Source organism: Moorena sp. SIO3I8 (assembly GCF_010692325.1).
Classification (GTDB): domain Bacteria; phylum Cyanobacteriota; class Cyanobacteriia; order Cyanobacteriales; family Coleofasciculaceae; genus Moorena.
Window position 1 is genome coordinate 1 of the sequence record NZ_JAAHHW010000011.1, and the last position, 57,671, is coordinate 57,671.

Annotated in this window: 51 protein-coding genes and 3 pseudogenes (1 of these 54 running past the window's edge); 24 read left to right on the forward strand and 30 right to left on the reverse strand. The window is 43.1% G+C overall.

Annotated elements, in window-relative coordinates; translation table 11 throughout:
* A partial coding sequence (locus tag F6K51_RS06450; protein WP_293019013.1) for an MATE family efflux transporter occupies positions 1 to 1,061 on the forward strand: 1,061 nt, incomplete at its 5' end.
* On the opposite strand, the pseudogene F6K51_RS06455 reads toward F6K51_RS06450, so the two are convergent.
* Positions 963 to 2,198, reverse strand: a pseudogene (locus F6K51_RS06455) (transposase). The gene F6K51_RS06450 and the pseudogene F6K51_RS06455 sit on opposite strands and share 99 nt — an antisense overlap.
* Before the next feature lie 604 nt (positions 2,199 to 2,802).
* On the opposite strand from F6K51_RS06455, the gene F6K51_RS06460 reads away from it, so the two are divergent.
* Positions 2,803 to 2,970 carry a hypothetical protein gene (locus F6K51_RS06460; protein WP_293019015.1) on the forward strand — a complete coding sequence of 56 codons (168 nt, stop codon included), beginning with the start codon at positions 2,803 to 2,805 and terminating at the stop codon, positions 2,968 to 2,970.
* A gap of 753 nt (positions 2,971 to 3,723) precedes the next feature.
* On the opposite strand, the gene F6K51_RS06465 is transcribed toward F6K51_RS06460, so the two are convergent.
* Positions 3,724 to 4,836, reverse strand: a complete 1,113-nt coding sequence (locus F6K51_RS06465) for an AraC family transcriptional regulator (RefSeq protein WP_365939917.1) — start codon at positions 4,834 to 4,836, stop codon at positions 3,724 to 3,726.
* Here F6K51_RS06465 and F6K51_RS06470 point away from each other — a divergent pair.
* Positions 4,835 to 5,776: an alpha/beta hydrolase gene (locus F6K51_RS06470; protein WP_293019016.1), complete on the forward strand. Its 942-nt coding sequence runs from the start codon at positions 4,835 to 4,837 to the stop codon at positions 5,774 to 5,776. The two genes, F6K51_RS06465 and F6K51_RS06470, sit on opposite strands and share 2 nt — an antisense overlap.
* A 971-nt stretch (positions 5,777 to 6,747) precedes the next feature.
* Here F6K51_RS06470 and F6K51_RS06475 read toward each other — a convergent pair.
* On the reverse strand, positions 6,748 to 7,416 hold the full coding sequence (locus F6K51_RS06475) for a PEP-CTERM sorting domain-containing protein (RefSeq protein ID WP_293019018.1): 669 nt from the start codon (positions 7,414 to 7,416) through the stop codon (positions 6,748 to 6,750).
* Positions 7,417 to 7,504: 88 nt separating this feature from the next.
* A complete protein-coding gene (locus F6K51_RS06480; RefSeq protein WP_293019020.1) occupies positions 7,505 to 7,960 on the reverse strand; it encodes an NUDIX hydrolase in 456 nt (151 codons plus the stop codon).
* A gap of 364 nt (positions 7,961 to 8,324) precedes the next feature.
* Here F6K51_RS06480 and F6K51_RS06485 point away from each other — a divergent pair, with 364 nt between their 5' ends.
* Positions 8,325 to 9,785: a sodium/glutamate symporter gene (locus F6K51_RS06485; RefSeq protein ID WP_293019021.1), complete on the forward strand. Its 1,461-nt coding sequence runs from the start codon at positions 8,325 to 8,327 to the stop codon at positions 9,783 to 9,785.
* A gap of 98 nt (positions 9,786 to 9,883) precedes the next feature.
* Here the strand turns inward: F6K51_RS06485 and F6K51_RS06490 are convergent, their stop codons facing one another.
* Positions 9,884 to 10,198, reverse strand: coding sequence for a hypothetical protein (locus F6K51_RS06490; protein ID WP_293019022.1), 315 nt, complete (start codon positions 10,196 to 10,198; stop codon positions 9,884 to 9,886).
* 17 nt (positions 10,199 to 10,215) lie between these two features.
* Here F6K51_RS06490 and F6K51_RS06495 point away from each other — a divergent pair, with 17 nt between their 5' ends.
* Both F6K51_RS06495 and F6K51_RS06500 read left to right on the forward strand, forming a co-directional pair.
* Complete coding sequence (locus tag F6K51_RS06495) at positions 10,216 to 10,593, forward strand: GIY-YIG nuclease family protein (protein ID WP_293019023.1); 378 nt, start codon at positions 10,216 to 10,218, stop codon at positions 10,591 to 10,593.
* Positions 10,594 to 10,597: 4 nt separating this feature from the next.
* Positions 10,598 to 10,804, forward strand: coding sequence for a hypothetical protein (locus F6K51_RS06500; RefSeq protein WP_071106566.1), 207 nt, complete (start codon positions 10,598 to 10,600; stop codon positions 10,802 to 10,804).
* Positions 10,805 to 10,817: 13 nt separating this feature from the next.
* Here the strand turns inward: F6K51_RS06500 and F6K51_RS38325 are convergent, their stop codons facing one another.
* Positions 10,818 to 11,078: an AMP-binding protein gene (locus F6K51_RS38325; protein WP_075903590.1), complete on the reverse strand. Its 261-nt coding sequence runs from the start codon at positions 11,076 to 11,078 to the stop codon at positions 10,818 to 10,820.
* Between the two features lie 34 nt (positions 11,079 to 11,112).
* Between F6K51_RS38325 and F6K51_RS06505 the strand changes: the two genes are divergently transcribed.
* Positions 11,113 to 11,406, forward strand: coding sequence for a Uma2 family endonuclease (locus tag F6K51_RS06505; protein WP_075903592.1), 294 nt, complete (start codon positions 11,113 to 11,115; stop codon positions 11,404 to 11,406).
* Between the two features lie 505 nt (positions 11,407 to 11,911).
* Here F6K51_RS06505 and F6K51_RS06510 read toward each other — a convergent pair.
* Both F6K51_RS06510 and F6K51_RS06515 read right to left on the reverse strand, forming a co-directional pair.
* Positions 11,912 to 12,277 (reverse strand): 2OG-Fe(II) oxygenase family protein, encoded by a 366-nt coding sequence (locus F6K51_RS06510; protein ID WP_293019024.1) that lies wholly within the window; start codon positions 12,275 to 12,277, stop codon positions 11,912 to 11,914.
* A 39-nt stretch (positions 12,278 to 12,316) separates the two neighbouring features.
* Positions 12,317 to 12,535, reverse strand: a complete 219-nt coding sequence (locus F6K51_RS06515) for a hypothetical protein (RefSeq protein ID WP_293019025.1) — start codon at positions 12,533 to 12,535, stop codon at positions 12,317 to 12,319.
* A 125-nt stretch (positions 12,536 to 12,660) separates the two neighbouring features.
* On the opposite strand from F6K51_RS06515, the gene F6K51_RS06520 reads away from it, so the two are divergent.
* Positions 12,661 to 12,882 (forward strand): hypothetical protein, encoded by a 222-nt coding sequence (locus tag F6K51_RS06520; protein WP_293019026.1) that lies wholly within the window; start codon positions 12,661 to 12,663, stop codon positions 12,880 to 12,882.
* Positions 12,883 to 13,051: 169 nt separating this feature from the next.
* Here the strand turns inward: F6K51_RS06520 and F6K51_RS06525 are convergent.
* From F6K51_RS06525 to F6K51_RS06540, 4 genes and pseudogenes are all read right to left on the reverse strand, one after another.
* Positions 13,052 to 13,159: pseudogene (locus F6K51_RS06525) on the reverse strand (IS1 family transposase); the annotation flags it as partial.
* Positions 13,160 to 13,277: 118 nt separating this feature from the next.
* The gene (locus F6K51_RS06530; protein ID WP_293019027.1) at positions 13,278 to 13,730 is read right to left on the reverse strand and encodes a class I SAM-dependent methyltransferase; all 453 of its coding nucleotides are present in this window, start codon (positions 13,728 to 13,730) and stop codon (positions 13,278 to 13,280) included.
* Between the two features lie 20 nt (positions 13,731 to 13,750).
* The gene (locus F6K51_RS06535) at positions 13,751 to 13,897 is read right to left on the reverse strand and encodes a hypothetical protein (protein WP_293019029.1); all 147 of its coding nucleotides are present in this window, start codon (positions 13,895 to 13,897) and stop codon (positions 13,751 to 13,753) included.
* A gap of 35 nt (positions 13,898 to 13,932) precedes the next feature.
* Positions 13,933 to 14,478 (reverse strand): hypothetical protein, encoded by a 546-nt coding sequence (locus F6K51_RS06540; protein ID WP_293019030.1) that lies wholly within the window; start codon positions 14,476 to 14,478, stop codon positions 13,933 to 13,935.
* A gap of 211 nt (positions 14,479 to 14,689) precedes the next feature.
* On the opposite strand from F6K51_RS06540, the gene F6K51_RS06545 reads away from it, so the two are divergent.
* A complete protein-coding gene (locus F6K51_RS06545) occupies positions 14,690 to 15,061 on the forward strand; it encodes a zinc ribbon domain-containing protein (RefSeq protein WP_293019031.1) in 372 nt (123 codons plus the stop codon).
* Positions 15,062 to 15,130: 69 nt separating this feature from the next.
* Here the strand turns inward: F6K51_RS06545 and nblS are convergent, their stop codons facing one another.
* Complete coding sequence (nblS, locus tag F6K51_RS06550; RefSeq protein ID WP_293019114.1) at positions 15,131 to 17,143, reverse strand: two-component system sensor histidine kinase NblS; 2,013 nt, start codon at positions 17,141 to 17,143, stop codon at positions 15,131 to 15,133.
* A 439-nt stretch (positions 17,144 to 17,582) separates the two neighbouring features.
* Positions 17,583 to 17,921: a hypothetical protein gene (locus F6K51_RS06555; protein ID WP_293019120.1), complete on the reverse strand. Its 339-nt coding sequence runs from the start codon at positions 17,919 to 17,921 to the stop codon at positions 17,583 to 17,585.
* Here F6K51_RS06555 and F6K51_RS06560 point away from each other — a divergent pair.
* From F6K51_RS06560 to F6K51_RS06575, 4 genes and pseudogenes are all read left to right on the forward strand, one after another.
* Positions 17,848 to 18,255, forward strand: a pseudogene (locus tag F6K51_RS06560) (transposase); the annotation flags it as partial. The gene F6K51_RS06555 and the pseudogene F6K51_RS06560 sit on opposite strands and share 74 nt — an antisense overlap.
* 166 nt (positions 18,256 to 18,421) lie before the next feature.
* Positions 18,422 to 18,931 carry a methyltransferase domain-containing protein gene (locus tag F6K51_RS06565; RefSeq protein ID WP_293019032.1) on the forward strand — a complete coding sequence of 170 codons (510 nt, stop codon included), beginning with the start codon at positions 18,422 to 18,424 and terminating at the stop codon, positions 18,929 to 18,931.
* Positions 18,932 to 18,951: 20 nt separating this feature from the next.
* Positions 18,952 to 20,310, forward strand: coding sequence for a guanitoxin biosynthesis MATE family efflux transporter GntT (gene gntT, locus F6K51_RS06570; RefSeq protein WP_293019033.1), 1,359 nt, complete (start codon positions 18,952 to 18,954; stop codon positions 20,308 to 20,310).
* 79 nt (positions 20,311 to 20,389) lie between these two features.
* Positions 20,390 to 22,111 (forward strand): ABC transporter substrate-binding protein, encoded by a 1,722-nt coding sequence (locus tag F6K51_RS06575; protein ID WP_293019035.1) that lies wholly within the window; start codon positions 20,390 to 20,392, stop codon positions 22,109 to 22,111.
* 33 nt (positions 22,112 to 22,144) lie between these two features.
* On the opposite strand, the gene F6K51_RS06580 is transcribed toward F6K51_RS06575, so the two are convergent.
* A complete protein-coding gene (locus tag F6K51_RS06580; protein ID WP_293019037.1) occupies positions 22,145 to 22,966 on the reverse strand; it encodes a sulfotransferase domain-containing protein in 822 nt (273 codons plus the stop codon).
* Positions 22,967 to 24,239: 1,273 nt separating this feature from the next.
* On the opposite strand from F6K51_RS06580, the gene F6K51_RS06585 reads away from it, so the two are divergent.
* Together F6K51_RS06585 and F6K51_RS06590 are read left to right on the forward strand one after the other, a co-directional pair.
* Complete coding sequence (locus F6K51_RS06585) at positions 24,240 to 25,511, forward strand: VCBS repeat-containing protein (RefSeq protein WP_293019038.1); 1,272 nt, start codon at positions 24,240 to 24,242, stop codon at positions 25,509 to 25,511.
* A gap of 93 nt (positions 25,512 to 25,604) precedes the next feature.
* On the forward strand, positions 25,605 to 26,294 hold the full coding sequence (locus F6K51_RS06590) for a class I SAM-dependent methyltransferase (protein WP_293019040.1): 690 nt from the start codon (positions 25,605 to 25,607) through the stop codon (positions 26,292 to 26,294).
* Positions 26,295 to 26,567: 273 nt separating this feature from the next.
* On the opposite strand, the gene F6K51_RS06595 is transcribed toward F6K51_RS06590, so the two are convergent.
* From F6K51_RS06595 to F6K51_RS06615, 5 genes are all read right to left on the reverse strand, one after another.
* Positions 26,568 to 27,368: a phytanoyl-CoA dioxygenase family protein gene (locus tag F6K51_RS06595; RefSeq protein WP_293019041.1), complete on the reverse strand. Its 801-nt coding sequence runs from the start codon at positions 27,366 to 27,368 to the stop codon at positions 26,568 to 26,570.
* Entirely contained in the window at positions 27,365 to 28,564 is a 1,200-nt protein-coding gene (locus tag F6K51_RS06600; RefSeq protein ID WP_293019043.1) for a macrolide family glycosyltransferase, read from the reverse strand. Before F6K51_RS06600 ends, F6K51_RS06595 begins: the two co-directional genes overlap by 4 nt.
* A gap of 79 nt (positions 28,565 to 28,643) precedes the next feature.
* Positions 28,644 to 29,567 (reverse strand): hypothetical protein, encoded by a 924-nt coding sequence (locus tag F6K51_RS06605; protein ID WP_293019045.1) that lies wholly within the window; start codon positions 29,565 to 29,567, stop codon positions 28,644 to 28,646.
* A gap of 32 nt (positions 29,568 to 29,599) precedes the next feature.
* On the reverse strand, positions 29,600 to 30,523 hold the full coding sequence (locus F6K51_RS06610; RefSeq protein WP_293019047.1) for a hypothetical protein: 924 nt from the start codon (positions 30,521 to 30,523) through the stop codon (positions 29,600 to 29,602).
* 925 nt (positions 30,524 to 31,448) lie between these two features.
* Complete coding sequence (locus F6K51_RS06615; protein ID WP_293019049.1) at positions 31,449 to 32,735, reverse strand: MFS transporter; 1,287 nt, start codon at positions 32,733 to 32,735, stop codon at positions 31,449 to 31,451.
* A 281-nt stretch (positions 32,736 to 33,016) separates the two neighbouring features.
* On the opposite strand from F6K51_RS06615, the gene F6K51_RS06620 reads away from it, so the two are divergent.
* Positions 33,017 to 37,312, forward strand: a complete 4,296-nt coding sequence (locus F6K51_RS06620) for a DUF2157 domain-containing protein (RefSeq protein WP_293019051.1) — start codon at positions 33,017 to 33,019, stop codon at positions 37,310 to 37,312.
* 361 nt (positions 37,313 to 37,673) lie between these two features.
* Here the strand turns inward: F6K51_RS06620 and F6K51_RS06625 are convergent, their stop codons facing one another.
* Entirely contained in the window at positions 37,674 to 38,879 is a 1,206-nt protein-coding gene (locus tag F6K51_RS06625) for a phosphoglycerate kinase (protein WP_293019052.1), read from the reverse strand.
* A gap of 191 nt (positions 38,880 to 39,070) precedes the next feature.
* Here F6K51_RS06625 and F6K51_RS06630 point away from each other — a divergent pair, with 191 nt between their 5' ends.
* Together F6K51_RS06630 and ylqF are read left to right on the forward strand one after the other, a co-directional pair.
* Positions 39,071 to 39,487 (forward strand): universal stress protein, encoded by a 417-nt coding sequence (locus F6K51_RS06630; protein WP_293019054.1) that lies wholly within the window; start codon positions 39,071 to 39,073, stop codon positions 39,485 to 39,487.
* A 128-nt stretch (positions 39,488 to 39,615) separates the two neighbouring features.
* Entirely contained in the window at positions 39,616 to 40,482 is an 867-nt protein-coding gene (gene ylqF / locus F6K51_RS06635) for a ribosome biogenesis GTPase YlqF (protein WP_293019055.1), read from the forward strand.
* A 790-nt stretch (positions 40,483 to 41,272) separates the two neighbouring features.
* Here ylqF and F6K51_RS06640 read toward each other — a convergent pair.
* Entirely contained in the window at positions 41,273 to 41,782 is a 510-nt protein-coding gene (locus tag F6K51_RS06640; protein ID WP_293019056.1) for a peptidase C15, read from the reverse strand.
* A 61-nt stretch (positions 41,783 to 41,843) separates the two neighbouring features.
* Here F6K51_RS06640 and hisH point away from each other — a divergent pair, with 61 nt between their 5' ends.
* Together hisH and rsmD are read left to right on the forward strand one after the other, a co-directional pair.
* Positions 41,844 to 42,500: an imidazole glycerol phosphate synthase subunit HisH gene (gene hisH, locus F6K51_RS06645; RefSeq protein ID WP_293019057.1), complete on the forward strand. Its 657-nt coding sequence runs from the start codon at positions 41,844 to 41,846 to the stop codon at positions 42,498 to 42,500.
* A 71-nt stretch (positions 42,501 to 42,571) separates the two neighbouring features.
* Positions 42,572 to 43,111 (forward strand): 16S rRNA (guanine(966)-N(2))-methyltransferase RsmD, encoded by a 540-nt coding sequence (rsmD, locus tag F6K51_RS06650; RefSeq protein WP_293019058.1) that lies wholly within the window; start codon positions 42,572 to 42,574, stop codon positions 43,109 to 43,111.
* A 35-nt stretch (positions 43,112 to 43,146) separates the two neighbouring features.
* On the opposite strand, the gene petG is transcribed toward rsmD, so the two are convergent.
* Positions 43,147 to 43,260 carry a cytochrome b6-f complex subunit V gene (gene petG, locus F6K51_RS06655; protein WP_070395274.1) on the reverse strand — a complete coding sequence of 38 codons (114 nt, stop codon included), beginning with the start codon at positions 43,258 to 43,260 and terminating at the stop codon, positions 43,147 to 43,149.
* Positions 43,261 to 43,715: 455 nt separating this feature from the next.
* Between petG and F6K51_RS06660 the strand changes: the two genes are divergently transcribed.
* The gene (locus F6K51_RS06660; RefSeq protein ID WP_075903624.1) at positions 43,716 to 44,090 is read left to right on the forward strand and encodes a cytochrome c; all 375 of its coding nucleotides are present in this window, start codon (positions 43,716 to 43,718) and stop codon (positions 44,088 to 44,090) included.
* Positions 44,091 to 44,488: 398 nt separating this feature from the next.
* Here the strand turns inward: F6K51_RS06660 and F6K51_RS06665 are convergent, their stop codons facing one another.
* From F6K51_RS06665 to F6K51_RS06675, 3 genes are all read right to left on the reverse strand, one after another.
* Positions 44,489 to 45,943, reverse strand: coding sequence for an HlyD family efflux transporter periplasmic adaptor subunit (locus tag F6K51_RS06665; RefSeq protein WP_293019060.1), 1,455 nt, complete (start codon positions 45,941 to 45,943; stop codon positions 44,489 to 44,491).
* A gap of 164 nt (positions 45,944 to 46,107) precedes the next feature.
* Positions 46,108 to 48,474: an ABC transporter permease gene (locus F6K51_RS06670; RefSeq protein ID WP_293019061.1), complete on the reverse strand. Its 2,367-nt coding sequence runs from the start codon at positions 48,472 to 48,474 to the stop codon at positions 46,108 to 46,110.
* A 283-nt stretch (positions 48,475 to 48,757) separates the two neighbouring features.
* Entirely contained in the window at positions 48,758 to 49,468 is a 711-nt protein-coding gene (locus tag F6K51_RS06675; protein ID WP_293019063.1) for an ABC transporter ATP-binding protein, read from the reverse strand.
* 251 nt (positions 49,469 to 49,719) lie between these two features.
* Here F6K51_RS06675 and F6K51_RS06680 point away from each other — a divergent pair, with 251 nt between their 5' ends.
* Positions 49,720 to 49,905, forward strand: coding sequence for a hypothetical protein (locus F6K51_RS06680; RefSeq protein WP_293019065.1), 186 nt, complete (start codon positions 49,720 to 49,722; stop codon positions 49,903 to 49,905).
* Positions 49,906 to 50,054: 149 nt separating this feature from the next.
* On the opposite strand, the gene carB is transcribed toward F6K51_RS06680, so the two are convergent.
* Positions 50,055 to 53,312 (reverse strand): carbamoyl-phosphate synthase large subunit, encoded by a 3,258-nt coding sequence (gene carB / locus F6K51_RS06685; RefSeq protein WP_293019066.1) that lies wholly within the window; start codon positions 53,310 to 53,312, stop codon positions 50,055 to 50,057.
* A 341-nt stretch (positions 53,313 to 53,653) separates the two neighbouring features.
* Complete coding sequence (locus tag F6K51_RS06690) at positions 53,654 to 53,905, reverse strand: hypothetical protein (protein ID WP_293019067.1); 252 nt, start codon at positions 53,903 to 53,905, stop codon at positions 53,654 to 53,656.
* A gap of 1 nt (position 53,906) precedes the next feature.
* On the opposite strand from F6K51_RS06690, the gene F6K51_RS06695 reads away from it, so the two are divergent.
* Together F6K51_RS06695 and F6K51_RS06700 are read left to right on the forward strand one after the other, a co-directional pair.
* Positions 53,907 to 55,214: a transposase gene (locus tag F6K51_RS06695; protein WP_293019068.1), complete on the forward strand. Its 1,308-nt coding sequence runs from the start codon at positions 53,907 to 53,909 to the stop codon at positions 55,212 to 55,214.
* Positions 55,215 to 55,265: 51 nt separating this feature from the next.
* Entirely contained in the window at positions 55,266 to 55,976 is a 711-nt protein-coding gene (locus F6K51_RS06700; RefSeq protein WP_293019116.1) for a Uma2 family endonuclease, read from the forward strand.
* A gap of 204 nt (positions 55,977 to 56,180) precedes the next feature.
* On the opposite strand, the gene ispG is transcribed toward F6K51_RS06700, so the two are convergent.
* Positions 56,181 to 57,398 (reverse strand): (E)-4-hydroxy-3-methylbut-2-enyl-diphosphate synthase, encoded by a 1,218-nt coding sequence (gene ispG, locus F6K51_RS06705; RefSeq protein ID WP_075902831.1) that lies wholly within the window; start codon positions 57,396 to 57,398, stop codon positions 56,181 to 56,183.
* Between the two features lie 101 nt (positions 57,399 to 57,499).
* Positions 57,500 to 57,671 carry the 3' portion of a hypothetical protein gene (locus tag F6K51_RS06710; RefSeq protein WP_075906439.1) on the reverse strand. 32 nt of this gene lie beyond the right edge of the window, so the window shows 172 of its 204 coding nt (coding positions 33-204); its start codon lies off the right edge, out of view; the stop codon is at positions 57,500 to 57,502.

The following is a 57,671-nucleotide window of genomic DNA, read 5'->3' on the forward strand; positions in this document are numbered from 1 at the left end:
TCACCTATTTTGTCGGACAACTGGGAACCAAACCCCTAGCAGCTATGAGTTTCACCTTTCCGGTGGTGATGACTTTAGGTAGTCTAGCCATGGGGTTGGGGGTGGGAGCATCCTCTGTGATTGCCCGTGCCATTGGAGAAGGGGATCTCCAGAAAGTGCGGCGACTGACAACAGATAGTCTAACCCTGTCTCTGCTAGTAGTAGCACTCTTTACGTTGCTGGGATTAGCCACTATCGATCCCCTATTTACCGCCTTAGGAGCTGATGCCGATTTGCTACCACTGATTCGTAGTTACATGCAGATTTGGTATTGGGGAATGATTTGTCTGGTTATCCCGATGGTGGGTAACAATGCTATCCGCGCTTCCGGCAATACTGCTATTCCCAGCGTGATAATGACCGTTGCTGCATTCGTCAATATTGCCCTCGATCCAGTATTAATCCTGGGACTGGGAGGATTTCCTCGATTAGAACTGGCAGGGGCAGCGATCGCAACAGTCATTTCCCGTGCCACCACCCTAGTTGTAGCCTTGTGGTTTCTCAACAATCGCCTCCAGATGCTTTGCTTCAACCTGCCCAAGCTGAGAGTAATTTTAGAATCTTGGAAAAAAATTCTCTATGTGGGTTTGCCTGCTGCTGGAACCAGCATGGTATCTCCCATATCTATTGGTGTGATCACTGGGTTACTAGCCAGTTACGGAACAATCGCAGTCGCAGGTTTTGGTATTGCCTCACGAGTAGAATCCTTTAGCCAGATTGTCCTAATTGCAATCTCTGCCAGCATTGGACCGTTTGTAGGGCAAAACTGGGGGGCGAAAAAGTACCTCCGTGTCCATCAAGCCTTGCGTCTAAGTTTCCTATTGTGCTTATTTTGGGGAGTGCTAGTAACAGTGATTCTTGCTCCCACAGCTCCTTGGTTAGCCTCCCTGTTTAACAGCAACCCAGAATTGACACTCCCTGGTCTAAAGACGCGGGGATTCTTGGTTCAACGACTCGGCTTGCTGAACCTGGTTTTCACCAAGAACAGTAGAGACCAAATCTCCCCGAGCGTTTGGATTTAAAATCCAAGTTCCGGTGTGCCCCACCGTACTTAAGGCTCGTTCTAAAATATTGATCGCAGCATTATGATCTCTATCTAGCAAACAACCACACTGACAGATGTGGGTTCTAGTTGACAGAGATTTCTTGACTGTTTCACCACAATTAGAACAATTTTGGCTCGTATAGGCAGGGTTAACTGCAACAGTTATCTTGCCAAACTTAGTGCCAAAATACTCCATCCATATCCGAAATTTATACCAACCGGCATCATTAATAGACTTGGAAATACAGTGGTTTTTAACCATATTATTAACCCTTAAGTTTTCATAGGCTACCAGGTCGTTAGACCGGACTACGCAACGTGCAAGTCCCTTTGCATGTTCTATGCGCTACGCGCAGGCTTCGCCAACACGCTGCCTACTTATTTTAAGGTGTGTCTTGCCAAGTTTATTAATCGCTTTTTTACGGTTAGTAGAGCCTTTCTTTTTCCGAGAAACTCGACGCTGATAGAATTTTAGACGCTTTTCTCCCTTTCGGTAAAATCGAGGGTTTGGAACAGTATTGCCATTAGAGTCAGTGTAGAAGTCTTTTAATCCAACATCTAAACCAATACTGGTTCCTGTTGGTTCAACCGACTCAATAATGTCAGTTTTAATGCAAAACTGAACATAATAACCATCGGATCGACGGACTATCCTAACCCTCTTAATTAGTTTTACATCTAAACGCCATAAGTCCCATGTTCCCTTAAGCTTGAGTTTTCCTATTCCTTTTTTGTCGCTAAAAATAATCGACTTTTTGTCTGGACATAGCTTCCAGCCTGTGGTCTTATATTCTACTGAGTGACAATGCTTCTTGAATCTAGGAAATCCCTTCTTGCCGGGAACTTTTTTCTTGCAGTTATCGTAGAAACGGGCTATCGATGACCAAGCTCGCTCAGCACTGGCTTGACGAGCCATAGAGTTCAATTCATTTGCAAAGGGAAATTGCTTGGCCAAAACAGTACAATATTTGCTGATATCTGATCTACTAACGCCTTTATTATCCATCCAATACCGAATACAGCTATTACGAACAAACTTGGCTGTTCTAATCGCTTCATCTATCGCTGAATATTGTTTTTGTTTGCCGTATGCTTTGAACTCTAAAACAATCATTAGTATCGACCTTTAGCTACTACTTTAGTATACATCGGCCAGGGTAAGATTCCGTAATTCTAGAAATATTTTTTTTCATGGCTAAAAGCGCGCTACCAACCTTCATCCCCACTTTGAAAAGACGGGAGACGGGGGACGGGGCTTTCGGTTTCTGAATCCCTCGTAATATCAAAACTGTCTTAGCCTTAAAGAAAAATTAAGTGTCTGCTGGCATGGTTCAGCTTTGAAGTAAGCGATCAGCTTTCAGGTTTCAGTTATCAGCTTTCAATTTTCAGCCATTCCCGTAGCGTGGCCAAGGCCAATGGCTGACCGCTGACCACTGACTACTGACTACTGACGGCTGATGGCACCTCAAGTAGCGTGCGCGTAGCCCATAGGCTTACCTTCTGATTTCACTGCTTCCAGCTCCCAAGCTCCCTAAAAACATGTACCTCACCTAATTGCGCTATATAAAACAAGAGTGTTCGGCAGCTTGCAAAACCTTTTGGATGTCAATACCAATGATTAATTTCTAATCCTTTTAACCGATATAGCGCTACGCGCAAGTCAGAAGTTAAAAGTCAGAAGTCAAAAGTAAGGTACGACTAGGTTTCGGAGTTTAGAAATGTCAAACATCTTAATGCGTAGTGCTATATATAGCGTTTATTATAGCAAGGAAGTACACAGTATTTTTTACCTCTTGCATTTTCCCTGCTCCCTGCTCCCTGCTCCCTGCTCCCTAAAACCCAGAACGAAAGTACATCATGAGTTTTATTATTGCTATAAACTATGATAGTTACTCAATCGTCTTACCAATAAAAAAGTTAACTACTAGTTACTTAAATATCTAACACTATTATTTGTAAATAAATGTAAATATTTTTAATTATCCATTGCATTTTTACGAGGAGTTATCTATACTATAGAAGGTAAACACCGATACTAATAACCGCGCTGAGTATGCCCGTTAATCATGACCAGCGCGGCTTTCCTCCCAACCAAGTAGGAGTTACTTCTATGATGCAAAAAAAAATCACGATCATCAATCCCGGTTTTTCAGCAAGTCACCGGATCTCCCTTGGGAATACTGAATTCTGACCTCAAAGACTGTAAGCATTTAGCTTATGGGCTATAGGCACGCTACTTGAGCGGCCATGCGGCCATTGGGTGCATCTCCTCAAAGCTGATAGGAAAGCGCACCGGACTGTTTACTCCATTGATTAAACACAACTTGGAGTTCTTCGTAATCTAAATTAATCATGACTCTTCTGATTGCTGAATAAGAAGGAACACGAGCATGCATGAATTTGAAGTCTACTAATTAATTCGGGCTCGGTGGCGTTCCACAAATCTACCCAATTGTCGATAACCTCAATAACCACTGATCATCCCCATAATGATAATTAGAAGCACTAGCCATAGAGGATGACGAAGACCATGAGGATCAAGGGTGATCAAGTATTTGCAAGAGAAACGTCGATTAAGCTTTTCTTCAGGATTTGGGTATATTATCGGAATTATGCCATTTTTTCGGGCTATTGCTTCACTATAAACCTTTTTTTTCTATAATGGAATAGCCCTGCCACTGGCGAGGGGATTGGCCAAAATACCGCCGGAAATCTCGACTAAACTGAGATGGGCTAGAGTAACCCACTTGATATGCGGCCTCAGCAACTGTAGAGCCACTCACAATAAGCCTGGATGCATCATTGAGGCGATGAAGCTTAATAAACTGAATAGGGGAATAAGTCGTGATTTCCTTGAACTTGCGGTGAAACGCTGCGCGGCTCATGCCTGCTTCCTTGGCCAACTCGTCAATCGAGATAGCTTCATGAAGATTGGCTCTCAGGAAGGTCAAGGCCCGCGATATTTTCTGCATTCCTCCACCAAATACTTGGTAAACCGAGCACCCAGCCTCGCCTCGAAGAACGGCAAACATCAGTTCTTTAAGCCTACCGTTGCCGAGTATATTGAGGGCAACAGGATCATCTAGCAATTCCAGGATGCGCTGAAGTGCCTTCGTAAATTCGTTATCCCATTTGGCCACAGTTAGCCCAGGTACTATTTCGGTACTGGAGGTGCTGGAACTGTCTATAGCTGCCATGTCAATAACAGTTTCAAACATTGTGGGAGTCTCAATGCCCAACCAAAGACCAAGTAGGGGTTTTTCCGGTGATGCCTCGATCACCTCTGCCTCTACAGGAAGAGGCAGCGTACAGCACAAGTATTGGTTCTTATCATAGATTTGCGTTGTGCCGTTCAAATATGCTCGTTTCCTACCCTGGACAATGGCGCAAATGCCAGGTTCGTATACCCCTGGCAATCGTTCCACAAGGTGACTCGTTCGAAACAGTTGTAATCCCTCAATAGGGGTATCGTTTACGCCCTCGGAACTTGCGTGACGATTAATAAGATGGACAATCTTACACATATTCATGAATCTAGGATGACTTATTTTGACTATATTGATCCTTCTCTGAGATAAATAGGCAAAAAAATGAGAGGAATAGGCTTGTTTTAGAAGATTCCAAGGGATTAATCTGCAAGTAGACGCAGAGCGCTTGGGGCACATTCTAAGGTCATAAATGCTCTGTGGAGAAGTCCTGAAAATCGTGCTGAAGACTCTGCTAATCAAACTATGTAGATAGGAATAAAACATGTTTAATCTGATCCTTAATCCCGGAAAAAACGAGATTTCCTTTAAAAGCCAGGGATATACTCTAGCGGCTAATCTATATGTTCCTAGAGACTTTGATCCTTCTAACAGCTATCCAGCTGTTATCTATTCGCCTCCCTTCAATCAGGTCAAGGAACAGAGTGGTGCGATCTATTGCCACAAGCTGGCCGAGAAGGGCTATGTTGCTTTAGCCTTCGACCACGTTGGCTATGGTGACAGTGAAGGTGAAATTCGCAACTATGAGAACGCCAACATTAAGATGGAAAGCATCCGCGATGGGATTAGTTTTCTGGGCACCTTACCCTTTGTTAATAGAGATCGCCTTTTTGGCCTTGGCATGTGCGCCAGTGGTGGCTATATGGCCCTAGTGGCAACTACGGATAAAAGGCTCAAAGCGATCGCAACCGTCTCTGGCATGATGAGTAATCAAACAAGTTATTTCAAAACGATGGATCGTGAAACTGTTTGCGCTGCCATCGCAACAGCAAATGCGGGACGGCAAAAGTTTTATGAAACGGGTAAAGTCGAATACATGGATGCCCTTGGTATGGAAAGTTTGGATCTCGACTCCCTCGACAAAAAATCAGCTCAGTATGAAGGCTATGAGTTCTACATGACCAAACGGGCTGGAGCTGAAACCTATCCTAACTACTCTCACAAGTCGCCAACTTTTCTGCTGGAAACACCAATGCTAGCTGATGCTCAGTCCTATGCACCCTATCTTTACACACCCTACATCGGTATCTACGGTGAGAAGGCATTACAGGATACTGGCTCATTGACAGTAAAATTTTATGAGGCTGCAAGCGAACCGAAAGAGCTGGTTGAGATTTCAGGTGCAAGTCATGTATCGCTCTATGACATCAATGCAGATGTAGATCGTGCTATCACGGCAATGGATACATTCTTCCAAAAACATTAAAAGCTAATTTTGCCTTGAAATTAATACTGATACCAAATCCTGTTGAGATAGGTCCCTTATTATCAATTAATATTTATGTATATCAGTCTTTTCTCAATAAGAAAGGGTTCTCTGTAAGCCGGATTTGGTATGACATGGCTGAGGGGGTGACATGAGCCATGAAAAGCTTGCTGTATAAGGCTTTGAGGCCAATTAACTAAGGAAAGATACAGTCCCAAATTAACTCTCGATCCATTGTCTTGATGCAGCCGCTCATGGGGGTTTCCCCCATGAGCGCGCTGCATCAAGAAGCGCTGTAGTCTTTTTCTTTTACTTTCAAACTTTATTCCAAGAGGTAAAGCATTGGCTAACTTTTCAATGGCTAACTCTTTTGATTGATTGTAGCATAATAACTACAATATTTACTAAAATATAATTACGATCCTTTAGTTTAAATTTTAGATGCTTTTGATATAATAAGGGTAACTAACATTTTCAACAAAAATCCGTATGGGGGCTAGTGACGAATGGTTTACGCTATCAATTTGTTTATCTGCACCAGGAAACTTCACCAACTTATCAGCTGATGCCATTACTAAACTTGATGTAATCTGAGAGTTATCTTCAATTGTTAAAAGTTTTGGAAGCTATCTGTAAACTCTAAGATATTAGATCCTAAGGTGATATTATCAGCAGGTATTATTTTTTTTATTATACTTTTTCAGTCCCAAAGAAAAGTAGATACACCCTGCGCTTAGTTAATCTCTCGAATTCTTCGATTACAGAAACTGAAGCATCAAATTCCTGAGTATCCTTTATCAAGAACAATCATTGTTTGTGACGACGATAGAATCACAATCCAATTTTATTATTTCCCCATTGGTATAAGGATATGCGCGTAGCGCATATCCTTACCGATTGATAACAAACGAATTTTCTACTCTACTATTAGTAATATCCAAGACAAAAGCCGCTTGATTGATATCAACTCCTTAGGTTTTGACAATGCGGCGTGTCCCAGCTAGACCTACAGCGAATAAGCCTAATCCCAGTAGAGTGGAGGGTTCCGGTACACTAACTGGTTTGGGGTCAGAGGGGCGGATAACTTTTATAGGGGATATTGCTGTTAGTTTACTACTGCCTTCACGATTAGACCCTACACTTTGCAGACGCACTCCAAATTTTTGCTCCTCAAACATATCGAGCGTTAAGGCTTCTGTAGCGTGAGATAGGGTAAAGCTAGTGGATTGAATATCATCAGTTCCGATACCATTGGTGCCAATCTTTAAACCAAAATCGAATGAGCCAGGGTTGCTATGACCACCACCGTTCAGATTGACACCATTGCCAAGATTGCTAGTATTGGTGACCAAACTCCCGGTTACATCATTGCCACTAACACTCAAATCATTTGAGTTCAAATTGAAAGTGTCGTTAATATCGAAGAATACCCCAGTGATGTCGGCCAAGGTATCAGTCACTTCAAAGTTAAACTTAACATCATTGCCAACTTCCTCTAAAGTAATGTTGACTGTAGCGGGATCACCGGTAAACGGAGAAATATCGAAGTCAAGAACAGCCGCTTCGGCAGAGATGGCGTTCAATGTAGAAGCAGCGATTGTTACAGTAGCAGCTGCCATTAAAGAGGGCTTGATGTTCATGAGTGGTAATCCTTAACTGTTCTTAATTATCAGGATTACAGGCTGATGTTTGCATTCAGGTTAGTTCAATGTATCCGTAGTTGATGAGTTACTGTATCACTTCCGCAGATAGCCTAGGTCTAATTCCATAATGACGATAATTCCAATAATCCCGCAAAATTTTGTTGTGGTCAAAGCAGAGATTAGATGGCACTTCCCAAGGGTGAAAAATGCCCAGATTTTTAGCATCATCAGCGGCTTTGGGTTCACCAGTTGCTGTAGCTAAAAAGACAATACTAATGGTATGCTTACGGGCATCACGATTAGGGTCAGAATACACCTGGAATTGCTCAATTAGTTCAACGTGTAAGCTGACTTCTTCCTTAGCTTCCCGCACCGCTGCTGTTTCCACGGACTCGCCGTAATCTACAAAGCCACCGGGAATTGCCCAGCCTAGGGGGGGATTCTGCCGTTCTATCAAAATAATCGGTCGATGGGGTCGGTCGATTAGTTCAATAATGATATCAACAGTGGGAGCAGGATTACGGTATTGAGTAGAAGTCATGGGTTAGATCAAATCTGGTTGAGTATTTATGATATAGCAAAGGGAGTAGGGAGTAGGGAGTAGGGAGTAGGGAGTAGGGAGTAGGGAGTAGGGAAATTCCGATCAAAAATTCTCACAATTAATATTGTGAGAAATGCGATGTGTCCGATTAGCCTGACCCAAAAACTAGAGACTAGACGGAATTTTCTCTCTCGCCTGAGTTACAATAATCCTTTATTCAGCTTCACCACTACAGACTCAACTCGCCGACGATGCTTTACTGTTAAAGCTTTACCCTCAAAGCTTTACCGTCAAATTTTAAATTTTTAGTTACCAGAGGCAGTTGACATCGGTGGTGTAACTATCCCACTGAGGGGAAGGTGCTATGTTTACGCTCATCAATGCTTTATTTGCTTTGATCATGATCGGGATTCTACTCCTGATCGGCAGGTTTCTTAAACAAAAAGTTCGGCTATTTCAATCCCTTTATCTACCAGAATCTGTTATTGCTGGGGGAGTAGCATTGTTACTCGGACCAGCAGTATTGGGTGCGATCGCATCTACCCTATCAGGTACAGATTCATTACTGGCTGGGGGTCTGTTTCCGAAAACCATGGGAATAGTTTGGTCTCAGTCTCCTGGTGTCTTTATCAATGTTGTCTTCGCCGCCTTATTTTTAGGTGAAGCGATCCCCAGTCCCATAAAAATTTGGCGCAAAGCGGCACCTCAGGTCGCATTCGGTCAAACCCTGGCCTGGGGACAATATGTGATTGGACTGCTGCTAGTTCTGTTAGTCTTGAGTCCGATATTCGGTGTCGATCCCATCGCAGGTGCATTAATCGAAATTGCCTTTGAAGGCGGTCACGGCACCGCTGCTGGCATGACCGATACCTTTAGAAAATTGGGTTTTAACGACGGTGGTGACTTGGCTCTAGGCTTGGCTACACTCGGTATTCTCTCAGGGGTGATCGCAGGTACCTGGCTAGCAAGCTGGGGCAGGCGCAAGGGCTACATCCAGGCCAGCCCTGCGACCAGCGACCTACAACAGTTTCGGGATAAAATTCAAAATACAATTCAACAGACAATTCAAGGAGAACCTACTGAAGTTAGGTTAGCCAGAGCGAGATTAATGGATGGTTTACTGATCGATCCCCTGTCATTGAACCTTGCTTTTGTAGGAGTTGCGATCGCAATCGGCTGGCTAATCCTGGCAGTGCTCAAGTTCATTGAGTCAGTGACTTGGGGAGCCGGTGGCTTTCAAGTAATTGAGTATGTGCCTCTGTTTCCCATGGCACTAATTGGTGGTTTGATTGTCCAAGTCGTAACCGTGCGTCTAGGACTAGGGTCACTAATTATTAGACCCTTGCAGGAGCGCATCTCTGGGGTAGCGTTAGATGTGGTAATTGTGACCGCATTAGCGTCGATTTCCCTAAGAGTGCTGGGAAACAACCTCCTGCCATTTTTAATTCTTGCGATCGCTGGCATCGTCTGGAACATCTGGGCATTTGTTTTCCTCGCACCCCGTATACTCCCCAGATACTGGTTTGAGCGTGGCATCGGGGACATGGGACAATCCATGGGAGTGACAGCAACCGGTATTTTGTTGATCCAGATGGTAGACCCAGATAACCATACCGGTGCTTTTGAGAGTTTCGCCTACAAACAGTTGTTTTTTGAACCAATAGTAGGCGGTGGCTTATTTACTGCTGCTGCACCAGCACTGATTGTGCAATTTGGCCCTTCGGTAGTGTTACTGCTAACAACAGGATTACTAGCCTTCTGGTTAATCTTTGGTCTGTGGAACTTTAAGCGGATGAGAAAGACATTCAGGCAAGCTAATCTATAAAGGGTTAGTCCGTTATATTAGATCGTTGCCTATTGCTTAATTTTCTGCTATTTTTGACCAGCGATCACAGAATAAAATATAGGTTGGGTTGAGGTTGGTTAAATCCAATAAATCAAGGTAAAAGAAGCCAGAGATGATGTTGGGTTTCGTTGCCTCAACCCAACTACAAGATAATGCGTTCGCGTAGCGTGACCAAAGGTCAATCGCGTAGCGGCTCCAAAGGAGCATCGCTTAGTGATCGGATTATCTTGTCGATTGGGCAAAACAAATATCTTTAACAATTGAACTGATAGATTGCCGATTTTTGCCCACCTCAAGTTACGGCTAGTAGCGAGGGATTGCCTACGGCACCAGTGTGATCGCAAAAAGCTGGCAACCATCACATAATCTGTGGGAGCATGGCATCTGTGCAAATAGCTCCGATGTTTCCATGCCAAAGAATAACTCTGAAGTAAAAGACCAAGCACGAAGAATCTTGGACGCAATAGCCTTCACTCCCTTTGACCAATGCCAACTCTTGAACCGTGATTTTAGCCACATCCCTGCTCGTCCTGGCATCTATGCCATCAGGCATAAAACTGATGGACTGCTTTACATTGGTAAGACCAAGAGCTTGCGAGGTCGCTTCAGTGGTGGACACAAAGCTTTTTTGTGGGCATGGCTCGACAAATATAGCGACGAAGATGTTCGTATTGCTATGCAGACAATTTCCTACTGGCAAAACCCTGCGCTACTATTGGAGCTAGAAGCTATCATCTTGAGGGCTACCGAACCTCCCTATAATGTCCAAATCCCAATGGAGCAGTAAACTTATGCAGGTAGAACTTTTGGGGCGAATCTCCTCCACTGATGCAAAGGTCATCTTGGAACGCCTGCCCGAACATATTCAGGCTGCTCTCGTTGAGCGTGCTGCTGAAATTGAGTATCCAATTGAAGCAGTTATTGAGATGGCAATTGCCAGCTTTCTCGATACCGAAGCATTAAGTTTTGTAGACTGTAAACCGGGGCGTGGACAATAAGTCCAGCCAGTTATCATCGGTTGCAGCTAGGCAAGGCTAGGGCTGAGGTCTTATACCAAATCCGGTTACTATAGGACACATATCTTATTGATAAAATTTTGATATATATGGATTCTAATTGACTTGTTTGTGGTCTGGCTAAACCAGATTTGGTATTACTCGTCAAAACCACCGACACTTGAGAATCAGACAACATATAGGCTAAACGTTCTTGAGGATAGCCCAGATCAAAGGGAATGTAAGCTCCCCCAGCCTTTGTAGACTTTTTCAGCAAACGCTAGCTAGACAAAATTTAAGTTTTTCAGCTAATACCTGAACGTGAGGTTCACCATCAGGACGGATCCCTTGATGGATCACCCGATTGGCTGATTGAAATTCGTTCCCCTGACCAAAGTACTTTAAACTTGCAAAATAAGATTCTGCATTGCCTCAGTAATGGAACACAATTAGCCTGGTTAATCGATTTCGCTCGTCAGCAGATTTGGGTCTGGCAGGGAGATGACTTACCCATAATCTGTTCAGGAGCAGAGATTCTGCCAAGTTTAGGCATTCTACCCGAACTTACGGTCAACGGGGTAATGGCTATGACTCGCCGATCATAGCTCGTTGCCCCTTGCTTGATTTTATGCTATTTGTTGCCAGATATCAGGGAATAAAATATAGGTTGGGTTGAGCTTGGTGAAATCCAATCAATCAAGATAATGCGTTCGCGTAGCGGCTCCTTTGGACCATCGCACTTTTAAGATGATTTTGGTAAATTGTGGGTAGCATTTTTATTTATATCATGTCGGCATAATTACCCTTAATAAAAATCTCCCCATCTCCCGATCTCCCCATCTTCCCACACTTCCCACACTTCCCACCCTCCCCTTAATTATGGGTATTCAACCAGACTTGATATTAGAGGCCTTTTTGTCACTCCCCCCGGAATAACTGGCGATGATGTTCTAAACACTGCTCATGTGAATCAAACAGGATTTGATCATTAATGTAATCTCGAATAGGAATATTAGTATTTGGTCCTTTAAAAACACCTATAGAAATACGTTCCTCATCTGGTATGCGAACTCGATGTATAATTGAGTTTATCCTTCCGCCTAGCATTTTTTATAAGGTTTCAGACAGAAATAGCACCCCATACCCTGGTTGGGGATTAACGTCATGCCATTGATCATCCCAAAACACTTCTAATCCTGGCTTGTCCATCAAAATTACAGTCATCAAATCATAGTCTTTATGAGCTTTCATTCCACTATTGCTTTTCTTATTTGTATTTACATTAGCAGGATAATAGGCAATTGAGAATGATGAAGAGAGATCACTATCAATCACGACTTCCTCGAAATAGTCTTCAACACCAAAGTAACTAAATATCTCTTTTAACAGAACTATAATAATACGCTCTTCACAATAGTTTGAAATTTTAAAAACTGAATTGCGACACTCTTTAAAGGGGCCACTGGGATTATTCAACCTAAATAAAAACTGTTGAACCGAATGTATGTCATCAATTCAACGGTCGATATAACCTTCAACTTTACCATGGGCAAACCATTTTTGTTTTTGGATTTCGTCCTGCCTGAAAAAAGCTAAAGCCTCTCTTTTTAGAATTTTAAAATGTTGAAAAATTTCTGGTTCTGGTATTCTGACATAGCAGCAACCCAGATTAACAAGGGTGTTTATTTCTTCTCGCGTAACCCTATCTACAGCATTGAGAGTTGGTAGTTCCATGATTCAGAAAACAAAAAAAATAACTCAACTCAGGTAATTATACCAGGATTCTGGGAAGTTTATCTAAGTCGCGATCGCCCAATACAGTATAATAGGATTTGAGCCGCAGAAAAGACCAGTATATAGTGAACTTACAAGAGCGAATAGAATCTCTAGAAGCGAGAATATATAGTCCTTCCGACTTTCCTCTTGCCCAGTTGAGTCAAACCGAACTCGACAGTTTACTCACATTAATTAACTATAGGAATCTAGAATCAATCTACCCCTTGTCGCCGAGGCAAGAAGGGATGCTGTTTGAGAGTCTCTATGCTCCTGAATCGGCGTTGCTGAATATGAAAATGGTTTAACCAGAAAGGGGGATTTTATGATCTCTTAAATAAGAGCTGATTCGTAAAGTAAATCTTAAGAAGTCTGAAAGCCTTGCTATGATTGTCTTTTGGTTATTAAATAGTTCAAATGTTCTATTTGATCGCAAGCCTTATCCTACAAGGATTACAGCGAGTTTACGAATCAGCTCTAATAAATAATAAGCCTAATTGATAACTCCAACATTTCTTCAGATTTAGAGTAACAAAGAGTTCGTCGATGTAGTCTGGCTAAATAATGTCTCAATCTTGTATTTTTATTCGGCGTTGCTGAATCAAAGAATGCTATAATGAAAATAAAAACATGACATGCGCGGGCATTCCATAGTTTTCTTTTTAGAATACCATTTTTTTATTCAGCAACGCCCTATTTCCCACTAATATTGCACTCGATTAAGGGCCACAATTACTAACCAAGATTGCTGCTCACAGGGTAAACCAGGTGGGCGGTAGTAATAATCAAAAATCTCAAATCCTGCTTGTTCAACACAGGGAGCCAAGCTTTTATATTCCCAACCTACAACATAGCGATAGCCGGTTGGACGAACACTATAACCCTCATGATCACCACGAATCATTGACATAACTATGGCACCATTGGTAACAAGCGATCGCTTTAAATCCTTAAGTACCCTAACCATGGAAGCACGGGGAATATGAATCAGGGATGCATTGGCAAAGATCCCATCAAAGCTCTTTGGTGGCAGCTTGAGGCTCAGAAACGATTGCTGCCAAACCTCGCATCCTGAAACTTGTTGCGCCATATTCACAAATGCTGGTGTAGCATCGAGACCAATTACTTGATGACCCTGGTCTTTAAAAGCAACCAAGTCTCTACCAGGACCACCTCCTAATCCAGAATCTTGCCTGGATTACGGGGCATAGCATCCACCAAGGCGTTGCGATTTTGAGACACATCGTGATTCCAGGTGCCTTCCCGGAAAGATTCTGCTGTTGCTTGATACTCAGCAATTGTCACTATTTCGTGATCTTCCACAATAGTTCAACCTGGTAATACTCAAGCAAATTTTACTATTTAACTAATAACTGGATAATAAACTCAGCCGCAGTGATATAAATTCGTTCTGGGGGTTGCTCACCTCTAGGCACCTGAACCCACCAGCCTTGGCATCTGGGCGATCGCCACAAATCCAAATGGGCAATTGGTGGTGAAGCATAGAAACTGTCTTCCCCTGCCCCCAATAGCCCTGAACTCCAGTGGGTAAAGTAATCGTGACTAATCCGGTGGATGGGAAAATTGCCATACAGAGGGACACCCCAGCCATCAATAGCGATCAATGCTTGGATGTTTCCTCCCAGTAGCTGCCAACCCCAAGCTGCTGCGATCGCACCCACTACCCCAGCACTGAAGCTGATCAAGACTATGGGAGTCTTCACCAAACCAATGTGACGTTGCAAGAACTCTAAAATATGAATAGCTGAGTAAGCTGGGTAGTCCTGAGCTGGAAAAATTAAGACTTTCTCAGTCCAGGGACTTGATAGCTCCAAGCTTGCTAAAAAATCCTGGGTCAGTTGGGGCTCATGGATACCGGGGCAAATAATTAAGTACGGGGACATGATTAAACGCTAAAGAGGCAAAGAAGGGAAATCAGCTGGATGTGTAAGACAGTTAAGATGAAGAAATGACTATCAGGACTTACGCGGTTAAGTTGATTTCGCCCCCCTAGCCCCCCAATTCTGGGGGGTAAAGATGTCAAAGTCCCCCAGAATTGGGGGATTTAGGGGGCAAATGGGTAAGTCCTGACTATTGAGAAATGACTAATGACTAATGACCAATTGTCCCAAATGCCATCAACCTATCAATAGCAAGGTGATTACCTGTCCCCATTGTGGAGCAATCCTTAAAGCCTATGGTCATCCGGGGATTACCTTACACCAAACCACAGGAGATACACCCTTGTGTGAAACCTGTACCTATCATGCTGATGATACCTGTAACTTTCCCCAACGTCCCTATGCTAAGCAGTGTACCCTTTACGACGATAGTTCTGAAAGTACCTTAGAGCCTGAGCAGATTTATAATCCCCAGCGTGGCTTACTCGAATCGGTCAGGCTCTGGTGTCAAAGAAACCCAGCCTTACTAGGTCTATTGGTATTAATCGCTGCTAGCTTTTTGCTAGCCCTGATGGCAAATAGTTAAATTAAACTAAGTTTAATTTAACTAGTACTCCGTCAACATTGAATCGACTAGACATGATAGTACTAAGCACTACGAAATTGACAGATTGCTAGCAGTCGCTGAGTCGGTTGGTGTTGTCTGTGAGGTGTCTACTTGCAAATGTTCTTTAACCGTAATTTTTTTTTCTTCACACACCTCTAAATCAAACCAGAATGTTGTCCCAACTCCCACTTCACTAACTAAGTTTACTCGGCTATGATGTCTTTCGATAATGTTTCTGACAATTGAAAGCCCCAATCCCGTCCCTTCCAGGGTATGAACTCGGTTTTCTACCCGGAAAAATCGGTCAAAAATTGCCTTTTGGTCTTCTGGAGCAATGCCAATTCCCGTATCAGAGATTTCAATTCGCACCCTGCCTTTTCCTTCTTGGGGATTAAGTTCGGCTTCTAATTGATAAGCACGAATTACCACTCGTCCACCAGGCTCCGTGAATTTCAACGAGTTGCCCACTAAATTAGCCAAGACTTGGAGCAACAAATCGTAGTGACCCATAACTGGTGGTAAATCTGGTTCAATCTCCTGAGCCAGTTCAATAGTTTGGTCACGAGCATTGAGCTGATAAGTGCGCAGGGTTTGCTCTATAGGTCGAACAATGTCAAAGGGTTCAAGTTGATAAATTCGACAAGATTCCAGCCGTGATAAATCTAGGACATCGTTAACGAGACGGGTTAGTCGGTCAGTTTCCCGATTAGCCGTGTCAAGAAACTCCTTCCGCTCAGCTTCGCTAAGTTCTTCGCCGTAGTCGTGGAGGGTTTCGATAAATGATTTAATGTTAAATAGAGGTGTTCTGAGTTCGTGGGAAACATTGCTGATGAAATTGCTTTTTGCTTGATTAAGTTCCACCTCACGGGTGATATCCTGAACAGTGATAGCAATTCCCTTAATATTTTCCCGGGATTGGTTGAGTACCTTACTTAAAAGAATGCGAACTGTACGAGAGACCGGTTTGGTCAGAGTAATACGAAACTCTTCACCTTCGCGGGATTCCCGTTCTGTTTCTGTCTGTTTCTCCGCTGTAGCCATTTGATAAAGCGGTCGTGTTAGTTCCATTGTGACCACATCAGGAAGATGGTATAAGACATTTTTACCGATAATGTCTTGCTCATGCCAACCAAAAATCCGCCGTGCTGTCGGGTTGACTAACATTACCTGAAAATTGGTATCAATCAGTACAGCACCATCAGCAATTGTGGAAACTAGAGTCTCTAACTTAGCTTTTTCTGCGGTAAGTTCTTCAATATTTTGCTCCTCATAGCGTTCTAAACGCTCTGCCATGTCATTGAAGCTAGACACCAATTCCTTTAGTTCTACTCCCAAAGGCATCTCAATCCGCTGTTTGAAATTACCAGCAGCAATATTTCTCACCCCTACTAGTAGTTCTTTAATGGGCTTAGTGATAGTCAAGGCGTTGCCCACTGCACCTAAAATCACCATCACCCAGATCGAGATAAACACAGCAATAGTAACATCTCTGGTTAAATTGGAGGAAACCACCACCGTAGGGTTAGGGTTAATGCCCACAGCTAAAACCCCTAAGTATTTGTTTTCCTCGTCGATTAGGGGAACAAACACATCAGTGACTTGACCATCAGGAGTCAGGTGCTGCCGTGCCATGGGCTGATCAGAGTTTTTGGCGTAGCCCTCCGGTAGCTCAATCCGACGCTTAATGGTTAAAGAATTCTTTACTTCTGCTGCGGAGAAAGGAATGCCAAAGATTATTTCCCCATCCTCGTCAGCATATATAATGTAACGCACACTGGAGGTACTACTGTAGAAGCGGCTGGAAAAGCGAGCTAGTTCGTCGAAATTATTTGCCGCAACATGAGGTTCAACGTTGGCAGCCAGCAAGAGACCGAGATCACGACCAAAGCGAGTGTCGTTCATCCTAGCATCCTGCTGAATCGTATTCACCGCCCAGAAGGTCAAGCCACTCATGAGCAATGAGACAACCAGAGTTGCTGCTGCCATTAGCTTGGTCTGGAGGGTAAACTCCGACCACCAACGCCTGATAATGTCGATAAGGGTTTTTAGCAAAGCTAGCAAGGTCGGTTCAACTCTCTCAACAGGGAAGACAACAACACTCTTTCCAAAGGTAGATGCTTTGATTGTGGCAAAGCATCTACTTTTGGCTATCCTCCAATTATAAAGCCAGAAAACCTTACCTCTTGAGTGGAAAATAAAGATGATAGGTGATAAGCGCGTTTGTATCATCGGTTGTGAACATACTCCCAAAGGCCAAGAGGCAAGAGGCAAGAGGCAAGAGGCAAGAGGCAAGAGGGGTTCGAGATCCTCAGTTTTATTGTCCAATAAAAAAAGACCTCCTAGGTTTACATCTCAAATACAAACGCTATAGGTGATAGGTCTTAGGTGTCGGGTTTTAGGATTTAACGCCTAATCATAAAGAAAAACAAGATTATTTATTACTCATAAAGAGAGTTTTATAATTCAAATATATACCCAAAGTTGGCTTTTTTTTGTTTACTTACTCAAATATGATGCATAATAATGCAAAAATCCAAGCTAACACATAACGGGATTTAGAGAAAATAGAAGAATAAAAAAGGGTATAATGATTTGTCGGCAAAGCTTTCACGCCAAAGTGACCCCTAATGAACGAGACAACCCCCGTAGCAATGCCGCATGGCTGAATCAAGGCATGAATATAAGTGGGGTGGGCATCCTCCCCGCCCGAGGCAGGAAACGGGCAAGATGCCCATTCCACAACAAGATGCCCATTCCACAACAAGATGCCCATTCCACAACAAGATGCCCATTCCACAAAACTAATAAAATCATTCCGCATTGATGCAACGCCAGCCATGTTTCCGTGTTTTGGAAAATGGTGGAAACGATTTGATGATCTATTTACTCATAAAGCTCAAAAAAGGGAGTTTGGACATTATTCAGGAGGATTATTGGGGTAATGTGAAAGAAAAAACCTATTTCAAATGGCAGAGAACGCTGTAGGTGTGACCTACCATCGTTTGTCGCATTTTTTAACAAAAGCACCCTGGTCTGGGACAAAGATCAATGAATGTCGCTTGGAGATAATGAATAAGTTTATTCAGACAATAATCAGCAGAGGTTTTAGATTGATAATTGATGATTATGGTCACCAAAAAAGTGACCACTTGACAGAGGGAGTGGGAAGACAGTTATGTCTTTTCGATTTTTTGATTGGTTAACCATGAATTGTAACGTTTTTGCCGTTGATCAAGCAAGTTTGGGCTTCATTCATTTGGGCTTAATTTTTTATAAGTAACGCTATTTCATTTCAATCAGCTTAATCGAGGTATTATGATTACTTGGAGTCGAGTGATAATGAATCAGGAAACGGCAAAGCTTCTAGAAGCTTTGCCGTACCCAGAATGGCGAGCATTGGAAATTTCTGGGCATACTTGGAGAGATTTTGGGTTCCGGGAATATCATACGATCAGTTATCCTGAGTACGATATTTGCTCGAATTCTCTAGCAGAAAGTTTTGATTTAATTATAGCAGAGCAAGTTTTCGAGCATCTATTATATCCCTATCGAGCTTGTCGGAATGTCATTTCTATGCTTTCTCCAGGAGGGTATTTTCTCATCTCCGTTCCCTTTCTAGTCAAGGTTCATAATTACCCCATAGACTGTACCCGGTGGACAGAAACAGGACTCAAATACTTTCTTCACGAATGCGGTTTTCCTCTAGAGACTATTCAAACAGGTTCTTGGGGAAATCGCCAATGTATTATTGCTAACTTCTCTCAATGGATTCCATACAATCCCCAAGTTCACTCGCTAGAAAACGAACCTGACTTTCCCTACCATGTCTGGGCATTAGCTCGTATATAACCTTTTAGCTAGCTGACACAATGAATTTTACTCTACCTTCCCAGTACGACTTTTTACCTCGTTTCTACCGACTCGTATTGACCAATATTCTTTCTAGCATTATTGTGCCTCTGTCTGGGTTAATAGATCTAGCATTCTTAGGACATTTGTCCGATATTCGTTACTTAGCAGGGGTAGCCTTGGCTGGGATCGTCTTTAGCTACTTGTATCGGGTTTTAAAATTCTTACGTTCTTCTACCACTGGTATGACTGCGCAAGCTATGGGAGCAGAGGATGACGAAGCTATGCTACTGATTCTACTGAGGAATGGTCTCATCGCTCTGGGACTCGCTCTCCTAATTCTGACTCTTCAGTACCCGTTACAAAAGCTAGGGTTCACTTTCCTCGTTGGTTCGATGGAGGTGAAAGATGCAGGTCTTGACTACTTTAATGCCCGTATCTGGGGAGCACCGGCTGTTTTATTAAACTTCGTCCTCATCGGTTGGTTGTTTGGGCGAGAAATGAACAGCTTTGTTTTAGTTTTATCTGTAATTGAAAGTGTCGCCAATGTGGTACTGGACTATATATTTATTATTAGGTGGGGGTGGGGCAGTACTGGAGCAGGAGTAACCACAGCCATAAGTCAGTATCTGATGTTGTTAGGGGGATTAACCGTAGTATGCTTCCATATCGATTGGTCAGCCGTGTTAGCAACAATCAAAAAGGTTCTGGACTGGTCGGTTATCAAAGCTACCTCTAAGCTGAACGGGAATCTGTTAGTCCAAAGTTTAACTCAGGTCACAACTTTATCCATTTTCACCAATCTGAGTTCAGCTATGGGGGTTATTGTACTGGTCCAAAATACTGTACTATTGCAAGCAGCAGCTTTATGCCTGTTTGTGGTTCAGGGTGTAGGATTTGCTACCCAAAGTTTGGCAGGCAACTTTAAAGGTCAGGGAGCTTCTTCGCAGTTGGCAAATCTTGCCGTGATCGCTGGAATGACAAGCTTGTTTATTGCCCTTTCTCTAGCTGGTGTATGTATACTCTTTCCAAACTCCGTATTTACGCTTTTAACAAACCATACAGAAGTGACTGAAAATATTTATCGCTATCTTCTGTGGCTATTACCTTTCCAGATTTTTTCCGCCCTGACTTCGAGCCTAGAAGGATACTTTGTAGGACTGACAGAAGGAAAAATTTTGCGCAATTCTAGCTTGGCGGCCTTTAGTATAGGATTTGTGCCGCTCGCAATTGCTGCTTGGTATTGGCATAGCAATAACCTGTTGTGGTTTGCAATGTGTTTATATTCGCTTGTAAGGGCGATCGCCTTGGGGGTAAAGTTGCTAGAGACGTTGCGGGACGATCTTGGGAATGCGACAACCACTTCGACAGCGAGTTGAGAGCGATCCATCTCGCAAATTAATCACGATTAATCTGGGGATAAATACATACAGGTCATTAAAAGCAACAGAGAAAAACATGATAATTTTAATCTATGACCTATATAAAAAACTGCGAACAAGACATCGCGTCTATTTAGTCCACACATTATTAGTCCACACATTAAATAAATGGAGCGATAGCTATTGTTACCTTAGCAAATTTATCGGTCTATTTTTTATTGGTTTTTGCTTAGTCGTTGCCTGTCATGACTCTGGGAACTATCAAAATTCAACTTCACATAAAAGCCAGAGAAGTGATCGCCTTACTATTGGAACGACATTAAAACTTCAAAATATCGACCCTGCTGCTACTTATGGATGGGCTGGAATTAATGTAGTTTATAACCTGAGCAACACTCTCTACGCTAACAAATTGGGCAGAGCCGAGCTAGAACCGCAACTGGCAACAGAAATGCCGGAAATAAGTGAAAATAATTTGCTCTACAAAATTCCTTTGCGGAAAGGAGTAACTTTCCACGACGGTACTCCTTTTAATGCAGAAGCCATGAAGTTTTCCTTGGAACGCTTTATCAAAAATGGCGGCAAACCTTCATTCCTGCTCTCAGAGCTGGTCGAATCTGTAGAAGCCACAGGAGAATATGAACTCAGCATCAAACTGAAACAACCATTCTCTGGGTTTACTGCTATCTTAGCTTTCCCTGGTACTTGTGCAGTTTCTCCCAAAGCTTATGAAATTGGTAAAGAAAAGTTTAATCCTAAAATCTTTGTTGGCACCGGCCCGTATAAGTTGGCTGAGTATAACACCGATTCTATCCGCTTGGATGTTTTTGAGGATTACTGGGGAGAAAAACCAGCTAATAAAGGGGTGGATATGCAGATTTACGCTGATAATCCCGCTAACTTATTTAATAGTTTTCGCACTCATGCCGTCGATATTGCCTATCGAACCCTGGAGCCAGAACAGATAAAAAGTTTGCAAAAAGGCAGCGCTAGAGGAGATTGGCAAGGGATCGAAGCCTCGGGAACTTCCCTAAGCTACATGGTATTGAATTTGAGGCAAGAACCCTTGAATAAACTGGAGGTACGCCAAGCGATCGCGGCTCTGGTCAAGCGTTCTTCGATCGTCCAGCGAGTCTTCCAGAATCAGGTAGAACCAGTTTATAGCCTACTTCCTACTGTCTTTAATGCTTATAAGCCAGTCTTTGAAGAAGCCTATGGGGATGGAGATTACGATCGGGCAAAAGAGTTGTTAAAAAAAGCTGGTTACTCGGCTGAAAATCCTGCAATTGTAGAAATTTGGTATCCTGCTGGTTCTAAAACTTACGAATTAGTAGCTGTTACTTTGAGAGCTTTGGCGGATAAAGAGTTGGATGGAGCGCTAGTTTTTGAGATCGAGAGTGTAGACACTGCCACTGCTGCTAGTAATCTATCTAAAGGAGTCTATCCCAGTTTTCTTTTAGAGTGGTATCCCGACTTTTTAGACCCAGATAACTATATTCAACCCTTTTTAGATTGCGATCGGGGCTCTGAGGTAACAGGTTGTAAGGAAGGTGCTGCTCAAAGTCTAGGTTCATTTTTCTATAGCGATCGCGCCAATAAGTTAATTGACGCGCAGCGCCAAGAGCGAGACCCAGAAGCTCGCCACAAAATCTTGGCAGAACTTCAAGACATCCTAGCTCGGGAGATTCCTTACATTCCCCTTTGGCAAAACAAGGATTTTGTTTTTGCTCATAATGGGCTTGAAGGCATCACAACCAATCCCAGTCAGTATTTGCCTTTCTGGACGATTAGGAAGTAACTCAACTTTTTCAGTTTCGCAAGCAAGCCCTAATTATGCCTTATATCCATAAAAATCGGACAGAGTGTCATTAATCAAATGATTAATATAGGCAATTTCTTTTTCATTTAAGTATTCTGCGAACCCGCCAACTTTACCCTTTCTAGTTTTGTAGGATTCTTCATCTTCTAGATTAGCAGGTTTTAGCTTAAGATCGAATTTTTGCGTTTTTTCCATATTTCGCATCTTCTCAAAAGAAGAGTAATTCACCGCTTCGTTAATTACCTCATCTCGGTATTGCACTCCCAAAAAATCTAGAACTATTCTTAATTCTTGGTGGGGATTTTCGTGGATATCTTCATAACGTACTAGCAAAAAATCTTTAGGTATATGTCGAGTTTTTTTCCAGATATTGTAATATCTCAATAGAGTCTTTAAGCTACCTACATCTTCATAAATAAACTCTGACAAATTACCTTCATAAGGTTTAATCCTATCTAGGTATTTTTTTAAGCTTTTATCTTGTTTGAAACCATCTGCCCATAAATAAACCCGTTTTTTTTGCTCGAAATAAGCAGAAACAACCACATCTCTTGGATCTCGAACCAAAAAGATAACTTTGACATTTTTGTACCGATCTTTCGATGTTTGAAGTTCCTCTGGTTTGTTCCATTGGGGGTTATCATCGTGATCTATCAGAATTGTCGGAATGTTCGGGTGCAACTCCGCTAGGGGTGTCAATGATAACATTTTCTGTTTAATATCGGGATGAGATAAATCAAATTGTTGTTGTAGGGCTGTACCTATCATTAATCTCAACCATGTACGTCCGCATTTAGGGAATGAAATTAGATAAGCATCAACGTAATTATGCATGTGTCAATTGTCGCTGGGGTAGTGGATCGCAAGTAGTGTTTGAGCATCTCAAACCCCTTGGCCGATTGCGCTCAAGTTACTACATCTTTACTATTACCACAAAAAGTGGCATGGGACGTTTACATTTTTATTATTCCCAGTGGGACTTAAACGAAGTTTAAGCCCAAATAGACCCCAAACCCTCTTTGTGAGCAGCAAATACATCCCTATTTTTGGTCAGCCAATCGAATAAACTATCAATACATAGCTTTACGAAAAGCTTTATTAGCTTCAGTAAATGTCTTCAAATGTTGATTATAACATATTCTTTATACTCCTCCATTTAACTCATTAAAAATAATAAAAACATAGGCACAAAACACCAATAACTTCAAAAATCCTAATAAGGCTTCGTATTCCCTCATTTATATTTTTTATAATCATATTTTTCTTGGGTAGTTTCGATAACAAAAATTCCTCAGTTTATTTTAAATTAGGTTGATAATAGCCATTATGTTGTTACTTTTTCTGACTCAACATTTGTGTGTGATAAAATAGTCAATATCTGTCGCTTCTTCAAAAGAACTAGCATTCATTACGATAGCAAAAGTTCTTTATCCTGGTTCTTCAGTACCTGGTATGCTAAATTTCCCGTTAAAAAACTTATAAAGCTTACTGTATAAGGATTCTTAGGCTATTCAACTAACAAAATTTTCCTTTATACGGCCTCTGACCACTGTTCCCTGTTCCCTGTTCCCTGTTCCCTCTTACATACTGTTTATTTAGCATAACAAGTACGGAAGAGCCTTTATCCTTCTAGACTAGACAATCTCCCACTGAATGTTGCTAGCCAAACCGTCTTTAGTTTATCTAAACTTAAATTTATTTATTAAAATTACTATTATGGCAAGATTTTTTATAATTTACCTAGACTAAGTTTTATTTTAATTACTGATTTTTTGATTATTATTTTTTAGTTTTTAGCAACTACTACTATATATTTTAGCTTTCTTTTTTATACTTATTTCAAAAAGCTTTTATTGTTACCATACCCAGCATCAATTAACAATATTTTTGGTTGGTAACCTCTTGACAAGCTTCTCTCATTCCAGTTTTCAAGTAACTGGGGTGGCTTTGTCAACCCCAGTTACTTGAATGCTTACATTATAATTGCTTTTTTTGAACCCTAAAATCCTTGCTTAGCAAAGATTTTAGGGTTTATTTTATGCTAAATTAGCATAACTACCCCAGAAGAACCGGAATCATTAATCCAATGTCCCCAAGTTTTTTACCCTTGAAGAGAGCCAAATTCAAAATAGTGGCGGTAATTTTGATGAAATTATTGATTTGGGCCATGCTGTGGGCGAGCGCTCCAGCCAATGTCAAGGCTGAAGAAGCCGCCTCACCCTGGCAGAGACATACCATCGAGCAAGGTACTGATGAGGTGCGCGGTGCTGACGGAGTGCGCCTGGCAGATGTTAACGGCGATGGATTATTGGATATTGCCACCCCCTGGGAAGAAGCGGGTCTAATTAAAATTTATCTCAACCCTGGCCATAGTAAGTCCAAGGCCCCTTGGCCTCAAGTCACTGTAGGTAAAGTTGCTTCCCCAGAAGATGCTGTATTTGCAGACTTGGACGGAGATGGAGTGATCGATGTAATTAGTTCCAGCGAGGGGGAAACTAAAACCTTATCCGTACATTGGGCACCGAAGGAAAAAACAGATTATCTCTCAGAGTCATTCTGGGAAACCAAGGCCATTCCTGCAAGCTTGAATAAGCAGCAGTGGATGTTTGCCTTGCCCTTACAGCTCGATGGCAAACATGGCCTCGATTTAGTAGCTGGAGGCAAAAATAGGAAAGCTCAAATTGGTTGGTTCGAGGCTCCAGAGAATCCCCGAGACTTATCGGCTTGGCAGTGGCATTCTCTATACGACGCTGGCTGGATCATGTCTTTAGTAGCGGCAGATTTAGACAGAGATGGGGATTTAGATCTTGTAGCCTCCGATCGTCTGAGCCAAAATCGCGGTTGTCTGTGGTTCGAGAATCCCAGTTTGCCAGGAGCGATGGCCGAAAAATGGCCCCTCCATCGGATCGGTGATGTAGAAAGTTATGGCGATCGAGAGGTAATGTTTCTGGAGCTTGTCGATTTAGATAAAGATGGATTGCTTGATATTTTAGTCGCCATCAGAGGGCAAGAATTAATTTACTTTCGTCAAATTTCAGCTAAACTCGACCAATGGGAAGAATTTACGATTAACTTACCCGAAAATACTGGAAATGCTAAAAGCCTGAAAGTTGCCGATATTAATTTAGACGGAAAGCTAGATATTGTTTTCAGCAGCGAAAATGCACGGGATAAATCCTCTGTAATGTGGCTATCGGATGCAGCACAATCCATTAACTCCGATTTAGCAGCTTACGACATTAGCGGTTTAGAGGGGATTAAGTTTGATTTAGTGCAATTAATCGATTTAGATGGAGATGGAGATTTAGACGTACTTACCAGCGAAGAAACCACTAACTTAGGAGTGGTTTGGTATGAAAATCCAATTCTACCCAGATAGCGGGGATCGCTAATATTGTTCTGAACGATCGTGTCAAAATCAACTCATGAACTGCTACCATAGTAGGGTGGCTTCGTTAATTTAACAATATCGATGACAGATTTGGGGATAACTGCTGGAGAAAACTATAACGATTATGTGGGTCCCGCAGAAGAGTACGATTTCATGGGAGCATCTCAATTTCGGTTGCTCTGTACACTGGGACTTCGGTCCAAGCATAAATTGCTCGATTTCGGCTGTGGCTCACTTCGTGCAGGTCGGCTTTTCCTGACTTACCTTGATGAAGGTTGCTATTACGGGGTCGATCCTAACAGGTGGTTAATCGAGGATGCGATAAAATTTCAAGTTGGACAGGATCTCCTCCGTATCAAGAAACCGTTCTTTAGTTACAATGATCAATTCTCTTTGGCCGAATTTGAAACCCATTTTGATTTTATCCTCGCACAGTCCATATTGACTCATACTGGGATTGACCTAGTGAGGCTTTGTCTCCAGAACTTTGCTAGATATTTGAAACCTGATGGTCTCATCCTTGCTACCTTTTTGGAGGGAGATTCTGACACTGAAGGAGATAGTTGGGAATACCCGATGTGTGTAACATTTCGACCATCGACAATTAGGCAATTAGCACAGGATGTGGGGCTTGTAGGAATTTCAATCCCCTGGTTTCGTCCAAGACAAACTTGGTATGTTTTTGCGAAAAATCCAGACCGTCTTCCCACTGAGGCTATGTTTCCTTATCTTCATGGTGCTGTCTTGTTTGATTCGATGTTGCGGAGTTGAAAAAAATAAAAGGCTCTATCCCTGGGGTCTCCTGGGTTTGTGCTTGAAAAGGTTCGCCATCATACAAAAAACTACTTGCTTTACACGAAAAAAAGTCTCCATTCAACGGCTTCAGAATTGATAAGCTTGCCTTACGATTAAAAACTCAGGAGACCCTATTCCTGTTTAAGGAAGGCTGAGGTTGAAAACCCATCAAATCTTTGCCAGAAAAAGGTTTCAGGATGGAAGTCGGCCTTAATTGAGACATCTGCTCCTGGGATTTGCCATAATTAGCTACCCTTTGGAAGTCAAATAGCGATTAGCCTCATCTTCACTAAGCAGAACTAGCGGCGATCGCTCTGGATCTGAAAAGAAGGCTGGACTTTCCTTTTTGGGAAGGGCGCTCTGTTCAAGTGAGCTGTATGTAATTACAAAATTTCGACGCTCAAAGGGAGAAATGTTGGCAACTGAACCATGCAATGTATCGTAATGTACGAACAAAACTGAGCCAGCAGGACCTTTCGGCGCTGAAATCCCTGACTTCTCTACAAATTTCACAAACGTTCCTCGATCTACGGTCAATGGTACACTGGCTGTGGGACTCTGTACAACGCTGTGATCCCAATCCAGTAAACCTTGTGTGTGAGACCCAGGTATATAATAAATTGGCCCATTGAACTCATTAACCTCGTCTAAAAAAAGGATGACATTTCCCCCTTTCGGCGCGGAAATTTTTTCGTAATGCTGTGCGAAGGCTGAGTCTTGATGCCATCCCCACATTCCTCCTGTAAATGCTGACTTCATCACTATTTTGCTACGGAAGACGTATAACTCACGACCGAAAAGCTGTTGTGCGGGTTCAAGTAAGCGCGGGTGACGGACTAAACTGCGAAAAATCCGGTTGGTGAGATGAATTCCGTAAAGGGTGCGTAAGGTTTCCTCATCTTCTTCCCAAGCTCGCCCCAATGTCTCATCAGCTACAACGATTGGTACTTGAGCGCGGATTGCCGAAACTTCCTCGGAGGAAAAACACTCTGAAATGAATAAAAAACCTTGTTCTTCATATTGTTCTATCTGATCTTTTGTTAGTTTCATTTCTTGTACTCCAAAATGATATCGACAGCTTTTTGGATTCCTCCTGCTTCTCGAAATGATTTGCTTAGCCGTTTGATGCTATCACGAATTTCATTATCTTCTATTACCTGTTCAACAATTTTTTTGAATTCTCTAGGCTGAATACTTTTCTGCTTCACCCATCGTCCTAACCTTAATTCTTCCACTCGATTAGCAACTAGATATTGATCTCCTCCTTGAGGAAAAACAATCATTGGAACTTGGTTAAGAATTGCCTCCCAAGTGCTGTTTGTTCCTCCATGGGTAATAAAAACACTAGCGTGCTGGAGAATACTTAGCTGCGGTACATAATTTCTTACTATAAAGTTAGATGGAATCTGTCCGAGCGATTCAACATCAACCATCTCACCTACGGCCATCACTATCGTGCGATCGCTGTCTTTGAATGCTTGTAAACACTTTTCATAAAAAGGATATTTTGTATTATAAAATTTAACTGATCCTAAGGATATATAAATGATTGAGTTGTTCTGAATTGTTTTTAATGGTAGCTCGGGTTCTAAAGGTCTATCGATATAGCAGGGTCCAGTAAAATGATAGTTTTTATTGAATTTCGAACGCTGGATCTGAAACATTTCGGATGCATAGACAATATTTAAATCCCCTCGTAAGTTCATACAATTCGGTTGCAGCTTAAAAACATCACGCTCTTCGATCCGCTTGAGTGGGTACTTTTGTATCAATTGTCGCCAAAGCTGCCTATCTCGATTAAAGAGGCGTAGATGTCGAGGAGTTTCAGCAATCGGATAGGCTTCTAGTAAAAGCTGTATTGGGGGAAAAAAACTAGGCGGTAGTAGGAAATTCGTGTGAATGCAAACTGTTGAGAGATTGAGTAAGTCACCCAGCACAGCTCCCCATAAGCATTTTGATGTAAAAATGAGTAACTTGGGTCGATCACGTTCGAGTTGTGCTAACAAAATCGGTACAGCATCTAAAGTGTACTCTATAACGCGGGATTGAAGCGTCACATCCTCGGGTGCTTCCTTCATCTTGGGAAGATTACAGAATCTTGCTCCATGAGACTCGATCAGATCTCGCAATTCCTCAAAGCAGTAACAAGCTATTTCTTCTCCACGCTGAGCTAGTTCATTCGTTATTCCAACCGTTGTCGCCATTCGCGAGTAAATTGGAAGGTCAAAGAAAACAATATTGGACATTGGATAATGAGAGGGCCGGATTCAAAAATCACGAATTGCTTCAAGCTGTCTCTGAGGGTTTATCAAAACCAATTAAATTTTAAACCAGTTTCAACGTTTTAGAGATAAAGTCAATATGAGGACTTTTATTGGGAATTCCCGTTCCTAAATGCATCCCATAAATTCCTTCATTCATAACCGAATTGACTTCCCAATCCACACAAGTTACTATACCAGTATTACAACCAAAAGCCATCTCCGTGAGACTTAGTTGTCTTTCTGGATGAAGTTCTACATCAAGTAATGCAGAGGTTTCATCGCGACCATCTAATACCAAGCGAGTTACAGAGTTATCTTCCAGCTCTATATATTTTTCTTGACTAGATGCGATGCGCTCGGATAGGGCTTTTAAAGCCATCTGGTTGCGCTCTTTTATCACTCGCTTATTTGCCGAATAAAGAATACCGTCGAAATAAAAAATCCCTTCCACTGAAAAACTGGATTTATTTCCTTTGATATTTACGACCGAACTTTCCCATAACTCAGCAATGGAGTAAAACCAACCTGCTTGTAATTCATCTTCAGCATTAGCAACCTCCAAGCTTTCCGCCAACTGACACTTTAGTTGACTACCTCTGTCATCGGACAAATATAGTCCCCCTTGAACCTCAGCAATTTTATTATAAGTCTTACTTCTCAGCACTAGCCCTTGTTCGAGATTGAGGCTATTAGCCTCTAGCAGCCGCTCCAACGAATAAACAATTCCCTCAAAACTGCCATCAAACTTGACTGCTGGCAAATGGACAACCGTACTTTCGGATACATTCCATAGTTCTTTCAGACGGTCATGATAGTCGTAGTCGGAAAAGACAACAAATGCGGCCTCTCTATTTCTAAAATCATAATCATCAAACAGAATGGTTTGATATCCTTCCCGATCAAGGTAGGAACGCAATTGATGATTATCAACAATGATCATCATCTTCTTGCCGATTAGGGACTCGTAAAAATCTAAAATACGCATTAATTTATTTAAACTTTGCTAATTTATCGCCTTTAATCCTCAACTATTTTGATAGTCTGGGAGATAAAGTTAACATATGGACAGTTGTATGCTGTTCCCATCCCTAAATGCATGCCATGTATAACTCGATTAATTATGGAATTTACTTTCCAATCCACTCTTTTTATTAGCATGGCATTACAACCAAAACCAATTTCGGTAATGCTCATCTTCCTCTCAGCATCCAGATCTAGGTCTAGCAATAAACTCGTTTTATCCTGACCATCTATCACTAGTCTAGCGATTGAATTATCTTCAATCTCAATATATTTTTCCCGGCTGGATGATGTTACAGCCCTAAATAAGCAGCTTAATGCTTCTTTGTTGCGCTCTTTTGTCTCTCGTAGGGTAGAACCGTGTATCATTCCATCGAAAAAAAGCCTTCCTTCTAGCGAGAAACTGGATTTATTACCTTGAATATTTACTATCGAAGCTTCCAAAAACTCAGAAATAGAGTAAAAATATCCTGCTCTAAGACTATTTTCGCTATTGACAACTTCTAAAGTTTCTGCCAACCAAAACTTCAAATCACTGCCTCTTTCATCAGCTAAATATAACTCCTCTGAGCTGTTGGCGATTCTGTCATATATCTGACTCCTTCGCTCTAAATTTTCTTCAATTTTGCAACCTAGAACCCGATCGAATGCATAAACAATTGCCTCCAAGCTTTCATCATGCCTAACTGCTGCGAGTTGTACGATTGTACTTATCGAGCTATTGGATAGAGCTAGCAATCGCCTGTAGCAGTCATAATCTGAAACTATGGTGAAGACAACTTGATTTTTTGTAAAGTCATAGTTTTCAAACAATATCGTTTCATATCCTCGATCTCCGAGGTAAGTAAGCAGCTGAGAGTTATCTACAATAATTGGAACTTGTTTTTGAATTAACGATCTATAAAAATCTCGAATATCCACCTTAATGTCTTACTTATACTCACCTAGATTTGCTGGCTTACAAGAAAGCCTTAAACTCAGATATAACAGTATTTTTTTTTTTGGTGGAAAAATGAAAATCAAGTCGCAAGCAAATTGCTTTAGGAGATCTTTACAAACTCACTACTATAAGTAAGAAACTTCCCGATATCAACGATTCCCAAGCAAGATTTATTAGAGTTCGCGACCGCACGGAAAGAAAAGTTTGCAAAGATCTCTTTGTTCCCTAAGCAAGGCAAACGCATCTAAATTATAGAAGCCTTACTCAGCAAAGATTTCAAAATTAATAAGCCAAAATACTTATCCTATGAATCTCATATCTAGTAGGCATTTCAAAATAAGATGCGTTTACGCTGGTTTGCTAGGTTCTAAGCCAGTTCTGACTTACCAGTAAACATTACCCAGTTTACTGCGGGTATTCTTGTCAACTTGTTCGAGTTTACGCTTTTTGCTTGCGGTTTCTTTGTGCTGTGTTTCTTTTTTGATTTCTTTTTTCATTGGATTTACTCCCGTTCGTTGGGAATTAGTGTACTGCATCCGAAATTTCAGATGACACTGTTTATTTTGGATGGAAACTAATGAACACCTTTTATTCTTTATGATTTCTTTATATTATCTTTAATTTTGTTTACATTAAAACTATTTGCCTTGCCCTGCTTGACTGACAAAAGTAAGAGCTGGAGGTCTTCCCCAGGGCAAGCGCATCTAATTTTGTAGTCAAAAATACAGAGTATTTTTAACAATTGTGATTAATCGAGAGATTTGAGTATTAAAGATGTTAAGTATTAGGCTAAGAGAGTAAAGCATCTATCCTGATTGACTGACAAAACTGGCAGTGGTAAAGTTGTAGTGCTTTGAGTAGGGTTTGGTCAAGGTAACGGGAGCGAAAATCACTACTTGTGTACCACTACCCACCTATAACCTCATGACTCTTCTTGCCCAGATAGGACAAAATCCCAAGACCTAAGCCCACACTGCTAGCAGTCACTAACCAAAAACCACTGGTAAATTCTGGAGATTGATCCAATGCCCAACCTCCTAAAGATGGTCCAATAAAATAACCTACTGCCCAACACTGAGATTCAAGGGAAAAGTAAACTCCTCGCAACGATTGTGGAGCTAAATCCCCCACCAAAGAAGAGGCAGAAGGGATATAAATTACCTTAGCTAGGGCTAAGAGTAACAAAGCACAAAGTGCTGGAATAACTGCCAGATTATCAACAATTCCTGTGAGCCACACTAACACAAATCCTCCAGACCACAGCAGTAAAGAAACCATCAAGATATTGGTGCGTTTAAACTGGTTGAGAAAGCGGGCAACAGGTAGTTGGAAAATGGCACTAAAGGCGACATGCCAGAAGAAAATAAGACTAATCGTTTCTGGAGCTAATCCGGTTTCTGTTCCTCCTCCTGGAACAAAATTGGCAAAATAAAGGGGCATAATGCTATTGAGTTCAGCATCATAGATAGTGAAGAGAGTATTCCCTAGTAACCAAATCATCAAAAAGCGATCGCTTAGTGCTTGTTTCCAGGATTGGGTAGGGGATTGAGGCACCTCTTGAACGTTATTTGTTTCTGCGATCGCTAAATAAATCACAAAGAAGAAAATCACATAAAAAATACTTTTGAGCACAAATAAAGTACGGTAACTCCCAGAAGCAGCAATTAACTGCCCTGCCCCAATAACTCCCAATCCTAGTCCTAAGCTATCAGCTAAACGAGTCACTGAAAAGGCTTCATTACGCTGAACAGGAGTGGTTAGATCGGTAACCACTGCCTCAGTAGGAGGCCAATATAGACCAATCCCTAAACCCATCAGTAAGTTAGCAATAACCAGAGTTTGAAAATTATAGGTAAACGCTAAACAAAGGCTTGCTAGAGCAGAAACAGCTGCCGAGAGTAGCAAAGTTTTCTTGCGTCCCCAAAACTGGGAATCAGCCAAAGTCCCTGATATCAAGCGTCCTAATACTCCAGAAATTGAAGAACTCCCTAGAGCAATCCCAACTTGGGTGGCGGATAAACCAATCTGATTAACAAAAAAAATCGAGGCATAAACTAAAGTAAACCCTTGACCGATATGCAATAACAATCGACCGGTTGCTAGAATCCAAATCTCCTGCCTTAATGCTGGGAGCAAAGATAATAATTTATTGAGCAATTTCGGTAAGGTTAAAAGGTTGAGGGGTTGAGCCATTGAGCAGCATTTACAATTCTTTACATCTAAGTAAATAGTATAGGGTAATCGCAATAATCAATCAGGAAGCATTATGCTAACGACTATTGATCAAGACGTGCAATAGTGCTGATCATCAAGGCTTAATAGGGTCATAACTGCCAACCTTAAGATTCTATTGTGACAGTTGACAGGGTGGAATGTGGTATCTAGCAAGGTTCCGGCTCTTTAGTAGACAATAGTAACTACCTGTATCCTAAATCAGCCCCCCTTGCATTCCTATTTCACTAGGAATATTGCCTATGTCATCGCCACGGGAGGGTTCTATCACTATTGCCCTCAACACCAATACTTCTCAGTCTAAACTGTTGGAAGCTTTAGCCCTATGGCAAGAGTTAGGTTTACTCTCTGAGACTAGCATCGATATCATATTTAAAACTAAAGCTTCCCATCCCGCCCTTTTAGAGGGATTAGATGCTTGGTTACGTTTGGGTTTGCTCCAGGAAACCTTTGTAAAACGGTTGTGTCGAGAACATCTCACCTGTGCTTTACCAGAACCTAGTGTAACTCCAAAGGTTTCTGCTCTACCAGTCTCGAAACCAGCGCGTCAACTAGTCTCACCCTTAGCTAGTAATGACTTTGCACCGGAGACACCCAAAGCGAAGAAACCCAACTCGATTGCTCAAATGTGGCAATCCCTTCAAGCAGAATTCAGTGTCCGCTGGTTGCTGTTTCTGGGTATGTTTATGGTGGTGGTATCCTCTGGGGTACTGGCTGCTAGTCAATGGGACAATTTCCCAGCTGCTGGACAGTATGGAGTATTGCTTGCCTATACCTTGAGCTTTTGGGGGATTAGTGCTTGGACAACCAAACAAGGGAATTTACCGTTAACGGCTCAGACCTTGCGAGTTGTCACTGTGTTGCTGATCCCAGTCAATTTTTGGGCAATGGATGGCTTTGGCTTGTGGCGTCATCCTTTAAATTGGCTAGTGGTAGCCGTGGCGACAGTGGTACTAAGTGCGATAGTACTAAGTTCGATACTCTTAGGTCGCGGCTACAGGAACGGATTTTTACGATTACGACAACAACAATCATTTCCCTTACCCATTATTAATTATTTAGGTCTGAGTTACCTAAATTGGGCTTGGGGTATCCCTGGATTTCCCATAGGAGCAGTTTATTTGGGCATCGGTAGCATCATCGCTACCTTATATATAGAATCGAGATCGAGAAAGCAAAATTCAGCGTTTATTTTTGATGTTGCTGGCTTCCGCATCTTAGTTTATGGCATCGGCATCCTGCTATTTAGAGCCATTTTTGTCATAGGTGTCGATATTGAACAACTGGGGTTAGCTATTGGGATGTGTGGTTGGTTTCTCTACTGGCTATCCCAAAAGCCTCAGGCACCATCTCTCCCCGTCTCCCCGTCTCCCCGTCTCCCTATGATTTGGTTAGGGGGTAGCTTGCTGGTGCTGGGTTGGCTAGTTTGTGTAGCAGCTGAGTTTCCTTGGCAAGCCATGATTGTCAGTGGGCTAGGGGTGTGGTTATTTGTCAATCGTTTACTAAAATTTTGGCGACGTTCCGATTTAGCCGCCATATTAGCCATTGGTTTACAGATGGTTTGGCTTTCATGGCGATTGATTCCGCCATCAATACAAACCTCGCTACTGGAAACAGCAACTACGTTAACCCATTCCCAAGAAACTCCCTATGTATTGTTGAGTTTAGTACTGTTTCCCTATCTGGTTTTAATTGTTGGGTTAGCAGATTGGTTATATCAGCGCAAAAAACATGATCTGGCAGAATTTGCAGAAGTCATTGCTCTAGGAATAGGAGTTAATCTGACTACTCTGTGTTTTTCCAATCCCCTGTTACTCACGATTAATGGTATTAATTCTGCTATCACTTTAGGGATTGTGACTCAGCGACGGAGTAGGTTAGGGATTAAGCATCATCTGCGCTTAAGGGTCTACCTAACCCACAGTACTGCGATCGCAACCGTTATCAGTGCCATTAACTATCTTTTTCCCAACCTACATCTAGGGGGCTTTTCAGCAATTTTATTAGCCCTGATGGTAGCAGAATGGAGCTTGAGTTTAAAGATTCCCGCTACTTCTGACTATGTCAAGATCTGGCGAGAGAGTGCTTGGCACTTAGGTTTAACTTTAGCTGGTCTGAGTTATGTATTATTGTGTGTTAACTATAGTGCCTACGACGTTAACCCAGATAGTTACCTGAGAGCATGGGGTCTGTTGTGGCTAATCACTCCATTATCTCTGACTGGAGTAGCACGTGGTTATCGCAGTTGGCAACCCCCTCAAGACAAGTTTGTAATCCGGTTGAGTGTAGTTGCTGTCATCCTATCCCAATTGCTGATCCTAGGAATACCAGGAATGAGGTTAATCAGTTTAGCGATCGCTACAGCACTGATGTTGGTTAACACCCGCTATTTAAAGCAATTAACATCAGCAGCAATTACCGTAGGATGCGGCATCAGCTTAGTCGGATTCCTGCTTTGGGATGGCATCCCTGGCTTTCCCCAACCGTCCGGAGAAGATTGGTTTGTTGTGGGAGCGATCGCTATTTTAACCTTATGGTTATGGCGAAGCTGGTTACTTCGTATTAGCAAGATACAGGATAACCAATCAAAATTTAAAACTTCAAATCAACAAGCCAACCTACCCGAAGGGAACGCCAAAGGCGAACAACAAACTAACCTTCAACCTTCAACCCTTCAACCTTCAACCCTTCAACCATCCAACCTTGGCCAAAAGGCCACGCTACGCGAACAACCATCTAACCTTGGCCAAAAGGCCACGCTACGCGAACAACCATCTAACCTTGGCCAAAAGGCCACGCTACGCGAACAACCATCTAACCTTGGCCAAAAGGCCACGCTACGCGAACAACAAACTAACCTCCCAAAACTCTATGCACAAGCAATGGATGGGTGGGCGATCGCACTGTGTATTTTTCAGCTAATTCTGCTGACTTGTTATTCTCTGATAGTCTACATTGGGTTTTGGTCACCAACATGGTTTATGCTCATTGTAAATGCAGTGACCTTAGGAGCGATCGCGTATCGCAGTTTTCCTTATCCATCCAACTGGGCTATTTATGGGATTGGTTGGAGTGTGGAACTGTTAACTACAGAAACGCTGGGCTTAACAGAAGCGCTGGGCTTATTTGAGCATTCACTGATCAATTTAGCCATTGCCAATATAATATTAGGACTAATTGCTCAATTGTTAGGAGATTGGTGGCGACGCCGATCTAATCTCGACAAAATACCTAGTAGCTGGCATATTATTCCCCTGCTATACGGTAGCTTAGGACCGCTCTTAAGTTGGGGAACCTTTACCAATTGGACAGGTTTATCCTCTTTTGCCCTAGCAATAATTGCCATTGGGGTAGGGCGTCGCCGTGCAGAATTTAAACCTCTAATTTACCTGGCGCTATTTGGGATATCGGTTTCTGCCTATCAACTGTTGTTCTATCAATTATCCCAGTTAGGAGGAGGAGCAAGAGGGGATGGATTGATTATAATGGCAGTGCTTGGCACTAGTATTATGTACGCCTATCGGGTATTTTCTCCTTGGCTGAAAGGATATCTACATTTTACCCCAAAAGAACTAAAGGTTATTTCCTATCTCCATTGGATATGGAGTAGTTGTTTGTTGATAGCAGCAACAACTGAGCCCATTGAATCCGCTATGATGCTGGGATTTAGTACTGGCGCGTTTTTAGTTATCTATGCTATTTCTCAAGGACGGAATCGGTCGAATCCCTTGCTTGGAGAAATCTGGGTTTATTTAGGTTTTGCTGAAGCATGGGGGATGCGGCTGTATTGGATTAATACCCCTGTGGCGCGTCTGTTATCCGGACCATTAGTGCCTTGGAAAGGTGCGATCGCATCCTTAGTCGCTTACTTTCTGTATTTCCTACCTTGGGAAGATTGGGGTTGGTCAAAACGTCCTTGGCAAATCGCTGCTTTCTTAATCCCCCTGATTGCCATTGCAGAAAATCCCTATAGCGGTAATTTAGCTAGTTTGCTGATTATCGCAGCTTTCTATATTATTCTCGCAATTTTTAATCAGCAAATTCGGTTTACCTTTATCAGTGTAATAGTAATTGACTGGATGTTGCTCCGCTGGTTTGGACAACTACACTTAACTGCTGCTCTTTGGTATGTTCTCCCCTTGAGTTTATCCTTACTCTATATTGCCCAAGTCGATCCCTATCTAAGCCAACCCCCCCAAAAACAAATACGTCACAATCTCCGGTTAATCGGGACTAGTATGATTTGTTTGGTTTCCTTTTGGACTGCTCAATGGCTTGGGTTATTAACTGGGGGAATTAGTGTAGTGCTAATTTTTGCTGGATTGGCGATGAAAGTAAGAGCATTTCTTTATGTTGGGACGGGAACATTTTTAATTAATGCGATCTACCAACTACTGATTTTTAGCGTTGATTATCCATTTTCTAAATGGGTGGTAGCGCTGTTTGTGGGAATTGGGTTTATCTGGATTGCTGCTACCTTTGAAACTCGCCGTGATCAGATTACAGCTTGGATGAATCAATTCCAAAGTTGGGAATAAGTTTTGGTTGGAAGTTGAAGTTTTAAGGTTAAATGTTGAAGGTTAAAGGTTAAATGTTGAAGGTTGAAGGTTGAAGGTTGAAGGTTGAAGGTTGCAGGTTGCAGGTTGCAGGTTGCAGGAGCAATGCTGCATGAGGTTTACCAAAAAATCACTGATGGTAACGTTTACGCCATGCTCTTTTTTTTATGACTTTTGCGCCCTTAGTCCCAATCTAGGATTTCCAAATAGATTATAAAAACCAATGCTGATTGATTTGAAACCAAAAAATTTCACCATCAAGATAATGATAAATAGGGAGACAGCAATGCTATCTCCCTATTTAAAACTATGATTTAAAACAATGCGTTAAAAAAAACACTAATTAGGCATCATTTAAAGCAGCAATTCCAGGTAGAACCTTGCCTTCGAGTAACTCAAGGCTGGCACCACCACCGGTGGAAATGTGGCTCATTTGGTCAGCAACACCAACTTTTTCGACGGCAGCTACTGAGTCACCACCACCAATGATGGTAGATGCACCTGTCTTGGTCAGCTCAGCCATAGAGTTTGCGATCGCTTCTGTGCCCTTAGCGAACTTATCAAACTCAAACACTCCCATCGGACCATTCCAGATTACAGTTTTGCAATCTGCTAAAGCATCCTGAAACACCTTTACAGAATCTGGACCAATATCCAAACCCATCCAGCCATCGGGAATAGCTTCAATACTGACAGTCTGGGAATTAGCATCAGGGGCAAAATTATCTGCGATCACCACATCAGTGGGCAACAGCAATTGCACACCACGCTCTTTTGCCTTAGCTTCTAAGGATTTCGCCAAATCGAGCTTATCGTCTTCCACCAGGGACTTACCCACACTCATACCACGGGCCTTGTAGAAGGTAAAAATCATTCCACCGCCAATTAGCAGTTTATCCACCTTCTCCAATAGAGTATCAATCACCCCAATCTTACTGGACACCTTAGAGCCGCCAATAATTGCAGCTAGAGGCTTTTCGGGATTTTCTACAGCGTTTTGTAAATACTGCAGTTCCTTCTCAATCAAGTACCCAGCTACAGAAGGACTCAGGTAATGGGTGACTCCCTCAGTAGAGGCATGAGCCCGGTGCGCTGTTCCAAAGGCATCATTGACATACAAATCAGCAAGGGATGCCAACTGTTTGGTGAATTCTGGGTCATTCTTTTCCTCTCCAGCGTGGAAGCGGAGATTTTCCAGTAAAGCCACCTGACCATTTGCCAAAGCACCAACTTGGGCAGCCACCTCGTCTCCAACACAGTCTTTACACATGGTCACCGGTTGACCCAGAAGTTCTGAAAGACGCTCAGCAACGGGGGTTAGACGTAAACTTTCCTTCACTTGTCCCTTGGGTCGTCCCAAGTGGCTACACAGGATTACCTTTGCCCCTTTCTTAAGTAAATCTTGAACAGTGGGTAAAGCAGCACGAATGCGAGTATCATCGGTGATGGTGCCATTGTCATCCAGGGGTACATTCAGGTCTGCTCTGACCAATACCGTTTTTCCGGCTAAATCTGATTCACTTAAATTGGCTACACTTTTCTTGGACACAGTATTAATCTCCTAATTGCTATTGCCTGCGAATCCCCGACTATCAGCCGTCTTGCCGGATGATTTGACGTCAGAGAGTTCGCTGTACATTAACTGGTAAGTCACCAGCTGAATGACCAGGACAAAAGGTATTCTTTTGTTAAGACCGTTCACATTTTACCGGAGTCCGGATCCTGGAGGAAATCTGTGATATGTTCAATACCGTTGTATTTCCCATTGACTCAAGTCGAGAAAGCCGTGAAGCTGCTGAGGTTGTTGGGAACATAGTGCAAAAGTACGGCAGCAATCTATATCTGCTGTCAGTGGTTGAAAAACCTGACCCTGGCCAGGGTACAGCTGCTGCTCCCGAGGCAATGACATCCCCTGAAGTAGTAACAGAACTGCTTAACGGTGCCAAAGCACTATTTGCTCAGCAAGGCATTGAAGCCAAAACCCTGGAGCGGGAAGGAAAGCCTGCCTTCGTGATCTGCGATGTGGCTGACGAAATTGGGGCAAATTTAATTGTGATGGTCTCTCGGGGGCCAGGCTTGACAGAGGAAGGTATACCTAATAGTGTGGCCGATCGAGTGATTAATTTATCCCCTTGCCCAGTTTTGATTGTTCCCTAATTTGTGATTAGTCATTGGTCTAAATAAAATTGCTTGCTTGTTAATTGTCAATGGTCAATGGTCGATTTTCAATTAACTAATGACCAATGACTAATCAGCAATGACTAATGACTAATGGCTAATAACTCATGACAATCCAGTGGTATCCCGGACACATTGCTAAAGCCGAGCGAGAACTCAAGGAACAGTTGAAGCGAGTGGATGTGGTATTAGAGGTGCGGGATGCTCGGATTCCCCTCTCTACTCATCATCCTCAAACCGACCAGTGGGTGGGTAATAAAACTCGGGTGTTAGTGATCAACCGGGTGGATATGATTGAGCCAAGGATGCGCCAACTTTGGGAATCGTGGTTTCAACAGCAGGGGGATATCCCTTATTTCACTAATGCTCAACAGGGTAAGGGTATCCGCGCTGTGGCTAAAGCCGCCCAGACAGCTGGGGAGGAAATCAATCAACGTAGGCGCTCACGGGGAATGCGACCTCGTCCTGTCCGAGCTGTGGTAATTGGATTTCCCAATGTTGGTAAATCGGCTTTAATTAATCGACTTTTGGGACGTCGTGTGGTAGAGAGTGCTCGTCGTCCCGGTGTGACACGTCAATTGCGTTGGATACGTATTTCTGACCAACTCGAACTACTTGATGCTCCTGGTGTTATTCCTGCCAAGTTAAACAATCAGCAGCAGGCGCTCAAGTTAGCTATCTGTGATGACATTGGTGAAGCATCTTACGACAACCAACGGGTAGCAATAGCACTGATTGCATTTCTGAAAGATTTAGATAAGATGAAGGAGTACACTTTTTTATTAAAGTCTTCTTTACAAAAGAGGTACCAACTAGACCCAAACCCATTAACCGCTGAAGATTACTTACATGGTCTAGCCGACTATCGCTATCAGGGAAACATCGAACGTACAGCGCGGCAACTATTGGGTGATTTTCGTAAGGGTTTACTCGGAACAATTGCATTGGAAGTACCACCAGAAGTACTACCCTAAGTACCACCAATGTAAATCCTTAGCATTTACAGCATCTACACAAGTAAAATTGCAAGCCCGATTCTACTAGTGAGTACTAGCTAGTGAGCGTCCTACTAGGGAGTATTACTAGGGAGTCTTTCTAGATAGTCTTTCTAGGGGGCCTAAGTTCCCTATGGATATGTTTGTCTATAAAAGGAAAGAATTTAAGTCTTATTGAACCAATATTGTCAATATCTATTGAAAAAGAAATACCAGAACTTAAGCGAGGAAGCGAATTGAGGAGCTAAACCTAACTTGAGACAGATGACTTGAGCTAATTAGCGTAACCAACTTCAGTAATATTGCCGAGGGAAAAGTTTTTCAATCAGTCCTATAATCAGTATTGAGCACCGAAACAGCTGATGCAGGGCTTACGCAAGAACTCTACAGGTAGTGTTAACAGTTACCCTTTAACCCCTACAGGTAGTGTGTCGATGGCTGAATTGCGTAAGCTCTGTTTACCTGTATTAATATATACTGCTATAAGCATCAAGATTTATTAACTAAAGTTTGTATTTGTTGACGGTTGACGGTTGTCTTGATTAGACCTATTGCAAAAGTATTGTCTTGATGCCGTGCCGAATTAGGGGAACCACGGCAGTCGCTCATGGGGGAGACCCCCGCAGGTCGGCGCTGCCTCCTCAAGATCACAGTGGCTCCCTTTGACAGCGCTACCTTGCTGCATCGCTTTTCTGATACTGTTTTTCATAAATTTTGTCTGGTGATCGGAAGTTCCCCGATCCGAAGTTGCAAACAACAGCAGCTAGGTCTATTGTGCCATTTGTTCCAAAATTATCCTAAAATCAGCCAAAATACCAGGCAAATTGTCTAGATTCAGCACAGGTACATGAACAAAGATACAAGAAGTATTGAGGTGATGTTCTCCAAGATACTTCAACACTTCGTAATAGAGTCCTTCGCAGACAAATTTACCAGCATCATGGCTAATCTCACATCCACTCAAGGCAGCTACTAGTTTCTCTAAGTTCACTGGGGTTTGAAGGCAGTCATCTTCACGACTAGCACAGGATTCGACGGTTAATTTGTGCCGTTTAGTAGCCATTCCACAACAAATAATCCGATCGGGTTGTATTTGATCAATTTTGGCAATTACCTGAGCACTAGCTTCGGCAATATCGACGGGCAACTGTCTAAGAAAAGTCAGGGAAGCAGATAAATCATTGATTTGAGCAATTTTCCCTAATAAATCATCAGAGGAGTTAGATACCTGATCCGGTAGCCAGGTTTGAAAGGATGTCAAGAGGATTTTTTTGTTCATTCAACAGAACCAATTAAAATAAAAATAGCTTCAATAGTTCAATGTAAGGGAAAGCAGGTTAATGCCAGTAATTGCGGTTGTAGACTACGACATGGGGAACCTGCACTCTGCCTGTAAAGGGTTACAGAAAGCTGGTGCAACTACCTTAGTGACAGATTTAGCAGCAGATATAGAACAGGCGGATGCGGTGGTACTACCGGGAGTGGGGGCGTTTGACCCAGCGATACAACATTTGCGATCGCGTAACCTGGAGCAACCGATTAAACAAGCTATTGCCAGCGGTAAACCCTTTTTAGGTATTTGTCTAGGTTTACACATTCTGTTTGAGGCTAGTGAAGAAGGCACAGAACCTGGATTAGGGATTGTGCCTGGCACAGTGCGCCGCTTTCGTCGAGAACCAAGTATTACGATTCCCCATATGGGTTGGAACCAGCTAGAGTTTACTCAACCAGATTGTCCCCTTTGGCAGCATTTATCGGGCAATCCCCGAGTCTATTTTGTCCATTCTTATTATGTTGACCCAGTTGACCCTAGGATTCGAGCCGCAACTACTACTCATGGGAGTCAAACCGTGACGGCTGCGATCGCTTACAATAATGTCGTAGCAGTACAGTTTCACCCGGAAAAGTCTTCTACTACAGGACTGCAAATTTTGTCTAATTTCGTGGCTCAGGTCAAGAGTTACTGCCATGATCGTACACTTGTCACCAAAGCCTGAAAATTATTCTTCTTAAAATTCTGCTACTACTACTGATTTAATCAGCACGCTCCCCACTGTCCTGTGTTTGGATGAGAATTTACGGCAATCGCCAACTGAAAACTTTGCCAGGACAAATTACCCGCCCGACACCAGCACGGGTGCGGGAGGCAGTATTTAATATTTGGCAAGGCAGTGTAGAGAATTGCCGATGGCTGGATATATGTGCTGGTAGTGGTTCAATGGGTGCTGAGGCTCTATGTCGGGGAGCTGCTTTAGTGGTAGGGATTGACAAATGGGCAAAAGCTTGCTCAATTATTCGTCAAAACTGGCAACAGATGGCTCAGGCGCAGCAAGAATTTCGGGTGTTGCAGGGGGATGTGGTCAGGCGATTGAAAACCTTGGCTCCTCAGCAGTTTGACCACATTTATTTTGACCCACCCTACGCTAGTGATTTGTACCAGCCAGTGTTAGATGCGATCGCTCAATACCAGATCCTCGACAGCCATGGTGAGTTAGCTGTTGAGCATAGCTCTAACTACTGGCAACCACAACCAATCCCCAATTTAGAAATTTGTCGCCAGAAGGTCTATGGCAATACTGCCTTGACCTTCTATTGCCCATTAGTTTAAGTCAGGGGTAATGGTCAGCTCATGGGAAGGAAAAACTAACCCCCAAGTTGGTTACCCCGTTGGTATTGCATATAGGCAGCAAAAAATAACCCCAATAGAGTAACAGGTATTAAGCCAAGGACAATCCCAACAAGCAACGGTTCTACCACACTAAGTCTCCTAATTAAGTTTTTTTACCTGTTTCTCATATTACTAGGTCTGATCAACCTTAGGGTGCTGCTGGTCGTCAAACACTAATTTATCAAGCATCCTGAGTTCCATGGGTTGAGATTGCTCAGTCACACTTAGGAGGCTCTGACCTAATGACCTAAGCCCTGACTTGACTTGAGTACTTTTTCCTATATCCCAGCTTATATACTAAAATGTATACCTTAGATCTATTCCCTTAGTATCAGGTATATAGAGGGAGACATAGTGTAGCATATAATACAAATACAACACAAGATCTTGATTAATGACTCCATAAATTTTAAGCTATGTTTATAAACAAAAATAATACTTAGTCTAAGTATTTACTTATCATTGCTTAACACAACTTAATCAATGGTTCAGTTTTATCGAGATTACAAGCGCTTTATCGATAGTCAACTTGACAGGAGATCCTTTGGAAAACCAGCTTGTCCAACCTAGAGTTCTAGTGCGGCGAGTCACCTTGATAGTACTAGTGGCTTTGCTTGCTATAAGTCTTAGCCTGATCGGAATTCCCATGATGCAGGATTCGGATCCTTATGTACAAAAGGTTTTGTCCCTGAACGGTGATCCAGTCCGAGGTAATGCTATTTTTCAAATCAACTGTGCTGGGTGTCATGGAGCCAACGGGGATGGTAATGTAGGACCAAGTCTACTGAATATCTCTAAGAGAAAGTCTGACGTCAGCCTGATTCAGCAAGTGATCAGTGGTAGAACACCACCAATGCCTAAGTTTCAACCTCAAACTGGAGATATGGCAGACCTGTTGAGTTACCTGGAGCAATTGTAACCAAAGGTTGTTCGCGTAGCGTGGCCAAAGGCCAAGGTTAAAGGTTGAAGGTTGAAGGTTGAAGGTTAAAGGTTGTCTGTCAGAATGCAGAATTAAGAATTAAGAATTAAGAATGTAGAATTCCAAATTCTTAATTCTTAATTCTTAATTCAAAAAGGTTGTTCGCCTTTGGCGTTCCCGTAGGGTAGGTTAACGAAGAGCGCTGAAGAAAAAATATGCCAGTTAAATGTTGATTAACTTATAATATTTCCGGCGTTGCTGATTGATTTGTGATTTAGCGATCGCTAATTTTGCTAGTTTAAGATTATACCTGAATTCAGCAACGCCCATCGCTTTTGGTATAAATGTAAACTATAAAAATTTCAACTATCTACTATGGCTAGTCAACGGATAGGTAGTCAACGGGGTGCAACTTGTTTTCCTTCCTGAATTTGTTCAGTGGGATGCAAGATGACTATTTCTCCTTCTCGAAGTCCTTGTTCAATCACTGCTTCAAGATTACTGCGCTGACTAATTATAATCTGACGTTTCTTCGCTTGGTTGTTTTCCACAACAAACGTACACCAAGTCTGGAAGTTGGAGCGCTGGATACTCCCTTGATGATCTGAAAATTGGTTACTTCCCTGTGTTTCCCCTGTTGCAGATACAGACAAATCATCCCTATTTTGTGCAATCGGGTCCAAGGAGCTATTTTGTTGTGAGTCGCAGCGGAAAATGGCACTTAAGGGAACGACTAGCACATCTGAGCTTTCCCAAACTACAATCCGTGTTTCTACCCGGTAGCCATCACCTAAAGGAATTGGGGAATCTACAAAATTAGCGATCGCATTCACTCGCTGTTCTTCTACCCCAAGAGCTGAAATTTTGGTAAAGGCTGAGGGTTCGACGTACTTCACCTCAGCGTTTAGGGTGCGCTCTCCCCCCCAATGTTCAATGAACATTTTTGCTCCTGGCTTGACTTTGACTGCATCAGTAGAAAGCAAATCAACGACAATCTCTAGGTCAGTAGGATTCCCTAGTTCCAACAGGGGGGTTCCGGCTTCTACATATCGAGCACTTTCCTGATTGACTCGTAGCACATAACCATCAATTGGGGAGTGAATTTCAGCACGGGCTGCGTCATCAGCTAGCTTGGCAAGTTCAGCTTGAACACTGGCAATGCGAGCATTGTAGACATCAAGTAAATAGTCAGGGTCTCGCTGTTCAGCTTGGAGAATGGCACGGGCTTCTTTGGCGGCTACTACTTCAGCGGCCACACTATCCACTTCCCGTTGCGCTGCTTCTAATTCCCTCTGGCGGGTAGTTTCTAGCAATTGAGCTGTTTCGAGCTCTTTACGAGAGATTGCGCCATCAATGTGTAACTGTTGGGAGCGTTTGCGATCGCGTTTTGCTTGCTCTAGTGCTGCTAATGCTTGCTGGACCCGAGCTTGAGCTTCTTGCTGTTGGGCTATTGCTGACCGGATGCGGGCTTGAGCCTGGAATAAAGCTTCTGGTTTTGGTCGCTTGGTTGCTACCCCATCACGCTCTGCTTGCCATTGCCTTAGCCGTGCTTGAGCTTCTCGGACGTCTGAATCTAGAGGAAGGCGGTCAATTTGGGCAATTATTGCCCCTTGTTTAATTTTATCTCCTTCATCTAGTTTTATCCTCGCCAGCCGACCGGCAACAGGAGCTGAAACTACGAAGCGGGAGCGGATACGGGTCTTTCCCTCTCCATCCACTGTTACTTGCAAACTACTCCGTTTAACTTCGGCTAGATCAACCCTAATCGGTGCAGGACGAAATCCTAGGACAACTACTGTGATGATGCCAACTCCAACCATAAGGTAAGTTAGCCGTTGAGGAAGGTGCTTCATGAAGTGTCTCAACTCGCGGAATCGATTGTGCGATCGCAACAGTATTTAATTACTACTATTTAATTATTACTATTTCATTACTACTATTTAATTACTACTGTAAGCATTAGCTTATAGCTGATAACTGATAACTGATAGCTTACTAACTATCACGATGTTGATGCTTATTCCCTGGTTTTCAAAACAGCGATTAAGTCCAGACGATTCAGCTGTCTACGGATAATTAACCCAGAACAGAATGCTGCTACTATTACGATAACAAATGTAAAAGCATAGGTATCTTTAGTAATAATTAAGGGAAAACGGTAAAGTTCAGAATTATAGGCAAGAGACATTAAAGCAGCTAAACCGTATCCAAGTCCAAAACCAATAGGAAGGGCGAGTAGGGTAAGAATAACTTGTTCACCTAGGAGAATAAAGGCAATTTCAGCACGAGTGAATCCCATAATCCTGAGACTGGCTAATTCTCGTCCTCTTTCTGATAGGGCAATCCGTGCTGAGTTATAGACTACGCTGAAGGTAATAATGCAGGCAAAAATTACTAGTACTGCTGTAAAGACTTGCAGATTTTTAGCACTAATTTCCTCAAAGCTTTCTAGGCTGGCTTCACGGGTGGCAATACCGGTAATGGCGGGTAGACGTTTGAGGCGATAGTAAAGCTGACTAGCAAGGTGAGGATCAACGGAGAGGTAAGCACCAGAAATAGTTTGTCCTTCTCGCATCAGTCGGTTGAGGGCATGGATATCCATATATGCTGAGACACCGAGGAGTTCATCCACCAAGCCGACTACAGGAACTTGACGCACGGGACGGCTTCCTTCCAGGACTTCCACGGTTAGGGTATCTCCAGGAGTAACACCTAGGATTTCGGCTAGTTTGGTAGTCATGACAACTCCGTCTGGGGGTAGATGCACGGTGTACCAATTCTTGTCTAGCAGACGGCGGAATTCTCCGGCTGGGTCGATTCCAGTTAAAGCACTGCGATAGGTATGATGGTCAAAGCGTAAACGTACTGGTACGATGCGGAAGGGTTCGGAACGAATAACTCCTGGTAAGTGAGTGATTTCGTAACGGGTACGTGCGGGACGGGGTTGATTAAAGATAATGGTGAGATCTTCCCGTTGCACTTGGCGGAATTGAAAATCCATCAGGTATGTCAGTGCATCTCCCATGTAAAACCCAGTCAGGAGAATTGCTACAGCAACAGCTATTCCCATAATGGATAGGAAAGCTTGGATGGGCTTGCGTTCCAAATTACGTAGGATAATGCGACCGGCAGGGGAGAAAAACTGCTGTAGACCTAGCCGTTCAATAATGGTAGGTTTGAATTCAGCTGGGGGTTCGGGACGCATGGCTTGGGCTGGAGGAAGGGAAATTGCCCGACGTACCGCCATTAGTCCACCAATTGCTGCTGCGGTAAAGCTGACTATGATTGCGGTGGCGACTAAGTCTGAGCTGACGTCATAGCGTAGTAGGGGAAAGCGATAAAATTCAGCATAAAGTTGGGTTAGTCCATTACCAAGCCAAAGACCAACTAGGGTGCCAAGGATACCTCCTACACTGACAATGGCAAGGACAAATTTAAGATAATGGATACCGATGGTTAGGTTACTGTAACCAAAGGCTTTGAGCACAGCAATTTGCTCCCGTTGGGTTCCGATCACGCGAGAGAGGACAACATGCAGTAGGAAAGATGCGATCGCTAAAAAAATCGAAGGCATAAAGGTAGCAGAAACTTCCAAACTGCTGAGTTCATCTGCTAGGATTTGATGGGATAACTGATCTTCCCTTCCATAAGCACCTAACCCACCATAGCGTTCCAGTAATCGATCCAAACGGCTAATAATTTCCCTTTCTTGAGCTCCTGGACTTAACGAAAGGGTGACATCATTAAAGGCACCATCAAGGTCGAAGGCTTTACCCAAGGCTTCCCGACCTATCCAAACCACTCCAAATCGCCGATTATCTGGGAAGATTTCTCCAGCACCTCGCACTTCATAAACGTATTCTGGTGATAGCGCCTTTCCTACTATTCGCAATTTTTCCCAACGTCCATTAATAATGGCACCCATAGTATCACCCAAGTTGAGTTGATTGGCTTGGGCGAAGGCTTCACTGACGATTACTTCATCTCCTCGTCCTGGTTCAATATAGCGACCCTGACGAATAAATAAGTCATTGAGTATGGAAATACGACGCTCAGGAATTGAGATTAGTCTTCCTGTTGCTGGTTCTGTTAAACCAGGGATATCAAGGGTGACATCAACCACAATCCGAGTTTGGGTTTGGGCAATACCGGGAATAGCAGCAATTTGGGCTTTGAGGCGTTCTGGAGCGCGTTTGAGGGAAGCGAAAACTTGGGCAAAATGGTAGCGGTTGTAATATGTGTCTTGGGTTAGTCGCAAAGAGCTATAGGCACTCCTGGCTAGAACGAAGCTAGCAATGCCACAGGCTACTACTAATGCGATCGCTATTACCTGACCTCGCAATTGCCATAGGTCACGTAAGAGTTTACGGTCTAGGGAATTCATGGAAGTGTAAGACCAACTTCAAGAGCCAATCAGCTTAAAACTAGTGCCTTGTAATGGGTTTCAAAAGATTGGCGGATTTTTTATAACTGCTTCTCTTCTTTGTAAAACAAAGCTTCACACACTAACGTCAAACCAAACAGAAAACAAACTAAGAAAGTTGTTAATAATATTGCTATCATAGCTAACACCTCTTACTTTGTGACTCCCCCTAGTTCTTTTATACCTCCCGTTTTCTATCGAGCGAAGTAATTTGATTTAATTCTTAACGTACTCAATCGTTCACTTACCAGTCTAAATCCTCAGGAGCAATCTTAGTCTGATTACCATGTACACTAATAATCTCACCACTACGCATCGTAATCACCCGATCTGCCATAGCCGCAATTCCAGCATTGTGAGTAATTACAGCAGTAGTTGTTCCCAATTCCTGATTCACTCGCTCCAATACATTTAATACTAGCTTACCGGTCTGAAAGTCTAACGCTCCGGTTGGTTCATCACATAGGAGCACTTGAGGACGTTTGGCAATAGCACGAGCGATCGCAACCCGTTGTTGTTCACCCCCAGATAATTGAGCCGGAAAATGGTTAAGGCGATGGGCTAGTCCTACTAGTCCCAAAGCTTCCCGAGGACGCATCGGACGAGGAGCAATTTCCGTCACCAGAGCAACATTTTCCTGAGCCGTCAAGCTGGGAATCAAATTATAGAATTGGAACACAAAACCGACGCACTCCCGACGAAAGCGGGTAAGAGCACGATCATCAGCAGTTGATAGATCACGATTATAGAATTTGACTTGTCCGAAGGAAGGAACATCAAGTCCTCCGAGAATATTCAGCAGAGTGGACTTGCCACTTCCAGACGGACCAAGCAATACTACAAATTCTCCTGCATAGAGGTCAATAGTAACAGATTTTAGTGCCTGAACATTCACCTCCCCCATCTGATAGGTTTTAGTCACGTCACGCACTTTAAAAATAGGTTCATTGTTCATATAGCGGTTGGCGACTTTATTAAGTACGTATTTCTAGGTTTTTAGGGAACAGGTAACAGGGAACAAGGAACAGGGAATAGAGTATTTAGCATTCAACCTAAGTTATTTATTATTGCCAATTTCAAAATTTAATTAATCTTTTTTCTTCCATTCATTTTTATAATTAAAATATCTACAAATTGCTATAAGTCATGATTAATTATTTCACTAGTAATGACTAGATATAATTTCTAAATAAATTGTGATAATTATTGTCTACTATTCCCGATTCCCGATTCCCGATTCCCGATTCCCGATTCCCGATTCCCGATTCCCGATTCACGATTCCCGATTCCCGATTCCCGATTCCAGATTCCCTACTCCCTACTCCCGAATTACGATTTCCGCTCCCCGATTCTAGATTCCCGAGTCCCGATTTAACCGTCCAGAATCACTAATCAGCTAGTAAGGTAATTTGGCATTTCACAACCCAAGATGCACGAATTAAATTGAAGCATCAATATCGCTGTTTTTGAAGATGTTGAATCCGACAATTCTAATGCATCAAATTAAGCTTGCCACGCCACTACGGCTGTGAGAGCAAAAGCTAATTCGTGATATAGTCCTGTAGAGCTTTTACTCCCAGTGGTTGGGACTGTAGTGAACGAATTGCTGCTGCTGTTGCTTTAGCACTAGCAATTGTAGTTACAATCGGAATCTTATACCCTAATGCTGTTCGGCGAATTAACCGCCCATCGGCATAGGCATCTTCTCCAGAAGGGGTATTAATAATTAGCTGAATCTTTTGATTCTTAATCCAATCCAAGACATGGGGACGTCCTTCATGGAGTTTTAATACCAACTCCACATCCAGTCCATGCTCTTGCAGCACCTTGCGAGTGCCATCGGTTGCTACTAGCTCGAATCCCAACTCAATTAAGTCTTTCGCCACTGGTACTACATTTTGCTTGTCTCGGTGATTGGTGGAAACGAACACTGTGCCAGACAGGGGTAAACGCTGACCAGCTGCTAATTCTGCTTTGGCAAATGCCTTCCCAAAATCTGTGTCAATCCCCATTACTTCCCCAGTAGAACGCATTTCCGGTCCGAGGAGGGTGTCTGTACCAGGAAATTTCTCAAAGGGCAATACCGCTTCTTTGACTGCAATGTGCTTAGGGCTAGCTTCTTCAGTTAACCCAAGGGATTCCAAGGTTTCACCGGACATAACCCGAGATGCTAACCCCGCCAGGGGTACCCCTGTTGCCTTGGAGACATAGGGAACTGTTCGGGATGCTCTGGGATTGGCTTCGAGTATGTAAACGGTTTCCCCCTGCACCGCAAATTGAATATTCATCAACCCCACCACCTTCAGGGCTTTTGCCAGCTGATAAGTCCAAGTGCGAATAGTTTCCAAAGCAACGGGTGTTAGAGAGGTGTGGGGTAAAGAACAAGCAGAGTCTCCGGAGTGAATCCCCGCCTGTTCGATGTGTTCCATGATGCCACCAATCACTACCCGACCAGTGTCATCTGCGATCGCATCCACATCTACCTCTACAGCATTCTCTAAAAACTTATCAATCAGAATCGGATGCTCTGGTTCCACCTGCACCGCAAACTTCATGTAGCGTTTCAAATCCTCATCGGAATAGACAATTTCCATAGCCCGTCCCCCCAACACATAAGACGGACGCACCACCACTGGATAACTAATCCGTTTCGCCACCTCTAGTGCTTCCCCATAACTGCGAGCAATTCCATTGGGTGGCTGCTTAATATCTAACTTCCGCAAAATCTTCTCAAACCGCTCCCGATCCTCAGCTACGTCGATTGAGTCGGGAGAAGTTCCCCAAATTTGGGTTACCAGTTGTTGGTTGCCAACCTTCAACCTGCTAACCTTCAAGGCTTCTTGCAACGGCACTGCTAACTTAAGCGGTGTCTGTCCCCCAAATTGAACAATAATCCCTTCCGGATTTTCCGCCTCAATAATATTGAGTACATCCTCTTTGGTCAGGGGCTCAAAATATAAGCGATCGCTTGTATCATAATCTGTAGAAACTGTCTCTGGGTTGGAGTTGACCATGATTGTCTCAAACCCCTGCTTACTCAGAGCATAAGATGCATGACAACAGCAATAGTCAAACTCAATTCCCTGACCAATCCGGTTTGGTCCCCCACCTAAAATCATCACCTTCCGCCGATCCGAAGGTATCACTTCCGACTCTTCCTCATAAGTGGAGTAATAATAAGGTGTGAATGCCTCAAACTCTGCTGCACAGGTATCTACTAGCTTATATGCTGGTACTACTCCTAGATGCTTACGGTATTCACGCACCTCATCTTCCGAGGTCTTGGTAGCAAAAGCAATTTGGTGATCGCTAAATCCCTGACGTTTGACTGCCCATAACTGCTCTTTGTTCAAGGTCTGCAATGGGTTACGTTTGAGGAATTTTGACGTTTCCAGCAACTCCGCCAATTTATCCAAAAACCAGGGGTCAATTCCTGTGAGTTCCTGTACTTCTTCTAGGGTCATCCCTAGCATCAAACCATGACCCACCGTGAAGATACGTTCTGGATTCGGGGTTCGTAAACCATAGCGCACTTGTTCGAGAGATGGCAGCTTCTCTTTGCGATCGCATCCCCACCCAAAGCGTCCAGTTTCCAGGGAGCGCAACGCTTTCTGAAACGATTCGAGAAAGGTCCGTCCAATCGCCATCGCTTCTCCCACTGACTTCATCTGAGTAGTCAGGATTGGTTTACTACCGGGAAACTTCTCAAAGGCAAACCGGGGTACCTTAGTTACCACATAGTCAATAGTTGGTTCAAAGGAAGCAGGAGTTTGTTTAGTAATATCGTTGGGAATTTCATCGAGGGTATACCCCACGGCTAATTTAGCAGCAAACTTAGCAATCGGGAACCCTGTTGCTTTCGAGGCTAGGGCAGAACTGCGAGAAACCCGAGGATTCATCTCAATTATAATGACTTGGCCATTGAGGGGATTCACAGCAAACTGAATATTTGACCCTCCGGTTTCAACCCCAATCTCCCGAATAATTTTAATCGAGTAATCCCGCAACCGTTGGTATTCCTTATCCGTCAGGGTTTGAGCAGGAGCAACAGTAATCGAGTCCCCAGTATGAATCCCCATCGGGTCAACATTTTCAATGGAACAGATAATCACTACATTATCTGCCAAATCTCGCATCACCTCTAACTCATACTCCTTCCAGCCCAACAAAGACTTTTCCACCAAGATTTGAGACACTGGCGAAGCATCCAAACCCCCCTGAGCCATGGTTTCGTATTCTTCTTTGTTATAGGCAATGCCACCACCACTACCCCCCAGGGTAAAAGCCGGGCGAATAATCAGCGGGTAAGAGCCGATTTCTTGTGCGATCGCTTTAGCCTCTTTGAGATTATTCGCAATTCCCGAAGGACAGACTCCTACCCCAATCCTTTCCATTGCTTCCTTGAACAACTGGCGGTCTTCAGCCTTTTCTATCGCCTCTAGCTTTGCCCCAATTAGCTCCACTCCATGCTTTTCCAACACCCCATTCTTAGCTAGGTCAACCGCAATATTCAGAGCCGTCTGACCCCCCATGGTTGGCAGTAAAGCACATGGTTGCTCTTTTTCGATCACCTTCTCGACGATTTCTGGAGTTAGGGGCTCGATGTAGGTACGGTCAGCCGTTTCCGGGTCAGTCATGATACTAGCTGGATTAGAGTTTACCAGTACCACTTCATAGCCTTCTTCCCGGAGTGCTTTACAAGCCTGAGTCCCGGAATAGTCAAATTCACAGGCTTGTCCAATCACAATCGGACCAGAACCAAGGAGCAAGATTTTGTGAATATCATCGCGGCGGGGCATAGTGGTTGCTCTGTGGTGACATAAACGTTATTAGATCCTGACTATTATATGCTTGCTTGCCAAATTATTCCCTAGTTATTTATCCAGCTTTTACAAAGCACCCAGCTTTTACCCAACAAACCTGATTTGTTTACCGTTGAGCGTTGACCGTTGACAGTCAACGGTTAAGTTAACCATTTCCAGTAAAGCTGTCAAACTAGAGGTAGCGATTTTGCCTGTGAGTGCTATGACCCTTGCCAACTTAAACGGGCAAGGGGTCTCCCGTTATAATCTCCGATTTAACGGGTTAGAAGTTACCGTAAGACAGGCTCGCCTTATTTCATATAACTTAAACTTATGACTCACAGACTGTCGCGCCTATCGCTCAACGTAATCAGGTTTCGTCTCCGGTGAATTGCCCGACAGCGTCTTGAAGTTCTCAACAGATTGGCCTCTGGCCACGCTTTCGGCAGAGCCGACGCTGCGCGAACGCGATGAAGCGTTCGCGAAGCGTGGCCAAAGGCCTCAGCTTCCGCTAAAAGCGATTGGCCTCTGGCCACGCTTTCGGCAGAGCCGACGCTGCGCGAACGCGATCGTAAGTGGTACAATAGCACAGTGATATTAACCTACTGCTACAGAATCAAGCCTAGTGACGAACAGATAGCCACGATGGATAGATGGCTAGAACTGTTGCGCCGTCACTGGAACTATGCTCTAGGGCAAAGGCTTGATTGGCTCAACAGGACTCGTTCACCAGTTGATAGATGTAGCTTACTTTATGAGCCGATTGGTGAAATTCCTCACCCGGTCAACTACTACACCCAGCAATCTGCTCTCAAGGAAACTAAGCGGTTGTTCCCTGAGTACAAACAAATTTACGCAGAGACGCAACAGGTTAACCTACAGCGGCTTAACAAAGCCTGGGAGAAATGGCGAAAACCAGACGCCAGTGGTAAGCGTGGTGGAAGACCTCGCTTCAAAAAGCCCGGAGATCTCCGGTCATTTGTATTCCCCAGGGTTAACAATACCAAAGCGGGAGCGCACCTAGTTGACGGTGTTTTAAAACTAAGTCGAATTGGGTCAATACCTGTGGTAATGCATCGGCCATTACCTGTTAGCGAAGCTTGCCCGAAGGGCGTGGGTTTTGTACTCAAGCAATGCACTATCGTCAAAAAAGCTGATGGTTGGTATTGTTGTATTTCGATGAAAGATGATACCGTACCTGAACTGCTACCTGTAGATTCAGTCAATTCTGCCGTTGGTATTGATGTTGGCCTGGAGAAATTCTTGACGACATCTGACGGCGAAGCAGTGCCTATCCCGCAGTTTTACAGAAAAGCTCAGGACAAACTTGCTCAAGCTCAAAAAGTAATGTCGCGCCGTATCAAGGGTTCTAAAAACTGGAAAAAAGCTAAACATAAAGTAGCTTTGATGCACCTTCATTTAAGCCGTTGCCGAAAAGAATTTCATTATCAGGTTGCTCATTGGCTGTGCAGTAAGTATGACTTAATTGCTCACGAAAATTTAAATATCAAAGGACTCGCTAGAACTAATTTAGCAAAATCAATACATGATGCGGCCTGGGGAGCATTCTTGGAAATATTGCAAGCAGTGGCGGTTAAACGCGGTTTGTTAGTTCAGGAAGTTAACCCACGTGGCACAAGTATCGAGTGTTTTAGTTGTGGTTCTAGGGTCGAAAAAACTTTAAGTGAGCGCATTCATTATTGTTCTAGTTGTAAAGTTAAAATTGACCGCGACTGGAACAGTGGTATCAACATTTTAAATCGTGGACTATTGGCGGTTGGACTGCCGCTTAATGGCTGTGGTAAATCGGTACAGGATATCGTTCGCGTAGCGGAGGCATCCGCCGAGGAGCAGCAAGTCTCATTCGTGAGGTTGAGAAGCCCACATCATAATCTTTGATTTGATGTGGGAGTAGTCACGAATTCAGAAGCCACTGTGGAAGTCAATGTAATGGCTGAGTCAGAAAGTATTATCATTCCACCATGTGATTTATGGAGTGATGAACCCCCCTTGGAAAGCGATCGCCATCGAGATCAAATTGAGCTGTTACTCGCTTGCCTCAAGTGGTGGTGGCGAGAACGAAGCGACTTCTATGCTACAGGGAATCTCACTATCTATTTCAGTCCTGAGCATATTACCACCAGAGACTTTAGAGGACCCGACTTTTTTGTGGTACTCGGTACGGAAAATCGACCCCGCAAAAGTTGGGTAGTATGGGCAGAACAAGGAAAATATCCCAATGTGATAATTGAACTGCTCTCTAACAGTACAGCTAAAGTTGACAAGGGATTAAAGAAAATCCTCTACCAAGATACTTTCAGAACACCAGAATATTTCTGGTTTCACCCCGATACCCTGGATTTCCAGGGATTTCGCCTGATGGGAGGCCAGTATCAACCCCTCGACCCTAATACTCAGGGGTGGCTGTGGAGTCAGCAGTTGGAATTATTTTTAGGTGTACATAATTCCCAGCTACGGTTTTTCAGTGAAGATCAGCAATTGGTACCAACACCAGACGAGAGAGCTCAAGCTGCTCAACAACAAGCTCAAGCTGCTCAACAACAAGCTCAAGCTGAACGGCAACAAAGAGAATTGGCAGAAAAGCGTGTAGAGGAATTGCTAGCTAGACTCAAAGAGTTAGGTGATGATTCAGATGCATGATTCTCGCCATTGTTCTAACGGGCATTTATCAAGTAATTCTAAAACTATGTAAATCCATGATCAGCTGATCGAGTAATGAGGAGGTTAATTGCTAATTGTCAATTTATAGGACTTGTGGCCATGAGTGTAACAGAAATAAATTGTAAGGGCGCAAGGCTTGCGCCCACAAAGTGATAGTTTTTTATAGTTTTTATTCAAAAATTATTAAGGATCTACCCAGCGACCATCAGCTTTAATTAAATTAATCAATTCCTCTACTCCTTGATCTTCAGGTACCTTTTTAATTTCCTCCTTACCGCGATACAGAGAAATATAGCCTGCTTGCTTACCCACATAACCATAGTCAGCATCAGCCATTTCCCCAGGGCCATTAACAATACACCCCATCACAGCAATATCTAAGCCAGCGAGATGTTTAGTAGCTTCCCGCACCTTATGCAGTACCTCCTCTAAATTAAATAAAGTACGACCACAGGACGGACAAGCCACATACTCCACCATAGTTTTCCGCAATCCCAGAGCTTGCAGAATACTGTAGCCAACAGGAATCTCTTTTTCTGGGGCTTCCGTAAGAGAGACACGAATCGTATCACCAATCCCCTCAGCTAGCAGAGTAGCAATACCAGCCGTAGACTTAATCCGTCCATATTCCCCATCCCCGGCTTCAGTAACACCTAAATGCAACGGGTAATCCATCCCCAACTGATTCATCCGCCTTACCATTAAGCGATAGGCGGCTAGCATCACAGGTACCCGTGAAGCCTTGAGGGAGATCACCAAATTGCGGAAATCTAAGGATTCACAGATACGAATAAATTCCAGAGCAGATTCCACCATCCCTTCTGGGGTATCACCGTAGGTAAACAGCATCCGTTCCGCTAGGGAACCGTGATTGACTCCGATGCGCATAGCTTTACCTTGGTCACGGAGGGAAATGACCAGGGGTTCTAGGGTTTCCCGAATTTTTTCCCCAATTTCCTCAAATTCAGCTTCAGTGTATTCACTGCGATTGGCTTTGGGCTTTTCAAAGACATACAATCCTGGATTAATCCGTACCTTATCCACATGCTTGGCAACTTCCAGAGCAATTTTCATGCCATTGTGATGGACATCAGCTACTAGAGGCACCGCTTGATAGGTCGCTGCTAGTTTCTCTTTGATTTGGGCTAGAGCCTTAGCATGTGCCATACTCGGTACAGTGACACGGACAATCTCGCAACCAATCTCGTGCAAGCGGCGAATAGCAGCAACGGAACCATTGATATCTAAGGTATCTTCATTAATCATCGATTGCACCACCACCGGGTATCCCCCGCCAATAGTGACATTAGCCACTCTGACAGGGCGGGTTTGACGGCGGTGGATAGTAGTATCGAAAGCTGGTAGTGTACTAGCCCTTTGAGGTGTACTTAGAGTTTGCATAACCTGTTAGTTGCTTGGCGTAGCGAAAATAGTAGGTTTTTGTATTTATTCTCTTAGGTTCCCATAGAATCAGGCGCTTTTGGCTTAGGGGTGAGAGTTTCCTACTCAGGAAAGTCGGGAATCACCCATTTAGGGGGTTGAGATAGTTTCTTGAGCCGTGCTTCCTCTGCCAACTCCAACATTTTGTCCAATGAAGTACCGTTAATGAACTGGGATGCCTCAGCAACGTATTGTTGATTGGGGCATTTGTCACCTAAGATACAACCGTTGATG

What these genes read in the sequence shown, in the direction of transcription:
- F6K51_RS06460 (WP_293019015.1), top strand. Translation starts at nt 2,803, where the DNA reads ATGTCAAACATCTTAATGCGTAGTGCTATATATAGCGTTTATTATAGC.
- F6K51_RS06470 (WP_293019016.1), top strand. Translation starts at nt 4,835, where the DNA reads ATGTTTAATCTGATCCTTAATCCCGGAAAAAACGAGATTTCCTTTAAA.
- F6K51_RS06465 (WP_365939917.1), bottom strand. Translation starts at nt 4,836, where the DNA reads ATGTTTTATTCCTATCTACATAGTTTGATTAGCAGAGTCTTCAGCACG.
- F6K51_RS06475 (WP_293019018.1), bottom strand. Translation starts at nt 7,416, where the DNA reads ATGAACATCAAGCCCTCTTTAATGGCAGCTGCTACTGTAACAATCGCT.
- F6K51_RS06480 (WP_293019020.1), bottom strand. Translation starts at nt 7,960, where the DNA reads ATGACTTCTACTCAATACCGTAATCCTGCTCCCACTGTTGATATCATT.
- F6K51_RS06485 (WP_293019021.1), top strand. Translation starts at nt 8,325, where the DNA reads ATGTTTACGCTCATCAATGCTTTATTTGCTTTGATCATGATCGGGATT.
- F6K51_RS06495 (WP_293019023.1), top strand. Translation starts at nt 10,216, where the DNA reads ATGCCAAAGAATAACTCTGAAGTAAAAGACCAAGCACGAAGAATCTTG.
- F6K51_RS06500 (WP_071106566.1), top strand. Translation starts at nt 10,598, where the DNA reads ATGCAGGTAGAACTTTTGGGGCGAATCTCCTCCACTGATGCAAAGGTC.
- F6K51_RS06515 (WP_293019025.1), bottom strand. Translation starts at nt 12,535, where the DNA reads ATGGAACTACCAACTCTCAATGCTGTAGATAGGGTTACGCGAGAAGAA.
- F6K51_RS06540 (WP_293019030.1), bottom strand. Translation starts at nt 14,478, where the DNA reads ATGTCCCCGTACTTAATTATTTGCCCCGGTATCCATGAGCCCCAACTG.
- F6K51_RS06545 (WP_293019031.1), top strand. Translation starts at nt 14,690, where the DNA reads ATGACCAATTGTCCCAAATGCCATCAACCTATCAATAGCAAGGTGATT.
- F6K51_RS06555 (WP_293019120.1), bottom strand. Translation starts at nt 17,921, where the DNA reads ATGGCTGGCGTTGCATCAATGCGGAATGATTTTATTAGTTTTGTGGAA.
- F6K51_RS06565 (WP_293019032.1), top strand. Translation starts at nt 18,422, where the DNA reads ATGAATCAGGAAACGGCAAAGCTTCTAGAAGCTTTGCCGTACCCAGAA.
- gntT (WP_293019033.1), top strand. Translation starts at nt 18,952, where the DNA reads ATGAATTTTACTCTACCTTCCCAGTACGACTTTTTACCTCGTTTCTAC.
- F6K51_RS06575 (WP_293019035.1), top strand. Translation starts at nt 20,390, where the DNA reads ATGATAATTTTAATCTATGACCTATATAAAAAACTGCGAACAAGACAT.
- F6K51_RS06580 (WP_293019037.1), bottom strand. Translation starts at nt 22,966, where the DNA reads ATGCATAATTACGTTGATGCTTATCTAATTTCATTCCCTAAATGCGGA.
- F6K51_RS06590 (WP_293019040.1), top strand. Translation starts at nt 25,605, where the DNA reads ATGACAGATTTGGGGATAACTGCTGGAGAAAACTATAACGATTATGTG.
- F6K51_RS06595 (WP_293019041.1), bottom strand. Translation starts at nt 27,368, where the DNA reads ATGAAACTAACAAAAGATCAGATAGAACAATATGAAGAACAAGGTTTT.
- F6K51_RS06600 (WP_293019043.1), bottom strand. Translation starts at nt 28,564, where the DNA reads ATGTCCAATATTGTTTTCTTTGACCTTCCAATTTACTCGCGAATGGCG.
- F6K51_RS06605 (WP_293019045.1), bottom strand. Translation starts at nt 29,567, where the DNA reads ATGCGTATTTTAGATTTTTACGAGTCCCTAATCGGCAAGAAGATGATG.
- F6K51_RS06615 (WP_293019049.1), bottom strand. Translation starts at nt 32,735, where the DNA reads ATGGCTCAACCCCTCAACCTTTTAACCTTACCGAAATTGCTCAATAAA.
- F6K51_RS06620 (WP_293019051.1), top strand. Translation starts at nt 33,017, where the DNA reads ATGTCATCGCCACGGGAGGGTTCTATCACTATTGCCCTCAACACCAAT.
- F6K51_RS06630 (WP_293019054.1), top strand. Translation starts at nt 39,071, where the DNA reads ATGTTCAATACCGTTGTATTTCCCATTGACTCAAGTCGAGAAAGCCGT.
- ylqF (WP_293019055.1), top strand. Translation starts at nt 39,616, where the DNA reads ATGACAATCCAGTGGTATCCCGGACACATTGCTAAAGCCGAGCGAGAA.
- F6K51_RS06640 (WP_293019056.1), bottom strand. Translation starts at nt 41,782, where the DNA reads ATGAACAAAAAAATCCTCTTGACATCCTTTCAAACCTGGCTACCGGAT.
- hisH (WP_293019057.1), top strand. Translation starts at nt 41,844, where the DNA reads ATGCCAGTAATTGCGGTTGTAGACTACGACATGGGGAACCTGCACTCT.
- rsmD (WP_293019058.1), top strand. Translation starts at nt 42,572, where the DNA reads ATGAGAATTTACGGCAATCGCCAACTGAAAACTTTGCCAGGACAAATT.
- F6K51_RS06665 (WP_293019060.1), bottom strand. Translation starts at nt 45,943, where the DNA reads ATGAAGCACCTTCCTCAACGGCTAACTTACCTTATGGTTGGAGTTGGC.
- F6K51_RS06670 (WP_293019061.1), bottom strand. Translation starts at nt 48,474, where the DNA reads ATGAATTCCCTAGACCGTAAACTCTTACGTGACCTATGGCAATTGCGA.
- F6K51_RS06675 (WP_293019063.1), bottom strand. Translation starts at nt 49,468, where the DNA reads ATGAACAATGAACCTATTTTTAAAGTGCGTGACGTGACTAAAACCTAT.
- carB (WP_293019066.1), bottom strand. Translation starts at nt 53,312, where the DNA reads ATGCCCCGCCGCGATGATATTCACAAAATCTTGCTCCTTGGTTCTGGT.
- F6K51_RS06700 (WP_293019116.1), top strand. Translation starts at nt 55,266, where the DNA reads ATGGCTGAGTCAGAAAGTATTATCATTCCACCATGTGATTTATGGAGT.
- ispG (WP_075902831.1), bottom strand. Translation starts at nt 57,398, where the DNA reads ATGCAAACTCTAAGTACACCTCAAAGGGCTAGTACACTACCAGCTTTC.